54 protein-coding genes and 1 pseudogene (2 of these 55 cut by a window edge) are annotated in these 57671 nt (G+C 40.1%); 26 read left to right on the top strand and 29 right to left on the bottom strand.

The genetic code is table 11. The features are described from left to right. The 5 genes from AC0L3Y_RS17690 to AC0L3Y_RS17670 form a co-directional block, all read right to left on the bottom strand. Positions 1-591, bottom strand: partial view of a TRAP transporter substrate-binding protein gene (locus AC0L3Y_RS17690; RefSeq protein ID WP_473467072.1) — the 5' portion only. Its footprint begins 399 nt before the window's first position; 591 of the gene's 990 nt are visible here — the first part of the coding sequence; the start codon lies at positions 589-591; the stop codon falls past the left edge of the window. A 59-nt stretch (positions 592-650) separates the two neighbouring features. Beyond that, complete coding sequence (locus AC0L3Y_RS17685) at positions 651-1616, bottom strand: hydroxymethylglutaryl-CoA lyase (protein WP_473467069.1); 966 nt, start codon at positions 1614-1616, stop codon at positions 651-653. 9 nt (positions 1617-1625) lie between these two features. Further along, positions 1626-2861, bottom strand: a complete 1236-nt coding sequence (locus AC0L3Y_RS17680) for a CaiB/BaiF CoA transferase family protein (RefSeq protein ID WP_473467065.1) — start codon at positions 2859-2861, stop codon at positions 1626-1628. Between the two features lie 120 nt (positions 2862-2981). Next, entirely contained in the window at positions 2982-3869 is an 888-nt protein-coding gene (locus AC0L3Y_RS17675; protein ID WP_473467063.1) for a LysR family transcriptional regulator, read from the bottom strand. 347 nt (positions 3870-4216) lie between these two features. Continuing rightward, positions 4217-5827, bottom strand: a complete 1611-nt coding sequence (locus AC0L3Y_RS17670) for an NAD(P)/FAD-dependent oxidoreductase (protein ID WP_473470647.1) — start codon at positions 5825-5827, stop codon at positions 4217-4219. 233 nt (positions 5828-6060) lie between these two features. On the opposite strand from AC0L3Y_RS17670, the gene AC0L3Y_RS17665 reads away from it, so the two are divergent. After that, complete coding sequence (locus AC0L3Y_RS17665) at positions 6061-6888, top strand: 5'-nucleotidase, lipoprotein e(P4) family (protein ID WP_473467060.1); 828 nt, start codon at positions 6061-6063, stop codon at positions 6886-6888. 38 nt (positions 6889-6926) lie between these two features. Here AC0L3Y_RS17665 and AC0L3Y_RS17660 read toward each other — a convergent pair whose 3' ends face one another. Continuing rightward, entirely contained in the window at positions 6927-8357 is a 1431-nt protein-coding gene (locus AC0L3Y_RS17660; RefSeq protein WP_473467058.1) for an SLC13 family permease, read from the bottom strand. Between the two features lie 128 nt (positions 8358-8485). Between AC0L3Y_RS17660 and AC0L3Y_RS17655 the strand changes: the two genes are divergently transcribed. Next, positions 8486-8848, top strand: coding sequence for a Fis family transcriptional regulator (locus AC0L3Y_RS17655; RefSeq protein WP_473467056.1), 363 nt, complete (start codon positions 8486-8488; stop codon positions 8846-8848). Between the two features lie 23 nt (positions 8849-8871). Here AC0L3Y_RS17655 and AC0L3Y_RS17650 read toward each other — a convergent pair whose 3' ends face one another. From AC0L3Y_RS17650 to rsgA, 4 genes are all read right to left on the bottom strand, one after another. Then, positions 8872-9915: a hypothetical protein gene (locus AC0L3Y_RS17650; protein ID WP_473467054.1), complete on the bottom strand. Its 1044-nt coding sequence runs from the start codon at positions 9913-9915 to the stop codon at positions 8872-8874. Between the two features lie 219 nt (positions 9916-10134). Continuing rightward, positions 10135-10665 carry a menaquinone-dependent protoporphyrinogen IX dehydrogenase gene (hemG, locus tag AC0L3Y_RS17645; protein WP_473467052.1) on the bottom strand — a complete coding sequence of 177 codons (531 nt, stop codon included), beginning with the start codon at positions 10663-10665 and terminating at the stop codon, positions 10135-10137. Between the two features lie 201 nt (positions 10666-10866). Next, positions 10867-12744, bottom strand: a complete 1878-nt coding sequence (locus AC0L3Y_RS17640; protein WP_473467050.1) for a cation:proton antiporter domain-containing protein — start codon at positions 12742-12744, stop codon at positions 10867-10869. A gap of 206 nt (positions 12745-12950) precedes the next feature. Beyond that, positions 12951-13928 carry a GTPase RsgA gene (gene rsgA, locus AC0L3Y_RS17635; RefSeq protein WP_473467048.1) on the bottom strand — a complete coding sequence of 326 codons (978 nt, stop codon included), beginning with the start codon at positions 13926-13928 and terminating at the stop codon, positions 12951-12953. Between rsgA and AC0L3Y_RS17630 the strand changes: the two genes are divergently transcribed. Together AC0L3Y_RS17630 and AC0L3Y_RS17625 are read left to right on the top strand one after the other, a co-directional pair. Further along, positions 13928-14086 (top strand): hypothetical protein, encoded by a 159-nt coding sequence (locus AC0L3Y_RS17630; protein ID WP_473467046.1) that lies wholly within the window; start codon positions 13928-13930, stop codon positions 14084-14086. The genes rsgA and AC0L3Y_RS17630 overlap by 1 nt on opposite strands. A 483-nt stretch (positions 14087-14569) precedes the next feature. Then, complete coding sequence (locus AC0L3Y_RS17625; protein WP_473467043.1) at positions 14570-14842, top strand: hypothetical protein; 273 nt, start codon at positions 14570-14572, stop codon at positions 14840-14842. Positions 14843-14953: 111 nt separating this feature from the next. Here the strand turns inward: AC0L3Y_RS17625 and AC0L3Y_RS17620 are convergent, their stop codons facing one another. Further along, positions 14954-16303, bottom strand: a complete 1350-nt coding sequence (locus AC0L3Y_RS17620; protein WP_473467039.1) for a sigma-54 interaction domain-containing protein — start codon at positions 16301-16303, stop codon at positions 14954-14956. 169 nt (positions 16304-16472) lie between these two features. Between AC0L3Y_RS17620 and AC0L3Y_RS17615 the strand changes: the two genes are divergently transcribed. Next, complete coding sequence (locus tag AC0L3Y_RS17615) at positions 16473-16976, top strand: hypothetical protein (protein ID WP_473467036.1); 504 nt, start codon at positions 16473-16475, stop codon at positions 16974-16976. A 103-nt stretch (positions 16977-17079) separates the two neighbouring features. On the opposite strand, the gene AC0L3Y_RS17610 is transcribed toward AC0L3Y_RS17615, so the two are convergent. Beyond that, positions 17080-17805: a hypothetical protein gene (locus AC0L3Y_RS17610; RefSeq protein WP_473467034.1), complete on the bottom strand. Its 726-nt coding sequence runs from the start codon at positions 17803-17805 to the stop codon at positions 17080-17082. 213 nt (positions 17806-18018) lie between these two features. Further along, positions 18019-18781: pseudogene (hisA, locus tag AC0L3Y_RS17605) on the bottom strand (phosphoribosylformimino-5-aminoimidazole carboxamide ribotide isomerase). A gap of 181 nt (positions 18782-18962) precedes the next feature. Between hisA and arfB the strand changes: the two are divergent. Together arfB and AC0L3Y_RS17595 are read left to right on the top strand one after the other, a co-directional pair. Continuing rightward, complete coding sequence (gene arfB / locus AC0L3Y_RS17600; protein WP_473467031.1) at positions 18963-19376, top strand: alternative ribosome rescue aminoacyl-tRNA hydrolase ArfB; 414 nt, start codon at positions 18963-18965, stop codon at positions 19374-19376. Positions 19377-19384: 8 nt separating this feature from the next. Continuing rightward, positions 19385-19573: a DUF1289 domain-containing protein gene (locus AC0L3Y_RS17595; RefSeq protein WP_473467028.1), complete on the top strand. Its 189-nt coding sequence runs from the start codon at positions 19385-19387 to the stop codon at positions 19571-19573. 339 nt (positions 19574-19912) lie between these two features. Here AC0L3Y_RS17595 and AC0L3Y_RS17590 read toward each other — a convergent pair whose 3' ends face one another. Further along, positions 19913-20518 (bottom strand): carboxymuconolactone decarboxylase family protein, encoded by a 606-nt coding sequence (locus tag AC0L3Y_RS17590; RefSeq protein ID WP_473467023.1) that lies wholly within the window; start codon positions 20516-20518, stop codon positions 19913-19915. A 497-nt stretch (positions 20519-21015) separates the two neighbouring features. Here AC0L3Y_RS17590 and AC0L3Y_RS17585 point away from each other — a divergent pair, with 497 nt between their 5' ends. The 3 genes from AC0L3Y_RS17585 to AC0L3Y_RS17575 all read left to right on the top strand — a co-directional run bounded on the left by AC0L3Y_RS17585 (position 21016) and on the right by AC0L3Y_RS17575 (position 25542). After that, positions 21016-22440, top strand: a complete 1425-nt coding sequence (locus AC0L3Y_RS17585; RefSeq protein ID WP_473467021.1) for a restriction endonuclease — start codon at positions 21016-21018, stop codon at positions 22438-22440. Positions 22441-22596: 156 nt separating this feature from the next. Then, a complete protein-coding gene (locus AC0L3Y_RS17580) occupies positions 22597-24945 on the top strand; it encodes an AAA family ATPase (RefSeq protein WP_473467019.1) in 2349 nt (782 codons plus the stop codon). Between the two features lie 123 nt (positions 24946-25068). Next, complete coding sequence (locus AC0L3Y_RS17575; RefSeq protein ID WP_473467016.1) at positions 25069-25542, top strand: DUF6998 domain-containing protein; 474 nt, start codon at positions 25069-25071, stop codon at positions 25540-25542. Positions 25543-25616: 74 nt separating this feature from the next. Here the strand turns inward: AC0L3Y_RS17575 and AC0L3Y_RS17570 are convergent, their stop codons facing one another. Further along, complete coding sequence (locus AC0L3Y_RS17570; protein WP_473467014.1) at positions 25617-26177, bottom strand: thioredoxin family protein; 561 nt, start codon at positions 26175-26177, stop codon at positions 25617-25619. A 427-nt stretch (positions 26178-26604) separates the two neighbouring features. Here AC0L3Y_RS17570 and AC0L3Y_RS17565 point away from each other — a divergent pair, with 427 nt between their 5' ends. The 9 genes from AC0L3Y_RS17565 (at position 26605) to AC0L3Y_RS17525 (ending at position 36760) form a co-directional block, all read left to right on the top strand. Then, positions 26605-28179 (top strand): cytochrome ubiquinol oxidase subunit I, encoded by a 1575-nt coding sequence (locus AC0L3Y_RS17565; protein ID WP_473467011.1) that lies wholly within the window; start codon positions 26605-26607, stop codon positions 28177-28179. 1 nt (position 28180) lies between these two features. Next, the gene (gene cydB / locus AC0L3Y_RS17560; RefSeq protein ID WP_473467009.1) at positions 28181-29317 is read left to right on the top strand and encodes a cytochrome d ubiquinol oxidase subunit II; all 1137 of its coding nucleotides are present in this window, start codon (positions 28181-28183) and stop codon (positions 29315-29317) included. An 88-nt stretch (positions 29318-29405) separates the two neighbouring features. Continuing rightward, positions 29406-29516 carry a cytochrome bd-I oxidase subunit CydX gene (cydX, locus tag AC0L3Y_RS17555; RefSeq protein WP_473467006.1) on the top strand — a complete coding sequence of 37 codons (111 nt, stop codon included), beginning with the start codon at positions 29406-29408 and terminating at the stop codon, positions 29514-29516. 5 nt (positions 29517-29521) lie between these two features. Next, positions 29522-31288 (top strand): thiol reductant ABC exporter subunit CydD, encoded by a 1767-nt coding sequence (gene cydD / locus AC0L3Y_RS17550; protein WP_473467004.1) that lies wholly within the window; start codon positions 29522-29524, stop codon positions 31286-31288. Beyond that, entirely contained in the window at positions 31266-32972 is a 1707-nt protein-coding gene (locus AC0L3Y_RS17545) for an amino acid ABC transporter ATP-binding/permease protein (RefSeq protein ID WP_473467002.1), read from the top strand. The genes cydD and AC0L3Y_RS17545 overlap by 23 nt, the downstream gene beginning before the upstream one ends. 389 nt (positions 32973-33361) lie before the next feature. Further along, positions 33362-33721, top strand: a complete 360-nt coding sequence (locus AC0L3Y_RS17540; protein WP_473467000.1) for a VOC family protein — start codon at positions 33362-33364, stop codon at positions 33719-33721. A gap of 902 nt (positions 33722-34623) precedes the next feature. Continuing rightward, positions 34624-35136: a hypothetical protein gene (locus AC0L3Y_RS17535; protein WP_473466997.1), complete on the top strand. Its 513-nt coding sequence runs from the start codon at positions 34624-34626 to the stop codon at positions 35134-35136. A 67-nt stretch (positions 35137-35203) separates the two neighbouring features. Next, a complete protein-coding gene (locus tag AC0L3Y_RS17530) occupies positions 35204-36151 on the top strand; it encodes an IS30 family transposase (protein ID WP_473462002.1) in 948 nt (315 codons plus the stop codon). A 36-nt stretch (positions 36152-36187) separates the two neighbouring features. Then, the gene (locus AC0L3Y_RS17525; RefSeq protein WP_473466995.1) at positions 36188-36760 is read left to right on the top strand and encodes a hypothetical protein; all 573 of its coding nucleotides are present in this window, start codon (positions 36188-36190) and stop codon (positions 36758-36760) included. Between the two features lie 186 nt (positions 36761-36946). Here the strand turns inward: AC0L3Y_RS17525 and budA are convergent, their stop codons facing one another. After that, positions 36947-38821, bottom strand: coding sequence for an acetolactate decarboxylase (budA, locus tag AC0L3Y_RS17520; RefSeq protein ID WP_473466992.1), 1875 nt, complete (start codon positions 38819-38821; stop codon positions 36947-36949). Between the two features lie 344 nt (positions 38822-39165). Between budA and AC0L3Y_RS17515 the strand changes: the two genes are divergently transcribed. Both AC0L3Y_RS17515 and trxC read left to right on the top strand, forming a co-directional pair. Then, the gene (locus AC0L3Y_RS17515; RefSeq protein WP_473466989.1) at positions 39166-39522 is read left to right on the top strand and encodes a DUF7079 family protein; all 357 of its coding nucleotides are present in this window, start codon (positions 39166-39168) and stop codon (positions 39520-39522) included. A gap of 113 nt (positions 39523-39635) precedes the next feature. Further along, on the top strand, positions 39636-40082 hold the full coding sequence (gene trxC / locus AC0L3Y_RS17510; protein ID WP_473466986.1) for a thioredoxin TrxC: 447 nt from the start codon (positions 39636-39638) through the stop codon (positions 40080-40082). A gap of 61 nt (positions 40083-40143) precedes the next feature. Here the strand turns inward: trxC and AC0L3Y_RS17505 are convergent, their stop codons facing one another. From AC0L3Y_RS17505 to rnt, 6 genes are all read right to left on the bottom strand, one after another. Next, entirely contained in the window at positions 40144-40401 is a 258-nt protein-coding gene (locus AC0L3Y_RS17505; protein WP_473466984.1) for a YfhL family 4Fe-4S dicluster ferredoxin, read from the bottom strand. 7 nt (positions 40402-40408) lie between these two features. After that, positions 40409-41791: a prephenate-dependent tRNA uridine(34) hydroxylase TrhP gene (gene trhP / locus AC0L3Y_RS17500; RefSeq protein ID WP_473466981.1), complete on the bottom strand. Its 1383-nt coding sequence runs from the start codon at positions 41789-41791 to the stop codon at positions 40409-40411. A 235-nt stretch (positions 41792-42026) separates the two neighbouring features. Beyond that, positions 42027-42284 carry a YdcH family protein gene (locus AC0L3Y_RS17495; RefSeq protein ID WP_473466979.1) on the bottom strand — a complete coding sequence of 86 codons (258 nt, stop codon included), beginning with the start codon at positions 42282-42284 and terminating at the stop codon, positions 42027-42029. Positions 42285-42650: 366 nt separating this feature from the next. Continuing rightward, on the bottom strand, positions 42651-45428 hold the full coding sequence (locus AC0L3Y_RS17490) for a DUF748 domain-containing protein (RefSeq protein ID WP_473466976.1): 2778 nt from the start codon (positions 45426-45428) through the stop codon (positions 42651-42653). Positions 45429-45475: 47 nt separating this feature from the next. Continuing rightward, positions 45476-45916, bottom strand: coding sequence for a YbaN family protein (locus AC0L3Y_RS17485; RefSeq protein ID WP_473466974.1), 441 nt, complete (start codon positions 45914-45916; stop codon positions 45476-45478). 64 nt (positions 45917-45980) lie between these two features. After that, on the bottom strand, positions 45981-46649 hold the full coding sequence (rnt, locus tag AC0L3Y_RS17480; protein WP_473466972.1) for a ribonuclease T: 669 nt from the start codon (positions 46647-46649) through the stop codon (positions 45981-45983). A gap of 95 nt (positions 46650-46744) precedes the next feature. On the opposite strand from rnt, the gene AC0L3Y_RS17475 reads away from it, so the two are divergent. From AC0L3Y_RS17475 to AC0L3Y_RS17455, 5 genes are all read left to right on the top strand, one after another. Further along, complete coding sequence (locus AC0L3Y_RS17475; protein ID WP_473466970.1) at positions 46745-47635, top strand: flagellar protein MotY; 891 nt, start codon at positions 46745-46747, stop codon at positions 47633-47635. A 191-nt stretch (positions 47636-47826) separates the two neighbouring features. After that, positions 47827-49059, top strand: coding sequence for an argininosuccinate synthase (locus AC0L3Y_RS17470; protein ID WP_473466968.1), 1233 nt, complete (start codon positions 47827-47829; stop codon positions 49057-49059). Between the two features lie 232 nt (positions 49060-49291). Next, positions 49292-50233 carry a ribokinase gene (locus AC0L3Y_RS17465; protein WP_473466965.1) on the top strand — a complete coding sequence of 314 codons (942 nt, stop codon included), beginning with the start codon at positions 49292-49294 and terminating at the stop codon, positions 50231-50233. Between the two features lie 39 nt (positions 50234-50272). After that, positions 50273-51214, top strand: a complete 942-nt coding sequence (locus tag AC0L3Y_RS17460) for a nucleoside hydrolase (protein WP_473466963.1) — start codon at positions 50273-50275, stop codon at positions 51212-51214. Positions 51215-51354: 140 nt separating this feature from the next. Next, entirely contained in the window at positions 51355-51627 is a 273-nt protein-coding gene (locus AC0L3Y_RS17455) for an RNA recognition motif domain-containing protein (RefSeq protein WP_473466960.1), read from the top strand. 95 nt (positions 51628-51722) lie between these two features. Here the strand turns inward: AC0L3Y_RS17455 and AC0L3Y_RS17450 are convergent, their stop codons facing one another. The 7 genes from AC0L3Y_RS17450 to rsxC all read right to left on the bottom strand — a co-directional run. Then, positions 51723-52049, bottom strand: a complete 327-nt coding sequence (locus AC0L3Y_RS17450; RefSeq protein ID WP_473466958.1) for a hypothetical protein — start codon at positions 52047-52049, stop codon at positions 51723-51725. 239 nt (positions 52050-52288) lie between these two features. Continuing rightward, complete coding sequence (gene aptA / locus AC0L3Y_RS17445; RefSeq protein WP_473466955.1) at positions 52289-53626, bottom strand: omega-aminotransferase AptA; 1338 nt, start codon at positions 53624-53626, stop codon at positions 52289-52291. Positions 53627-53791: 165 nt separating this feature from the next. Further along, positions 53792-54427, bottom strand: coding sequence for an endonuclease III (gene nth, locus AC0L3Y_RS17440; protein WP_473466952.1), 636 nt, complete (start codon positions 54425-54427; stop codon positions 53792-53794). 29 nt (positions 54428-54456) lie between these two features. Next, positions 54457-55215, bottom strand: coding sequence for an electron transport complex subunit E (locus tag AC0L3Y_RS17435; RefSeq protein ID WP_473466950.1), 759 nt, complete (start codon positions 55213-55215; stop codon positions 54457-54459). A gap of 11 nt (positions 55216-55226) precedes the next feature. Further along, entirely contained in the window at positions 55227-55844 is a 618-nt protein-coding gene (gene rsxG / locus AC0L3Y_RS17430; protein ID WP_473466948.1) for an electron transport complex subunit RsxG, read from the bottom strand. Continuing rightward, the gene (gene rsxD / locus AC0L3Y_RS17425; RefSeq protein ID WP_473466946.1) at positions 55844-56902 is read right to left on the bottom strand and encodes an electron transport complex subunit RsxD; all 1059 of its coding nucleotides are present in this window, start codon (positions 56900-56902) and stop codon (positions 55844-55846) included. Before rsxD ends, rsxG begins: the two co-directional genes overlap by 1 nt. After that, positions 56903-57671, bottom strand: the 3' portion of a protein-coding gene (rsxC, locus tag AC0L3Y_RS17420; RefSeq protein WP_473466944.1) for an electron transport complex subunit RsxC. Its footprint extends 2141 nt past the window's final position; 769 of the gene's 2910 nt are visible here — the last part of the coding sequence; the start codon falls outside the window, past its right edge — the gene reads right to left on this strand; its stop codon occupies positions 56903-56905.

The following is a 57671-nucleotide window of genomic DNA, read 5'->3' as shown; positions in this document are numbered from 1 at the left end:
AAATTGCTCTGAACCTGCCATTGAAGTTGGAGCGCCACCTACGGCTTTAACGAATTCACCAAGTGTTTTACCAAAAACACGAACTTTCATCCCTTTCATGTCTTCAGCGTGTTTAACTGGCTTATGCTTAGAAAGTAAGGCTACACCGCCATAGGCTTGCCACCATAGAGGGCGGGTTCCAGTTTTTTGGATTGCTTCATCAAGTAGCATACGTACAGGGCTATCTGGACGGGTCGCTGCTTCTACCTTGTCTTGTGAAGGGAACATGAAAGGTACATAGAAAACATCTACAGCAGGAATTGTCCCCGCAAGTTGAGAAAGACTCATTACACCCATTTCAATCGCACCAGAGCTAACAGCTTGATGAACTTCACTGTCTTTAAACAACTGAGCAGAAGGGTAGATCTTGATTTTAATATCACCATTACTTTTTTCTTCCACTTCTTTTTTGAAGTCGATTAAGTTTTGTCCAAGGTGATGTTTAAGGGGTAATTGTAGTGAAATTCCTAATGTTGTTTCTGCAAATGATGGCAAAGATGCCATTAAAGCAGATGTTAATAAGCCAGCTTTTATAAGAGTTTTATAATCCATGATAATGTCCTATTTTTTTATTATAAGTTTTTATTGTGTTACAACGACTAATTATTACTTTAGTGCTTTTCATTACGAGTTTTAAGGTCAATAACACTTTGTGATAAAGGCCTTGTTTCAGTACGTAATCCTGCTTTGGCTACTTGTCCTGATATATCGTGTCCTAATAACTCAGGTAATTCTCGAGCCATATCTATTAAGATTGGTAAATTGACACCAGTATTTAAACCAATTGACTCTAGCATGTGGACAAGATCTTCAGTGCAGATATTGCCAGTAGCTCCTGGAGCGAATGGACAACCGCCAATTCCACCTAATGATGCGTCTAATTGGGTTATGCCAGCAGACAAGCCTGAGAGTGCATTGGCAAGTCCCATTCCACGTGTGTTATGTAAATGTAGAGTGACATCAAGAGTAGGGAAAACATCTCTGACTTGAGCGCATAATTCATAGACTTGGCGCGGGGCTGCCATTCCTGTGGTATCTGCAATGGAGATACTATGAATACCAATATCAAGATATTTTTTGATAACATCAATGACCTGTTCTGGCGGAATAATACCTTCGAAAGGGCAACCGAAAGAGGTTGCTAAGGAAGCATTGATTCGAGTATCGCTACCTTCCATTAATCCACAGATACGCTTAAATTGAGCTAATGATTGCTCACATGTCATGCGCATATTTGATAAGTTATGAGATTCACTGACAGACATAACTAGATTGACTTCATCTGCCTTTGTAGCTAAGGCACGTTCTGCACCTTTTTCATTTGGTACTAAGGTGACATAAGTAACCTCTGGGTTACGAGTGATACCCTGCATAACTTCTTCAGCATCTCGCAAATTAGGAATGGCTTTAGGCGACACAAAAGACGTTACTTCAATTTTATTCAAGCCGAGTAAAGATAAGCGGTCAATCATTTCGATTTTTTTATCTGTCGGAATAAAAAGAGCTTCACTTTGAAAACCATCACGGGTTGCGACTTCGTTAATACGCACCTTGGTGGGTAGATTCTGCATAAACATAATCGTCTCCTAAATCACGCCATTTGCACGAAGTGTTGATAGCTTATCTGCATCAATACCTAGTGAACCTAATACTTCTTCAGTGTGCTCACCAAGTTTTGGCCCTAACCATTGTGTTTTACCTGGTGTAAGACTGAGCTTAGGCACTATGCCTGGTAGTGATATTTTGTCGTCCCCCGAAAGAGGGTGTTCAACAATCATTTCACGAGCATGGAAGTGTGGATCATTATAGATATCTTCAGCATTGTTAATGCCACTGGATGGAACGGCAGCTTTTTCTAGAATATCAAGTGCTTCTTTTAGAGAATGTTTTGATGTCCAAGCTTGAATCGCATCATCAAGTTCACCCGAACGTTTAGCTCTGCCATCATTTTGTGCTAGTTCTGGGTCATTGGCTAAATCTGGTCGATCCATGGCGTTCATAAAGCGTTTGAAAATACTGTCACTATTAGCGGCGATAACAATATAGCGCCCGTCTTTACTTATGTAAGAGCCTGATGGCGCAATACCTGGCATACTGGCTCCAGTACGTTCACGGATAAAACCGAACATGCCATATTCAGGAATAAGACTTTCCATTACACCAAATACAGACTCATATAGAGCTACATCAATAAACTGGCCTGTTCCTTTGTTTACTTTCAAATGATGCATAGCCATCATGGCTCCGATAACGCCATAAAGAGAGGCTAGTGTGTCCCCAATACTGACCCCTACACGAACCGGTGGTCTATCTTCATAACCAACAAGATGACGTAAGCCACCAATGGATTCTGCGATAGCCGCAAAGCCTGGGCGAGAAGAGTAAGGACCATCTTGACCGTAGCCAGACACTCGTAACATGATGAGCTCAGGTTTGATTTCAGAGAGTTGTTCCCAACCGAGGTTCCATTTCTCTAATGTACCAGGACGGAAATTTTCGATAACAATGTCAACGTCTTTTACTAAATCATGAATGATGGCTTGAGCATCAGGAGACTTCAGGTTTAGAGTGATAGACTTTTTATTACGGCTTTGTGAGTACCACCAAAGAGAGGTGTCTTTGTACATTTTTCGCCATTTTCGTAATGGATCACCACTTCCCGGCGGTTCAACTTTAACAACCTCTGCACCGAATTGAGCGAAAATACTGCCTGCGTAAGGGCCTGCGATGAGAGATCCTAGTTCTAAAACACGTACACCTTTTAAAGGTAACTCGGATTCAGAGTTTTTATCTGTGTTAGATGACGAGTTGTGTTGGCTCATGCTCGTTTCCCTTGTCTGTTTTTTTGTAATTGTTAATACAATCATCATTTAAACGAAGGCAAGTGCAAAGCAACTAAATGTTAGGTTGCCATCTCTTTAAGATATGGCTGTATGTTTCGGCTATGTAGTACGCAAATGAGTCAATAAATGGTGGGCAGCATCGAGTAATTGGTCTGTACTTCTTATACAAATTTTTAATTCACGGTGTGCCCATGTGTCTAGTAATGGTAAGGCCTCAATACGAGAAGCTTTAAGGTATGGTCGAGCAATATCTATAGGCATTAAACCGATACCAAGGCCAGACTCAACCATTCTAGAAAGAGCCTCATAACTGGTGACCTGAATACGCATGTTAAGGGGAAGGTTGGCATTTGTAGCTGCACTGATCATCTGATTATTAATAGCACTTCCTGTGTGTAAACCGACATAGTCATACCCTAAAGAGTCTACAAAACTGATTTCTTTATTTTGTGTAAGAGGGTGACCAACTGGTGTGATGACCACTAACCTGTCTGTTTTGTAAGGATAAATTGAAAGGTCTGGGTACTCCTTAGAAGCTGTGCTAACAATACCTATATCTGCGGAGTTCTCTGCTACAGCGCGAATTATTTCACTACTGATTTTTTCTTCTAGATGAATTTGGACTAAAGGGTTCTGATCCAAGAAAGAGCTTAGCTGTTTCGGCAGGAATTGACTGATGGCAGAAATATTTGCCACCATTCGTACCTGTCCACGGACACCATGAGAAAATTCATTCATTTGATTATAAATGTCATCTAACTGATGTAGTACGCCGCGAGACATTAATAATAAAGCTTGACCTGCTGGGGTTGCAACAACGCCTCGGTTGTTACGAATCATTAATGGTGTATGAAGTAATGTCTCTAATTCTTTAATGCGTTTTGACACAGCTGAAGCGGCAATAAAGTTAAGTTCAGCGGCGCGTGCAATTGAACCTTGCTCTATAACGCAGACAAATAATCGTAGGGAAGTTGGATCAATCTTCATTGATAATGTCATCCATTTTTATTTTTATAATGTATTTATTTAGAGGGACTAAGGCTTAAAAACATCTCTTTTATATCAAATTTTGCTCTTTTTATGTCGTTTTTGCTGTTTTATCTATGATAAAAATATAAACATGTTGTCTCAACTTCATTTTCTCGCATATTACTAGCATGCATGCTGTTGAGAATACCATTTTCTATAGCTAAACTTTTTGAGTTTAAGAAGGGGAGCTTAAATTATTGAAATGCTGGCAAGATAGGTAATTGGAAAAGTTTATACTTCGAATTTAGGATTTATATCTAACCTAGATCATAAAATGAATGATCTAGGTTAGATGCTTTAACTAGCTAAGCATTTTTTGCATTAATGCTAAGTGCCATTGCCTCGGCAATTTTAATACCGTCTATGGCAGCAGACATGATCCCCCCAGCGTATCCTGCACCTTCGCCTGCTGGATATAAACCTTTAGTATTAATGCTTTCAAAGCTTTCTGGATCACGTTTGATACTAATTGGCGCAGACGTTCGGGTTTCTACACCAGTTAACAGTGCATCATCAAAGGCAAAGCCCCGAATTTTTTTATTAAACGCTGGAATCGCTTCACGTATTGCTTCGATACAAAAGTCAGGTAAAGCATCAGCAAGGTTAGTTAATTTGATACCGGGCTTAAAAGAAGGAATGACACTTCCAATGTCTTTCGGTGTTTCATTTTTGAGAAAAGCACCAACCGTTTGTGCTGGCGCATCGTAGTTGCTGCCGCCCATCACGTAAGCCAGACTTTCAAGTTCCCGTTGGAACTCAATACCCGCCAAAGGACCTCCCGGATAATCAGAAGGATCAATACCGACAACAATCGCGCTGTTGGCATTGCGTTCGTTACGTGAATATTGGCTCATGCCGTTGGTTACGACACGGTTTTCTTCTGATGTAGCCGCAACAACGGTGCCACCAGGGCACATGCAGAAGCTATAAACAGAACGACCGTTCTTACAATGGTGAACTAATTTATAGTCCGCTGCGCCCAAAATTTCGTTGCCCGCATTTGGGCCAAAGCGTGCTTTATCGATAGCCGATTGCTCATGCTCGATTCGAAAGCCAACAGAAAAAGGCTTGGCTTCGATATAGACACCTTTCTTGTGAATCATTTCGAAAGTGTCACGGGCACTGTGACCGATAGCGATAGCAATGTGTTTGGAATGCAATTGTTCGCCGTCAGCAAGGGTAACGCCTGTGATTTGTCCATTCTCAATGTGCATATCATCAACACGAGCGCTGAAACGAATCTCGCCGCCTAGCTCAATGATTTGAGCGCGCATTTTTTCCACCATGGCAACCAATTTAAAGGTACCTATGTGAGGTTTACTGACGTAAAGAATCTCGTCTGGTGCGCCAGCCGCAACAAATTCATTTAACACTTTTCGGCTGTATTGTTTGGGATCTTTGACTTGGCTATATAGTTTGCCATCAGAAAAAGTTCCTGCGCCACCTTCACCGAATTGTACGTTGGATTCGGTATTGAGTACTTTCTTACGCCAAAAACCAAAAGTATCTTTAGTACGTTCACGAACTTCTTTACCACGTTCTAAAATAATCGGCTTATAACCCATCTGAGCCAGTACCAATCCAGCCAATAAGCCACAGGGACCAAAACCAATCACAATAGGGCGTTCAGTCAGGTTTTCTGGTGCTTGAGCCACAGGGTGATAATTTAAGTCTGGGGTTTCTTTGATTTGCTGGTGATCTGCGAACTTTTCTAATAATTCTTGATTACACGTGGTGTCGATATCCAATGTATAGATCAGCATGATGTTAGTTTTTTTACGGGCATCATAACCACGGCGAAACACATTAAAACTAAGCAATTGCTCTGCTGAGATGTTTAGCATAGACAAAATGCTGTCTTTTATTGCTGTGTCATTGTGGTCAAGAGGAAGTTGGATATTAGAAAGTCGTATCATAGGAATCAATATAGAATGCTGGGTCAATGGCTAATAAGTGAGGATAATACGATATTTTCACTGAAAAAGCTGTTATCAAATAGTCGTCTTGAGCTTTTTATCGAAGACATATTTAATTTGTTTTGTGAGAGTGAAATCGAATATTAATAAACTAAGCCGATGTATTTTTTGCTATAAAGGCCTTTGAATAAGCTCCGTTTTACCTAAATTTAGATGTTACTAAGGAATTTTTAATGTTTTCTATCCAGTCTCGTACCTTCATGCTATCCGCTGCATTATTAATAGGCAGTTTTTCACTTCCTGTCTTTTCCCATGATACTGAATATTCTAATCAAGATTTAAATGAACAATTAGTCATGTCTACTTTGTGGATGCAAGCCTCTGCAGAATACAAAGCCTTGTCTTATCAAGCATTCAATTTGGCGCAAATGCAGTTCGACCGATATCGTAGCGAACACAAAGGTAGTAAAAAAATTGCTGTGGTTGTGGATGCGGATGAAACTGTTATCGATAACAGCGCTTACCAAGCTTGGCTGATCGGTAAAAACTTCGGCTATTCAAGCAAATCATGGGGTGAATGGATGGATGCGGGAGAAGCCAAAGCTATGCCTGGTGCGACAGAATTTTTGAACTATGTTGCTAGTAAAGGCGGTGAGGTTTTTTACATAACAAATCGTAAAATATCGGGTTTAGACGGAACTCGCAAAAATCTGAAAGCGTTAGGTTTTCCAAATGTAGATGATGCGCATTTGATGCTCAGAGAGTCGACCAGTAATAAAAAGCCTCGCCGTGATGCGATAACAGAAAACTACGATATTGCATTATTAATGGGGGACAACTTAAATGATTTCTCCAATGATTTTAAAGATAAAAACCTAGCAGAGAGTGATGCTACGGTAGAGATAAATAAAGCACTGTTTGGTACCAAATTTATTATGTTACCAAACCCAGGTTATGGCGATTGGGAAGGCAAAATTTATGCGGGAAAGTGGGGGGCAACGCCAGCTGAAAAAGACAAAATGCGTAAGTCTAAATTGCGTGTTTGGCAGCCAACAGAGTGATTTTTTATTCTCTCTGTCTTTTCAATAAACTTAATTCACTAAAAGACAGAGAGAATATGCCACCATAAAAAATTTATTGGAATTAGAATAAAGCTAGAAAACACAAAGGTCGCAACACAGACTTTTGTGACCGCTTTAATGGATATGTTTCCAATGGCGATAGCGGTAATTAATGGCGCGGTTTGATAGGGGAATAATGGGTTTGAAAATGCCATTACCTGAGACATTAAAACGGCATCAAATGATAATCCAGTAATTTCTACTAGGTGTTCTGTCATTGGAGTCATGAGCGCAGGAACACCAGGAAGATTCACCACTAAAGCCACACAAGTAGAAATGAATGTCAGCAAACTAAGGTTCAATATAGGTGAGTCTGGTGAGAAAGGAACCACAGTGGTTAGGTAGTTCACCAATATTTCACCAAGACCGGAATAACCCATAATTGCACTGAGTCCGATGATACCTGCGGAAAATACGAGCGTACTGTATTGAATGCCTTTATCAATGCAGGCTTTATCAGTTAACCCCAATTTTGGTAGCAAACAAATTGTGGCCGCAGCTAAGCCTACCCAACCTGCAGAAATATGATGAATAGAGTCCGTGAACCAGAATGCAAAACAGACTGATAGGATGAACAAAAGACGTTTCTCGGTTTTCTTTAAACTTTGTGTTTCCGTTTTGGTTTCTATTTTACTTGATGTTGCTGGATCGGTATCTGGAAATAACCACAACACGGCTAAGATAACAGCCAGTAACTTGCCTAATCCTAGAACAGGAAAGTGCAAACTTAGATACTCCCAATAGGAAAGCGGTGTGTTATAAAGTGCCTCCGCCATTCCTGATAGCAACATATTTGGCGCATTAGCAGGCAAGATAGAAAAGGTTGGTAGAAAGGTGCCAAACGCAGCAGAAAGTAACATACCTTTGCGACCGTTTGATTCTTGAGTGTAACCAAAATGATCCGCTAAAGAGGCTACAATAGGAATGATTAATACAACTCGACCGATAGCGGAAGGAATAAAAAATGCCAAAATCATCGAGCATAAGGCCAGCTTAATAATAGTGCCACGATAGCTGTTACCGAGAATTCTTGAGAGCAAATAGGTTACTCTGGAATTTAAACCTGTATGGACAATAGCAGCACCAAATATCATTCCGCTAAAAAGCAGCCAAAAGGTAGAGGAATGGAACCCAGAAAAAATCACCTGACTTGGTGCTATTTGTGTGGCTGTTGCGAATGCAAATAAGGCCAATGCAGGCCAAAAAGCAGGTAACACTGAGGTTGCCCAAGAAGAAATACAGAAAAATAATGCCCCTGAAACTAACGCCTGTTGCATAGTAAGAAATTGACTTGTTACGACACCAACTGAAATACTTAAAGTAAAGATGAGATATAAAGGCCAGTTCAGTTTTTTAGTTGTTTTGGCTAAATGTATAGCCGTTTTAGGCGTAGGATTTTTCTGGCTCATTAGAAGCGTCTTCCTATGATGTATGAGAATCGCTTTATTTTGTCATGTTTAATAAATACAAATCTATTTGTTTATGGAAAGAGAGATCAGATACTCTTCACCATTGAATGGCGTTAAGTGGAAATACTATGAAAAAGACCGATAAGAAAATAGAAAAAGCACTTCGTGATGGACTAACAGAAGTGTGTGAAAAAGCATTGGGTTCGGTACAAGGCTTTGTATGGCTCACGCATTTAGTGAACTTTAACGATTTCCCCAATTCGTTGAAGATTATTTGCGTGTTTGAAGAGGACAGAGATCTGTCTAATTTGTTTGATTCGAAGCAAGATGACTATCTACGCCACCTTATTGATAGTGAATTGAAAGCGGTGAATCTTTCAATAAAAACGCTTCATCAGCAAATAGACTTTGATACTGAAGAAGCGTGTCAGCGCTCCCATAGTGGCAAATGGAATGACCGCTTAAACAATGCTCCAAAATATAGGCATTAAAAAACGTATTTTAAACTCAGGCACTAGCAAAAGCCTTTTGGCAAAAAACCTTCCAATAGCTCTATATTCTTAAAAGATTCAGCAAGTCTGACCTTCTGTTGATCCAGTTTTATATTTGGCGCACGAGATTCATCAACAGAGCAATTGTGTTCGCTGATGAGCCTTTTGCCTTCTTCATTTAATGTGTTTGCATTAATGAAACGAGTATTAATAGAAAACTCACCGATACTGCGCAAGTCGTGTTCTCGACTGAAGCGATTAAAACCATTGAAGGTAAAATGTTTTTCAACGTAGCGATCGCTTAGTTGAATTAGGGTATCCATTAGAGCGTAAAGTAACTCGTTGACAGAAGATGATTGTAAAACCAAGGTGCATTCGATGCCATGCAACTCAGAAAACTCAATACTTTTGTCTTGTTCTTTGTTACCAATATTAAACATGATATCCACAAGTACATTACCATTTCGACGGTGTACAAGATCGATACATTGGATTTTAGTTTGATCAAAGCGTAACGAATCTAAAATAGTTTGTACTGATTCAATCGTTATCGTTTGCTCTTCCTGTGATGATTGGAAAAGGCTGCGGCATTCTGCCATCAAGGGCAAATCATGATGACTGTTAAAAGGTGTACTGACTTTATCGCCGTCCAAAGACCTTAGTGTCACAAGTTCACGTATTTCATGTTCACGAGCTTTTTTCAAAGCCAGAAACACAGTCTGAATGATTTCTGATGTTGGGAGATTTGGTTCTACACGCCATTTTCGACCATAGACAATTTTCTTTGCTCGTGCAGGGTTATTTCGTTGGTAGTTTTCTCGGCCAATAATGCCTACTTGGATAAAAAGACCTTGTTCATCTTCGGCACAAAAAACAGGATAATGATTCGAAAAGCTGATGTGATGAAGAATCGATTCAACACTTTCTAATGAATGGTTGTATCCATAAAAATGCTGCGGTACACAGCTTTGGCCACTAGGCAAATTCACGATAGGCGCAGAAATCAAGCAGTATTCACCTAGAGCAATATAGCTGCCTGTATCTTGTAGAGTCTTATGTGTAGTCATCCGATTCTCTGCTTCAATTGTCTGTTTCAATTGTTTTTTTAAATGGCGCGATATAAAAATCATTTCTGAACGTCATTTTATAATCTTTGCTTGCCTTCATTGTCTTACGAACAAAATGACAGATTGGATTACAATAAATAAGCCAAAAATATAAAAAGACCCTTCTGCTAAGAAGAGCCTTTCAAAGTGTTATTTTTAAATATTACTAATACTGGTTTTTTATGACATTTTGACGACAGCGTTGGCAAACTGATCGACACTTTCCCAGTTGGTAAATTCAATGTTTGTTGTTGGGTCAGTTGGCCCTTTTGTCATCCACATAATGAAACGAATCATATTGCGATCAATGAAGCCGTATTTTTGATAATCCAATTTACCTGCAAAAACACCTTGTAAGCTTGGCAGCCAATCCAATTGAGCCAAAAATTTAATAATGTATGGGTTTGTATCAGGCTGGCATTTTTCTGGTTTTCGAGCAACAAGGTTCACTGTATAAAACGCAGAAGGTTTGCTTTCTAGCGTGGTTTTATTTTGCTCGATAAAATCAGCCACCACTTTTTGGTGTTTGCCATAACGAATGCTGGCACCAATGACGATTTTGTCGTGTGACCCCAAAGTATCAGCCGTTATTTCTTCAATCGGTAATAACGTCACTGTTTGACCTTGTGCCTGGATGATTTCTTGCATCTTAAGGCTGATTTTTCTGGTATGACCATCCGTAGTTGAGTAGATAAGCAAAGTCGTCGACATAAGGTTCACAAAGCAGCCTTGGTTTATTTTAAAGTAATTGAAAGATTCAAAGTCATTAAAAAGTATAGAGTGATTGTTATAAACACTCATAGAGACAGTGTCAAAACTCGTTTGTTATTTAGTGAGGATATTCTTATTTCTTAGGATATTTAAAATCGCTTTCAAGTCGCCGTTTAGTAATAGCTTTTTAAAGACAATATTTTATTGACCGTCTTCCTGTGCATCTTGGATTTGTCTCATTTTTTCTTTTAGCTCTGGGTTTTTCTGGGCAAGGTATTTTTTGAGCCTTCTAATAAAGGCTTTATTTTCGTGGAAAGGGACGCCAATTTGATGGGCATCAGCGACGTCTACCATGGAATTTTTATCATGTTGGTTAAACACTTCAACCATTTTCTCTGACTTTTCTGGTGATATCCCTAAAGCCTGAAATGCAGAGCGTCCCATTCGTAAACTGCTATCATAGTTTTCTCGAATAATATCTCGGCAACCTAGAGCCCATAAATCATATACATGATTGTTATCAAATGCGCGGGCAATGATGTGCAAGTGTGGGTAATTCACAGTCGCGTATTTCACCAGCTTAGTAATTTGTTCAGGGTCGTCGATGGCAATAATCAATAAAGATGCTTCTTCGATGCCTGCTGCATGCAATAGATCTGGTCGTGTGGCATCACCGAAATAATTTTTCACATCAAACTGTTCAAGAGCTTGAAGCCGTTTCACACTAAAATCAATCACAGTTGAATGATGATTGGCTAATCGCAGAATGCTATCGATGGTACTACCGACTCGACCAGAGCCCGCAATAATGATTTTGTTTTCATCTGGCATTTCATCATAATTTGACGCAGTTTGATCGGTGGCAAAGCGCGGCGCAATAACACGATCATAAATAATGAATAAGATAGGTGTGAGTAACATGGAAAGGGCAACTACTAGCAATAAAGTGTCTGCGACTTCCTGAGAAATAACGGCATTACTGACGGTAAAAGACAATAAAACGAAGCCAAACTCACCCGCTTGAGCCAAGCCTAAAGCAAACAGCCATCGATCTGATCCACGAATTTTAAACATCCGACCTAGGAATAAAAGTGCTGCGGCTTTCACCAGAATCAAACCAAGGGTTAGACCAAGAATAGACAAGAAGTCATTGAATAATAGAGTGAAGTTAATGCCTGCACCCACTGTCATAAAAAACAAACCAAGCAATAAGCCTTTGAAAGGTAATATATCGCTTTCTAACTCATGTCGATAAGGTGAATTTGCCAATACAACGCCTGCCAGAAAGCTACCTAAAGCAGGAGATAAACCGACTAAAGACATTAGCAAGGTCGTACCAACTACAAGCATCAATGCCGTTGCCGTAAATAACTCTCGTAATTGTGCGACAGCGATATAGCGGAAAATGGGGGTTGCCAAGAAACTGCCGCCAAGTACCACAACGGCAATAGCGCCTATGGTAACCAAGGTGACTTGCCATGATTTCAAATTAGATAAAATGGATAAGGTGTCTGAGTGGGTTTCGATTTGTGCAACGGCAGTATGTTGCATTGCTTGGATCAATTCAGGGGACGCTAATAATGGAATAAAGGCTAAAATAGGAATAACAATAATATCTTGCGCCAATAACACTGAAAAAGAAGATTGTCCGCCATCGGACTTCATCAAGCCTTTCTCGTTCAATGTTTGAATCACAATAGCCGTAGAAGACAAGGCCAGCACCAAACCAATAGCAAGGCTGGTTCGCCAATCTTGATTCAATAAAAGTCCTAAACCCATCACCAAAAGGGCCGTCAAAGTCACTTGTCCGCCGCCTAAGCCGACTAACTTGGTTCGAAGAGCCCAGAGTTTTTTTGGATTTAGTTCTAAACCAACAAGGAACAACATCAAAATAACGCCGAGTTCAGCGAAATGCTGTATGGATTCAATATCTACATCAAGCAGAGACAGTAATGGACTGATGATAATGCCAGCAAGCAAATAACCTAATACTGAACCTAATCCCAATCGTGAGGCAATAGGAACAGAAATGATTCCTGCCATAAGGAAAATAAAGGTTAATAGAAGTGCGTCTGTCATTCTGTATGTTCCCTTGAGGAATAGAATTGAAAAAGCTTAAAGGATGTTGATTATACCTATTTCAAGAGTTGATAGGCGTGAATTAATTTTGAATTAGGAAGGAATTTAATAGGAATTACATTAAGAGTAAACAACGAAAAGCGGCGTATCTTTATACGCTGCTTTTCTGTGGCTGCTCTTTTTCTTGGTTCTCAAGTCTTTAAGAACTATTCAGCCGCGCTGTGTTTTCTAGCTCTAATGTCAGACTGCACGCTACGATAGAATTTTTCTTGCGGTTTAGATTTGATTTTTTTGCCATCGTCATAGTCTTCATTGCGAAGTAGCATAAAGTCAGCTACGCGATCAGCGTCTATTTTCTGGCTGGAGACAGCGAGTTTTATTGCACAACCAGGTTCACCTTGGTGGTGACAATCACTGAATCGACACTGCTTTTCTAACGCAAGGATATCTGAAAAATCAACAGTGGCATGATTATCGAATTCAGCAAGCTGAAGTTCACGAAGGCTCGATGTATCAAGTAATATCGCACCAGAAGGCATGATTTTTAACGAGCCAGAAGAGCCAATGACGATGGCTTCCTTATTGTCTTCCGTTGTTCTCATTAAAGTATTAATCAGAGCCGATTTGCCAGAACCAACAGAACCGAGTAGGGCGATGGTTTTGCCTTTCTTCAACAGCGGCAATAAGCAACTTACGCTGCTAGCATCTAGGGCATTAACGGTTTCTACGATGAGCAAAGGGTCGAGTTTTTCAACTAAAGCACGTTTGTCTGCCGCATCATCACAGGAATCGGCTTTTGTTAGAATCACAACCGCATCCGCTTGTGCTTCATGGGTAAGATCAAGGTAGCGTTTTATCAAGGCTAGATTAAAGTCTTGGTTCAACGCACAAACAATAAAAACGGTATCAACATTAGAAGCCGTGCTTTCAAATAAAGATCTTGATTCTAAAAGTCGTAAGAAACCGTTTTCGCTGTCAGTAACAATCCAATCGCCAACTGTCATGTTTGGCATGTCTGAATTGCCTTCTAAGGTGAATAAGCCAAACTCACTTATCAACTCATAGTGGTTCTCTTGTTGAGCACAGATACGTGCAATACGATTAGATTCTAAATCATCCAATGATAACTGTTGTTGAAAGTAAGCCTGCCAGCCTAAATCCAATAAACTAAACGTGGAACTCATTGATATTACCCCAGGCGAAAGTCGCCATCGTAAATGAGAAGCAAGCCGCTTCTATTAATACAACCGAACAAAGGCATGTTCTGGCTAAAATGTTTTACCAAGTTTTTATCTCTGTTCTTCGCCATAAAGGAAGTTATGGCAAAGAGCAGAAACATTAAGACACCGAATGCCAATAAAACATTATTAGTAGGTGCTATTTTTCGAGATTAGCACAGTGTTTACCTACCACAAACAGAAATATATCAGACTTCCGTAACCTTTTGTTTTACTGCAGTGGGTTGCTACTTAGAGTTTATTTATGGCTAGACTAAAACGGTTTTTGGGCTGTTTTGTTATGTATGAATAGGAGTGGAATTCATATTGTTTGCGTCTTTACAATTACTCGACGGAAACACTTACTGGGATTTTTTGTAAAAAGTACTTGTTGGGTGTTTTTGTGTTGATGGAAATACAATTGTTTCTTTTATTATTTCTTTATTTTTCAATTAGTTGTGTGTTTTTTTGAAAATTGGCACAAGCTTCGCAATAGGTTAACTGAAATCAACAAAAAGCACGGATGATTCGTCTGTTTTGATTGTTGAATTGATTACTTGGGAAGCTTCAGTACCCATATTTTTAAAACGAAAAGGAGATTTACCACAATGAATATTAAACGCACACTACTAAATACAGCTTTGGTTCTTGTTACTGCCGGTACATTGGCTGCATGTGGACAAGAATCAGAAGAAAACAAAGTAGAAGATACTTTGTCTAGTGCTGGTGAAACAGTAGAGCAAACAATCGACAATGCTGGTGAAGCTCTAAACAATGCCGGTAATGAAGCTCATGACACTATGACAGATGCTGGCAACGCGATTGAAGATGCTTGTGAAGAAGTAAAAGAAGGTGTTAACGCTACTAATACTGACTGCTAATCAGCAGTCAAAAAGTAAGAGGGCTGAAATATCAGTCCTCTTACTTATGTCACTTAGTGTAGATTTTTCATATAAAAAACAGTTTATGAAAAATAGATTAGAAAGCATGGATTAAAACGCCTTCATACTTTCGTATTTATCGAGCTTGTTATAAAGGGTTTTAACACTGATGCCTAATTGATGTGCTGTATCGGTTCTGTTGCCATTATTTTTCTTTAAGGTTTTCAGAATGGCGATTTTTTCAATGTCGTCCAAGCGCATTCCAAATGGTATACCAGCGGTTTTGTCTTGATCAACTTGATTATTTACATCATTGGTTATGAGGTGTTCTGGGCGAATGATGTCGTCCGCTAGAATGTAAGCTCGTTCAATGGCGTGTTTTAATTCGCGAACATTGCCAGGCCAAACATAGTGGTTAATTTTATCTAAGCTCTCTGTTGATAATTGTTTGTGTTGACCGTCTTGAGCGTTGCGATAGGCTAAGAAATGCTGTGCAAGACCGCAAGCGTCACCTTCTCTATCTCTTAATCTTGGTACCATGATAGGGAATTGGGCAAGACGAAAGTAAAGGTCTTCACGTAGAACTTCATCACGTATTGCATCATGTGGTGTGCGGTTGGTGGCCGCAATAATACGTACGTTAGCTGTTTTTACTTGCTGTGCGCCAACTGGCTTGTATTCACCGCTTTCTAATACTCTGAGAAGTTTTACTTGATGCTCATAAGGCATTTCAGTGACCTCATCTAGAAACAGGGTGCCGCCTTCTGCCTGCTCAAAAACACCTTGATGATCTTTATGTGCACCAGTAAATGCGCCTTTTACATGGCCAAATAGCTCACTGTCGATCAATTCTGGGCTTAATGCACCACAGTTGATAGCAACAAATGGAGCTTCGGCTCTTTGGCTAAACACGTGCAGGGTATTGGCTATTAGCTCTTTACCTGTGCCGCTTTCACCAATAATAAAAGCATTGGCTTTGGTGACTGCCACTTTACGAATGGTTTGGTATAAAGAATGCATAGCTGTTGAGGAGCCAACCAGGAATCCAAATTGATCTAAATAGCTGGTTTGTGTATTGATATTTTTTTTGGTAACGCTTAGTTCGCGAAAGACGTCGTCTAAAGAAGACTCAATCAGCTTGAAATGAAAAGGTGCGCGATAATGAAAACCAGCGCCTTTCTTCATCAGCTGATCCAGTATTGGGTCTGGTTCGCCTTGGCTGAAAAATAGAAATTCAGTTTGATATAAAACAGGGCTATGAACCAGTTCTTTTAATGGAACATCGTCTAATGAACTTACTTCAATCAGTGCTACATCACATTGTGCGAGAGTAAGTTGATCTAGCCAATTTTCACCTTGATGGCTGATATTGAGTTCGTATTGACGAACACTGTTTGAAGACAATAGATTTGAAGCTAATGATGGCTCTTGGATATGCATAAATAGCTTTGGTGAAGACATTATCATTTTCCCTGAATATATCGTAAAAAATCTCTGTAAGAGTGTAACGGGGCAATGAAATCACAGGGTTGAAGCTAGTAATAGACTTGTATAGGCGACTTTTCGTTAAACACGGCTTTAATCATACTTATTTGCACAAAGTTCACTCTTTTTTGAATGGAGACACGCGATGGTTGATGACTACGACTCAAATAAAAAAAACTCGAATCAAAATGGTTTAGTGGCACCTCAGTACTCCCATAGTGATTCACCTATTTTGTGTGACATGCTTTCAATGTGCTTTGATGGTTTTTTTGCCAACTCGTCTTTATGTGGACGTGTTAGCAATACATTAGATCGTCATGTATTTAAAAAGGTCTCTTCTTTATATCGACGTTTGGCAGAGCGTTTGTTGTATGGGGTTGGACGTTTACCTGAAGATACAGGAACCATGAACCCAGAGCCTGGTTATATTGCTACAGCTTATCTATCTGCGTTAAATGCATCCGACAAATACCTTCCTAACCGAGTGATGTCTGTCAATGGACAAGTTGTAAAACGAATTAGTAGGCTGGTGCAAAAACTGAAGAATCGATTATTTGCCAACATGATTGTGGATTATCTAGCCTGTATTCAAATGGTATTAGACAATGTAAAACACCAGAGAATGTCAGCGAAACTTACTAAAAGGTAAGACATGAAAAATAATAAGGCTAAAAGCATAATGTGCTTTTAGCCTATTGAAGTGAGAGCTTTAGAAAAGTAATCAGAATTTACTAAAATAAATTCAGAAAAGATTATTTACTGTTTACAACACGGTAATCTAGCTTACCAACAATAGATCCCAGATTGTCTTGGGTTGACACAGTAAAACTGGCGTTGTTTTTTTCTGTATTAGGGTTGATTGTGCCAATGATCTTGTCATTCACTATTAACTGATAGTTTTCAGAAAAGGTGATGTGTAAATCTTCAGATTGTGGATTTTCAAACAAGATATTTTCTTTTAAACGGATAACTCTTGTTTCTCCTCGAATCCATTGACCAACCAAAGGTTGAGCCTTGAACAATGAGTCTTGGTGGGTAATGGTTGCTTCCGATAAAAAAACACGTATTAAATCACCTTTAACAGCAAGTTTCTGGCGCTCATTAACACGGGCATTTAGTAGGGCGATATCAGTATTGGTTTTGCTCGTGTAACTACGTAGTCGTTGAACCATTGAATCGATATTTGTTGATTCTATATTTGTAGCAGGTAAATCGTCTGTTTTACCCGTGCGCTTTTTAAGCTCTGCGTAATTCGCTTCAGCCAACTCTTTTTGAGTCTCAAGTTGCGCTAAAGCATCTTGGTAGGCTTGATCATCTTTTGAAAGCGTTTTGTCTGAAGCTTCAATCGCGTCATTTATCTGAGTGTTTTGAGCAGCAGAATCTTCTTTTTTAGTAAGTTGGAAGTTTTCTAGAATTGGCATCGAGCACGCACTTAACAAGAGCGTCGCAAGTAAAAGGCCAGTACGAAGTATAAACATGTAAATAATCCTAGGATTAAGGAAAAATAAAATAAGTAACCAAGTATGAGGTATGGTGGATATTATGTCGAGTCGAAGTGTTTTTTACTCGAGCCTTGATTTGAGTAAACAATGAGCTAAGACAAACGTTTGTTTAGATATAAAGGTAAAGGAATAGGGTGAATGAAGCGTAAGAGGGAGCTCAAACGCTTATTCTTTAGTACAACTTAGATATTAACGCTGAGAGTTATTCCACAAAATACACTCATCCAGTGTTACACCTTTACCGCCAAAAATGTCTAAAGCACTACCAATGGTTAAATCGACTTTACCATCAGATAATTCATGGACACGTTTTAGATCCGCTAGAGAGCGCAGCACCGCCAGCGTAAGTCACAGCAACAGGGCAGCCTTGACCCAATAAACGCACCAAATCTTCATCAATGCCCGCCTGTAAGCCTTCAACATCGGCAGCATGAATAAGAAATTCATCACAATGGTCAGCAAGCTCAACAAGGTTTTCATGGTTTACTTGAGTTGATGTAACCGTTTGCCAGCGATCTGTAGCAATATACCAGCCATCTTCTGTGCGACGACAGCTCAAATCTAGTACCAAACGGTCAGTACCTGTTTCACGTTTAATTTTGTCTAAACGATCCCAAGAAAATTCGCCGTTTTCAAACAAATAAGAGGTGACAATGACGTGGGAAGCCCCCGCTTTTAAATAGCTCTCAGCGTTGCTGTTTTTGACACCACCACCAAACTGTAATCCATTTGGGTAAGCGCGAAGGGCGTTTAACGCTTCTTCCTTGTTGCCTTTGCCCAGAGCAATAACATGACCGCCGGTTAAACCTTGCTCGCGATACATGGTGGCATAATGCTCTGCATCGTACTCGCTAATAAAGTTTTCCTTGGCGCCTTTATCGTTCAGGCTACCACCTATAATTTGTTTAACCTTGCCTTGATGTAAATCGATACAAGGACGAAACTGAGTCACAAATAGCTCCTATTGATACTTAAATGTAAAAATTAATATGCCAAGATAAAAGCAGTAAAAATGGTAAAGAAGGCTGAGTATAGCCGATAAGTTACCGAGAAACGATGGATCAAAGCAAACACTAGGGAAGCCTGTTATAATCGCGGATTCACTTTCAATATAGAATCATAAAATACCTGTCATGTTGCAAATTTCCATCGCGGTAGCGATCCCAGATCACGAAATAGAACTCACCGCTATTCGAGCGCAAGGTGCTGGTGGACAAAACGTCAACAAGGTGTCTTCAGCCATCCATTTACGTTTTAACGTGGCAAACTCTTCTTTACCTGAATTTCACAAAGAACGTCTGCTTAGTCTAAAAGACTCTCGATTAACAAAAGACGGTGACATAGTCATTAAGGCCCAACAACACAGAACTCAAGAGCTGAATCGTGAAGATGCCTTGGCGCGTTTAAAAGAGTTGATCCTCGAAGCCATAAGAGTGCAAAAAGCACGCCGCCCAACCAAACCAAGTCGTTCATCCCAGAAAAAACGGGTAGATCAGAAAAAGCAAAAAGGACAAATCAAAAATCTAAGACGCAGTAATTGGGATTAAAAAACAGTATGAATAAAATCCCTGAAGACACAGTGAAAAGCCCTTGTACTCGCCACTGCACATTAAACGAAGATGATGTGTGTGTTGGCTGTTTTCGTACTTTAAACGACATCCTAAACTGGCAAGCTTCCAGCAACGAAGAAAAAATAAACATCCTATCTTCCGCTCAACAACGCCAACAAGATCTTAGTGTTTAAACTCTAGTCATTTCTTCGTTTCTTTTTTGTACGATCATCATAAAGTTAATTCCAATCGCTCGACATTGCTTTCAGATATTACCTTCGGGCATCGCCTTTATCCATTCCCTTTAAATATAGGCGTTCGCCTAGTCTGATATATTTTTTCACATCGAATATTCTAATGTAGGGATGATAAGCGCAGCGTAATCTGCCACGAAAGCGACGCTTTCATTTACACCCACAAACAGTTCCTTCCCCTTACTTCAAGGGGAAGGTTAGGATGGTGTATAGACCGACCACATCCTTTACAAAACAAACCGAGTACATAGTTTACATAAGTTAAATTGCCATGATCAATTAGGTATGATTCCAATTGTCTGGATCATCTGAATTATTGGGTGATAGACCAATAATGTCATCAACTGTATTAACTCCTAAACCAAGCACCGTTCGGTTGGCATAAGAAAAGTAACTAACTACCTGATTTATTTCTAAGATTTCACCGTCATCAATGCCTGCTTCTTGTAATGTCGTAACATCGTCACGCACCATATTAGCTGGCGTCAGTGTTAATTTTCTGGCGTATTCCATAATGGCCAATTGTGAACCATCAAAAGCTTGTTGCGGCTCATCATGACTAATCGCTTCTTTAATCTTCTCACTGCGTTCATCGTCTTTTAATAGACGCTTCATACCCGCAAAATGATGCTCGAAACAATAATGACAGCCATTAAGGTGGCTGACATACACACCACAGGCTTCGAGTAACCACTTATCAATTTTATTACCTGAATGATGAATGACGTTTTTATAAATCGCCATATGACCTTCCATGCTGTGCGGTCTAAGACTGTGAGCAAGCATGATATTGTCGACGTTGTTATCAGGGCCTTTCACACGGTCATAGAGCTTTTTCAGTTTTCCAGTTGCCGCTTCATAAGCAACAGTATTTATCCACGTCATGATTCATCCTATTTTAAATTGGGTTAATGCATCTAATAAAACCATACATCAATCAAGGTTCGTTGTGACAGCAAATATTCAGCTTACACACCTGAGGTCAAGTTTCTTCCCCTTTCACTCCAAGGGGAAGACGGAAGATGGGGTTGTGTCTGCGACTGTCACAAGACGAACTGTATTAATAGACAGTCTATTTTTTGAATAAGCCATATCTTGCTCGTTTATCCATTTTAAATAACTCGATTTTGCGCGTTTGCACTGGCAGAAAATAAAAAAGCCTACTAATATCAATGAATAAGAAACAGCTCAGTATAAATAACGAGCTGTGGATAGAATGAATAACACGCATGCTCGTTTTTCCAACTTCAAGTTTTGTTGATATCTTTATTAATGGTTTTAAAGTCAGTAGTTTATAAGGTTATCAAGAAGGTTTTGAAAATGTGTAAACGCGCATGCGCATTAATAAAATGTTAGCTGTACACAGAAAATGAGAAGTATTAATGCTAGATTTCAAGGAATTAGACAAGGACGGGAAAGAATTCGAGCTTCTGATTAGGGAGTTGCTTTTCTCCAAGGGTTTTAAAGTTTATTGGAGTGGAGTTGGTCCAGATGGTGGACGTGATTTGCTCTGCATTGAAGAGCATAAAAGCTTCTTTGCACCAAGCCAAAAAAAGTGGCTAATTCAGTGCAAGCATAATGCAAATGGAGGAGGCTCTGTAGGAATAAAAGATCTGGATGACATTGTCGATTCATGTATGCAACATGATGCTACGGGCTTTATATTGGCATGTTCTACGCAGCCTTCATCGGCCGTTGTGACACGATTAGAGTCCATCAACAATAATCCTAAAAATGATATTACAGCCATCTATTGGGATTATGTATTTATTGAACAAGCTCTTTCGTCCCCAGCTTTGTGGCGCGTGGCTCAGCGATTTTTTCCTATATCGTCAGAAGCCTCGTCATGGAAGGTATATGCAACGGAAAACCCGAATCATTGGGTAGTTAATTTCAAAGGCTACTACTTTCATTTGGCTAATAGAATTGGCTCTTATCATGAGCATCACTTTGAAAGTATATCTAAAAGAGTGGAGGAAATAGAAGCAATAGAATTGCCAGACAAGCATTTCATTCGAATTAGATCAGTATACTTTGATGACAAGAATGGGAATTACACGTGGTATTTGGACTACATGTATCCAAACGGTGAACATCCCAATTATAGTTCTGCAGAAATCAAGCACTATCTGGGTGATGGTTATGCATTAGAAGACGGTCAATGTTATTCGTTTGATGTGAAGTTAAGAGCTTACTTACAGTTTAGCGATCATTATGATCCTGATCACTATGATTATTATACACCCTATATTAATTCGTACTTGCACGGTATGGAGAGAGAGGGGAATTGGGATGATCATGAAGAGGCTTATCGTTCTGATGAGGCGTTAAAAGAAAAATTAGAAGTTAATAGAAACCTATCTTTTAATAAGCTAACTGAAGCTTTCAATGAGATAGATTCTTTACGCCTAATGAGGTCTTCAAATGCCCGAGTAGAAGATCTTGACAAGTTTCATCTCCAAAGAAATTGGGCTGAACTATTATCATCCCTAGATATTGAAAATGACAGGTTCTTTTCTGCTTGGTTTATATTTGAAGTCAATGATGTCGACAAATTTCACGAGCTTATCTCATATATCCCACAGCACGCAATGTATAGCTTTAGGTTAACAAGAGCTTATATATATGTGCCCGAAGAAAACAATAGAAGCGTACTAGACTCTGACGAAGACGAGTTCATATTCGAGCTCACTTTATCAATACATCCAGCAGAGCTGGCAAATAAATTTACTGCCAGAGAAAAACTAAACGAGTATTTCGACCTTGCGATTAGTGGGATTGATGAATTTAAATCAAAAAATAGCTAACAAGTCAAAGCACTCGGACGCAGCAGGCTGCGCCGGTGTTTGAGGCGTTATGTGCTTTCGCTAGTTCGCGCTCACAGTAAATTCGGTCAGATTAAGATAAATTAACTGGTCTATCTATCAATAAGTTTACATTGATGGCTTAAGGATAAGTGTTAGATGTTAAAAAAAATAAAGCTAATACAAGGTATTGGAAATTTCACCAAAACCGTTGCAGGTGGAATAGATCTTGGTGATGTGACCGTTATATATGGTGAGAACAGAAATGGTAAGAGTACCCTCTGTGATATTATTCATTCACTAGCAGAAGATGCTCCTGATTTTATAATGCACCGAAAAAGCATACCAAATGACCCAACTAAACCACCTAAAGTTGAATTCATGTTCGGTACTGCGACAGGTAATGTTACATCTAAATTCGAAAACGGCCAGTGGCAAGTAAAAACTCCTGATTGTTCAGGTTTGTATGTTTTTGACCAAAGCTTTATACATAGAAATGTAATCACTGGTCAGAAGCAAGAGCGGCCAAACTCTGAAAACATGACTAGTTTTATTCTTGGTGAGAGTAACACCGCCTTGTTTGCGGCTTTAGCTGAGATGAATAACAATCTTCGTGATGAAAAAAGACTTCTTTCTGGTATTGAAGGGAAATTTACAACTCACGCTGTGGGTAGTGTTCCTGCGTATGTTAACTCTGCTTTGCCTTCAGAGACTAAAGAACAGTTAGAAACTAACGTGACGGCACATGAAGCATCAAAACTGCAAGTCACAACTACCATTCAGAATATTGAAAAAATTAAACATCGTAATGTTCTAAGTGCAGTTGGTGCACAGGTCAACTTTGCCCAAGCAATTGATTCAATTAATGCTGTACTAGCATCTAGCCTTCAAAATGTTCATCAAGATTCATTGGTGTCACTGCAAAATCACATGAGCAATCATGTGAACAACTCAGCTACTTTTAAAGGTTGGGCTAGCCAAGGTATCGCACAAATAAAAGATGATTGTCCTTTCTGTGGGCAGACTTTAAGTGCAGATGCTCAAGGCCTAATCGCTGCGTACCAGCAAGCTTTTAATGCTGAGTTTGATAGATTTAACAAAGAAACAAGACAAACTTTAAATGGTCTTCGTCAGCCATTTAGTATTCCAAATACTCGTGAAAACCTTATTCAGCTACACCAAGCCAATAAACAAGTGTTTGAGCTGTATGTGGAGCCTCAAATTATAACCAATCAAGCTCTAGCGCCTTTAATTACTTCATTGGAACAAAAGCATAAGGATATTCTCGCTTCTTTTGATGCCGTTATTGCAAATAGCCAGCAAGCAACGGAATTCTGGATACCGAGACTAGAGCAAAAGTATACTACGCCCTACGAACCTGCCCAACTCGTTTCCTTCGATGTACTGAATACAGCAGCAACAACGTATAATCAAGCTATCTATGACTATTGGGTAGTCGCAGAGCAAATTAACGCTATCTTCAATGCTTATAAAGGCTCACTTAATGAAGTGGATCTGAATCATCAATTGACAGAAATCACACAACAACAAACACAAGCTAATTTGGCGCTAAAGCGGATTGCATTAGAGCCACTTTGTGTTCAGTACAGGCAGAAGCTAGCAACTATTAATGGGATAGATACGACTTATAAAGCACAAAAGCAGCAGCTCGAACAATCACAAACAGCGTATTTAGATACTTACTTTGATTTGATAAATGGACTGTTTCGTCAGCTTGGCTCAAGTAACTTTGAGATTATCAAAGTACCTAATAATCGCGGCAGACAAGTTATCTATGACCTTCGTGTTAAGTTTAAAGGTGAGGACATTTCTGCTGATAAAATTAATACAGTATTTAGTGAGTCAGACCGCAGAGCGCTAGCACTTTGTATATTTTTAGCTAAGGTGATGTCTCTTCCAGCAGAGGAGAAAGCTAAGGCTATTTTAGTGCTGGATGATCCTGTTACTAGTTTTGACAATGAGCGAATAGCACTGATTCTCAATAAACTGGATGAGCTGCAACGGACTATTAAACAACTTGTACTAACGACTCACTATAAAGGAATGGCAGCAAAAGCTGTAAAGAAATTCAGGCGGTGCGCTAAATCGGTAAAATTAGTTCATGGTGCTGAAACTTGCTCGATAGAAGCCGTTGAAATTGATGACATGATGGCTACAGAGCATGATGTTGCTTTTGACAGAATTAAAGCTTTTGTTAATCGTGAAACTAATAACGACATTCTCACAACCTTGCGACCTTTCTTTGAGGGAGAAATTCGTCATCGTTTTAAGAAACAGCTCATTGATCTTGGTGAAGCAAAATCAGACCTGTCAGTTTGCACTGCTGCTTTAAGGGACAACGGCTATATCACTGCTGAACTTGAAGCTCGCTTGAGTGCGATTCGAGATACTTTAAACACACCTATGCACGAAATTGGCGATGACGCGCTTGAAAACACAAGAGCACTAGCTGAACAAGTCATTAATATTGTATATGACGAACTGTAAATGCACATAACAAGGCAATTAAACGGAACAAAAACAGTTGGCTTTTGTTCGTGCCTCACAAAGTATAGCCAACAATTTTAGTCCGCTTATTGCGGCGTTAGTTAACTGCCTATGGAGAGTTCAGTGAATTTGAAAGAGCTCAGTATAAAAGAATTGTTGCAGCTACAAGCTACTGCCACTAATGAGCTTAAAGAGAGGGATGTCGTTCGTACGCAAAACAATCCATTAGGTGATTACACCGAATGGCTTGTGGCACAAGTTATGGGATTAGAGCTAGCAGCCAATTCTAAAGCTGGTTACGATGGCATTGACTCAAATGGAACGAGAATCCAAATTAAAGGTAGGCGTATTACGCCTAAAAATAAATCAAGGCAGCTTAGTGCAATTAGAAAATATGATGAAAAAGACTTCGATGCTCTTGTAGCCGTCATCTTTGATGAAAATTTCGATATTATCGATGCAGTATTAATGCCTCATGAAATTGTAGGTAAATACGCATCTTACAGGGAGCATGTAAATGCACATATATTATTTATCAAAGAGCCATTGCTAAGTGACCCAGAAGTAAAATGTATCAAGTATTTAATCAGCAGTTAACAAGGCAAGTCATTTAACTGCAACCCCCGCCTAACCCCTGCCTACAAATGAATATAATTCTTAGTTTATTAACTTTATGACCATTTAATAGAACATCCCATGCTGGCTTTTTGGTGTTCCGGTCCATGTCCTGTGTTCGCAATGTGTTTCATGGCATTGACTAGTTCTTTGTTACGGTCCTTAGTACTTTTTAGGTTCGAGTTACCCATTGCGGCGTCGTCGAGGCGACCACGGTATTGCAACTCGCCATCTTTATTAAAACCAAAGAAATCCGGTGTGCAAACGGCTTGATAGGCTTGACCGACAGATTGATTTTTATCGACCAAATACGGAAAGCTAAAGTTGTGTTGGATGCTAAATTGCTTCATAAAAGGTGGGCTGTCCGCTTCCACATAACGGTAGTCATTCGACATAACCGCCAACACATTAATGCCTTCTTTTTGAAGTTCACGTACATCATCAGCAAATCGATCTGCAATGGCTTTTACATAGGGACAATGGTTACAGATAAAGGCGATCAACAGGCCTTTCTCACCTAGCTGCTCTGACATGGTGTAACTTTTTCCATCAGGATCGCTTAACGTAAACTCAGGGGCTTTCCATCCAAAATCACATAATGGTGTGTCTAATAACATAGGTCTTTGCCCTTTTAAATGGAGTGACGAAGTTGTTTTATAGGGAGTTAAGGATGAGTATAAAGAATTTCATCTTATTCAATAATACTCTTAAATTTAGACCAAATATCTTATTCAATAATGACAAACGATTTTTTATCGTGTCTAACGTTTTTTTAGGGCAGCTTTCCATGATATATATCTAAAAACGCGAAGCTTATTTTTAATAAGTAAGAATCTCTTCCTTCCTTTTTTTGTACTTATTTCTTTCACTCCCTTTATCTTGATCTAACGCAATGTTTTAGAAGCAAACTACACTCATAATCTGACCTTATAGTAGCCTCAAGTCGTTTGAGGCTTCGGTGGACGTTAGATAATAAGAACACTCAAGAAAGGGAAGTGTCTGCAAGCGTCTTTTTTCTCAGTCAAATGAATGGGTTGAAGTCATATGATTAACGAAGCTGTAGTGGATCTATCGCGGTTTCAGTTTGCTCTTACTGTTATGTACCATTTTTTGTTTGTCCCTTTAACGTTAGGGATGGCTTTCTTGTTGGCAATCATGGAATCTGTTTACGTGATTACGGGCAAACAAGTCTACAAAGACATGGTGAAGTTTTGGGGTAAATTGTTTGGGATTAACTTTGCCTTAGGGGTGACAACAGGTCTGACAATGGAGTTCCAATTCGGAACGAACTGGTCTTACTATTCTCATTACGTTGGCGATATTTTTGGTGCGCCTTTGGCGATCGAAGGCCTGATGGCTTTCTTCCTTGAGTCGACATTAGTTGGTTTATTTTTCTTTGGTTGGGAACGCCTAAGTAAGTTAAAGCATTTGCTGGTAACTTGGGGTGTGGCGTTAGGTTCTAACTTATCGGCATTATGGATTTTGATTGCCAATGGTTGGATGCAAAACCCAGTTGGTTCTGAATTTAACTATGAAACCATGAGAATGGAATTGGTTGATTTTGGCGCTTTGTTATTAAACCCAGTTGCCCAAGTTAAATTTGTACACACAGTCTCAGCAGGTTACACCACTGGTGCTATGTTTGTATTGGCAGTTTCTAGTTATTACCTATTAAAAGGCCGTGACCTTGCGTTTGCTCGTCGTTCATTTGCAATTGCGGCAGCATTTGGTTTGGCATCAGTATTGAGTGTAATCATTTTAGGTGATGAGTCAGGCTACGAGTTGGGCGAAGTTCAAAAAGTGAAATTAGCGGCAGTAGAAGCTGAATGGGAAACTCAGGACGCGCCAGCCGATTTCACACTAATTGGTTTTCCGAACCAGGAGCTTGAAGAAACAGAGTTTGCACTTAAGGTACCTGGTTTAATGGGTATTATTGCGACTCGATCGCTTGACGAAGAAGTGACAGGTCTAAAGGATCTTAAAGAGCATAATCGTCAACGTATTATTAACGGTATTTATGCGAATCAGTTACTTGAACAACTTCGTAACGGTTCAGAAGATCCAATGGTTAAAGAAAACTTTGAAAAAGTAAAAGGTGATCTTGGTTACGGTCTACTTGTTACTGCTTTTAATGAAGATATTAACCGAGTTTCTTCAGAAGACATTGACATGGCTGTGGAATATTCCATTCCACAAGTTGCGCCATTGTTCTTCTCTTTCCGAATCATGGTTGCTTGTGGTTTCATCATGCTGGTTGTATTTGCCGCAGCGTTTTATCAAAATGCGCGCCGCCGTATCGGTAAAAATCCACTCTTCTTAAAATTCATTATGTTGTGCTTACCTTTGCCTTGGATTGCCTGTGAAACAGGTTGGTTCGTTGCTGAGTACGGTCGTCAACCTTGGGCAATTGGTGAAATCTTGCCAGTTCATGTGGCGGTATCGAACTTAACTGCAGGTGAAATCTGGACAACAATCATTGGTTTCACTGTTTTATACACAGCATTCTTAGTTGCCGAAATGTATTTGATGATTCGTTTTGCGAAGCAGGGCCCTTCTAGCTTGCACACTGGTCGTTATGCACTCGAACAAGAAACTGCTCAGTTAAAGCAGGAGGTATAAGATGGAATACGAATTATTAAAAGTAATTTGGTGGGTATTGATCGGTGTTCTACTGATCGGTTTCTCTGTGACCGACGGATTTGATATGGGCGTTGGTAGTTTATTGAAAGTCATTGGCGGCACAGATTCTGAACGTCGAATCATGATCAACTCGATTGCTCCCCATTGGGATGGCAACCAAGTTTGGTTTATCACAGCGGGTGGTGCTTTGTTTGCCGCTTGGCCTGTTGTGTACGCTACGTCTTTCTCTGGTTTCTATTTTGCGATGATGTTGGTGTTGGCGGCCTTATTTTTCCGTCCAATCGGCTTTGATTACCGTTCAAAATTAGAAAACTCAAAATGGCGCAACACATGGGACTGGGGCATTGTATTCGGTTCTGCTGTTCCGCCTATCATTTTCGGTGTGGCATTCGGTAATTTGTTACAGGGTGTTCCGTTCGAGTTTGATAACTACCTTCGCGTGACGTACACAGGCTCTTTCTTTGGTTTATTGAACCCGTTCGGCATCCTTTGCGGTCTGGTTAGCTTGATGATGTTAATGACACAAGGTGGCGCTTGGTTGCAAATGAAAACAGATTCAGATCTGCACCGTAAAGCCAGCACTGCAACTGCGGTAACTGGGACTCTAGCGGCAATATTATTTATTGTTGCGGGTGTTTGGTTGGCTTATGGCATTGATGGTTATGTATTGACTAGTGTGATTAATGGTAACGAAGCAATGACACCATTAATGAAAACTGCCGAAGTGCAAGCGGGTGCTTGGCTAGCAAACTATGAAAAAGTACCGGCTCTTATGTTGGCACCTATTATTGGTATTGTTGGTATGTTGTTCGCTGCCATAACTGCAGTGATGAGAAAAGGCGCCTTGTCTTTCTTAAGTTCATCATTGGGTATTGCTGGCATCATAGTAACAGCGGGTGGTTCTATGTTCCCATTCTTAATGCCATCTTCAAGCTTTCCGAGTATGAGTCTGACTATCTGGGACGCGACTTCAAGCCATAACACCATGATGATTATGTTTGTGGTTGCTTGTATTTTTGTACCGATTGTTTTGGCTTACACCCTATGGAGCTACTTTGTAATGTACGGTCGTTTGACTAAGAAGCATGTAGAAGAAAACCAGCACTCACTTTACTAATATAGTGAGCTTTGTAAGTAGGTAAAAAGTCAGACAGCAAAGTGAGGTGGATTACACCTCACTTTAGCGACATAAAGAGGAATGAATTATGTGGTATTTTGCTTGGATTCTCGGCATTTTGTTAGCCTGTTCTTTCGGCATCATCAATGCGATATGGTTAGAGTTTAGTGGTTATGAAGGTGAAGAGGAGCAAAAGTAAACTAGATGACAAAGAACAATGAGGCAAAAAAAGCACGTCGAGCTGGGCGCGTAAAAACACCTGAGGCAACATTTTTAGGTGAATTAGCCGACCAGCAATCTTCAAAATATCGACTTGCTCAAGGCTTTGGTGTTTTGTTCGCGGTGTCGCTCGTGCTGCAAGCATGGGCATTAGCGAATGTATTTTCGGACATGGCGTTACACCAGTCTTTTTCCTTGTCTCTTTTGGTTATTGGTTTATTTGCTCTGCTATTACGTGCTCTGTCTAATTTTGGACGAGAACGCATTTGCGCCAGCGCAAGCCGTGACATCCGTTATGGTTTGCGCAGTAAATTGGTGTCGCATCTTACGAAACTGGGCCCAGCTCGGTTAAGAATAGAAGAAGATGCGGCGCTTTCTACTCGTGTTTATGAACAAATAGACGCGTTAGACGATTTCTTCAGTCGCTATAAACCACAAGTGTTTATGGTGACCTTAATTCCCTGCGTTATTTTACTGTCCGTTGTTTCTATCTCTTGGATTACCTTTTTTGTTTTCATGATGACTGCGCCCTTGGTGATTGTTTTTATGATCTTTGTGGGTCATAAAGCGGCACAAGCCAATCGTCGTCAGTTCAGTGTTTTAGCCATGTTATCCAATCAATTTATGGATTTGAGTCAAGGCTTAGCGGAATTAAAGCGCTTAAACAGAACACAAGAAGCAAGAGGTCGTTTATCTGATAGCGCAAGTGCATATCAGAAAACAACCATGGGAGTGTTGATTCTTGCTTTCTTATCCACCGCCACACTTGAATTATTTGCTTCCCTTTCTATTGCTATGATTGCCTTGTACCTTGGCTTGGGGCTGTTGGAAGTATTACCTTGGCAGGTTGGCGAGTCGCCCGTAACCTTGACGCAAGCCATGTTTCTTTTATTACTTGCTCCTGAGTTTTATTTGCCTCTTCGTCAGCTTGGCAATGATTACCATGCCAAACAAAAGGCAGAAGCCGCAGCAACGGATTTATTAGAAATACTAAATACGAGGCTTTCTGATACAAGTCTCCAAACAACGGATCTAGCTGAATCAATAGAGCCTGAATCAATAGAGTGTGATGCTGTAGATAAAGAAACGTTTATCTACTTCGATCAATTGGGGTGGACCGAGTCTGGGCATCATCGTCTTGCTCCTATTACCGCTTCAATTGCTCAAGGTGAACGAGTGTGGTTGAGTGGTGAATCGGGTATCGGAAAATCCAGCTTGTTGCATCTCTTGCTCGGCTTTGAAGAAGATTACCAAGGTCAGCTTTTTATTAATAGCCAAGCCTTTCAAAATGTCGACTTATCCGAGTGGCGTTCAAAATTGGCTTGGTTACCACAAACTCCAGAATGGGTGAACGGCAGTATTCGTCGTAACTTATTGTTGGGCATTCAAACACCAACTGATGAAGCCTTGCAGCAAGCATTAGAAAAAAGCCAATGTGATGACTTTATTCAAGCACTACCAGCAGGTTTAGACACCAAGCTTACTGAGTTAGGTTCTGGCTTATCAGGTGGGCAAATGCAGCGCCTTTCTATTGCGCGGGCGTTATTGTCAAAAACCGATGTTTGGTTATTGGATGAACCTTGTTCGGGTTTAGATAACGACACTGCAGAAGCGGTACTCGATACATTAGAGTCTGTGTCCCGAGGAAAAACCTTGTTAATCGTCAGTCATGATACACATCCCATTAAATGGGCCGATAAACATTGGGCGTTAACAAAAGGAGGTTTGAATGAGTCGTTCATTAATAAATAAACCGTCATTTAATAAAAGTGCAAAACTCACGCTTAAAGGCCTCTTATTGGCGAATCCTTGGGGCTTTGTAATTCCGGTTTTGATTGGCGCTCTTGCTAGTTTAGCTGGCGTTGCCTTATTAGGACTTTCTGGTTGGTTTATTTCCGCAGCGGGTTTAGCCACCGCAATGGGGTTAGGTTTAATCTTCAACTATTTAACACCGGGTGCAATAGTGCGCGGTTTAGCAATTCTTCGCACATCGGGTCGTTATGGTGAACAGGTAACAGCCCATAACCATCTATTGGGTTTATTACGTATCCTGCGTCTTTGGGTTTGGGATCAGCGGGTGGCTAAAGATCCTGCTAACTTGCATGAGCAAAGCCGAGGCGATTTATTGCAGCGTCTCGTTAGTGACCTTGATCAGATCATTCGCTGGCCTTTGGTAGTTTTCCTGCCTTGGATTTATGCTTTATTAAGCTACGCTGCCGTTGCTATTTTCGCTTACTTCATCTTACCCGCGTTACTTTGGCCGTTGGCTATTGCTGGCGTTTTTCATATTCTGATTGTGCCTTATATTTGCGGACGTTTCGCTAGTCATGCTGTTCATGTTGGGCAGATTTTAGGGGTTCACCGTCGTAGTCGTTTTGTTAGTTTGTTTTCCGCGCTGATTACCTTGACCATTCGAGGTCATTGGAAAGACTACGCAGAACGCCTTGAACAACTGGACGAGAGACAACGCAAAACTGAAATTCTCATTCAGCAATCGGTTAGTATGGGGCGATTGCTCGCTTACGGCGTCACTATTGCATTATTAGCCAGCAGCTTTTATGTGATCGGTTATTTCCATGTAGAAACAGGGCAGTGGCTCTTGATTGATGGTGTACAGGGTACCTGGGTGATTGGCTATGTTTTATCCTTGTTAGCCATCAATGAATTGGTGTTACCTTTGGTGCAATCCTTCGTCGCACAAGGTCAATCTCAAGTGGGTTTACGTCGCTTGAATCAACTACATCAGGAGCAACTCACTCAAACGCAACAGGCTGAGATTCATGGCCAGAATGATTCAGAACAGATTGTCAAAATGACGTTTAAAAGCTGGCGTGGTTTTCATGCTTCCAGTGGAATGGGAAACACGCCTCTAGATTTACTGATTGAATCTGGTGATCGAGTTTGGATTCGTGGCGAAAGTGGCTCAGGTAAATCTACCTTATTAGCTGCGATAGCTGGGGATTGCTTGTCATCAGGTGACGCCTTTATCAACGATGAAAAGCAAAGTTTATACGGTAATCAAGACTACCAAAACAAAATAAGTTACTTGCCTCAATCACCTTATATTTTTCAGCAAAGCATCGGTGCGAACTTACGTCTTGGTAATCCAAATTCGACAGACAAGGAACTTTGGTCTGTGTTAGAAGCAGTTGCATTAGCTGAGTGGGGAAGAAGTCTTCCTAATGGTTTAAATACCTTACTCAGCGCCCAAGGTCGAAACTTATCAGGCGGGCAACGAAAACGCCTCGCCTTAGCTCGGCTCTTATTAAGAAAAACATCAGTCTTACTTCTCGACGAACCTTTTGATGGTCTAGATAAAAACACCATCGAACGTATCTGCGTTGCACTTCAGAATGAGTACAAACCTGATATTTTAATTCTAGTCAGCCATGTAGAAAGCAGCCTTGCGGATGATTCAAGAATCATCGAACTTTAAGGTTTGACCACTTCTTCTTTTTTAAGGGGAAGTGGTTATCACACGTTGCTAATCATAAAGTAAATCCATCCGCTCGACACTATCGTTTGACCTCGCTCGTGTAATTCACTTTGTTCTGGCAAGCTTGAACCCTATCCAAAAAGTGATATCAAAGAATTTTGATCCTGAGGTGAAGCTCCATAATATCGCGCAATCGATTCTTTTCAAAAAATGAAGTGAAGACTTTTTAGAATTGATAGTGCGAAGTAAAGCATTATAGAAAGAGTAGATTAGCGGTAGGGCTATTTTTTTGTTTTACTATTTTAAATAATTCAATTTTGAGTATTTATACTGGAAGAGTGTGAAAACGCATTTTAGTATCAATAAGCATTTAAATATAAGGACGCCCGATGTCTATTCAAAATATTAACAGTGTTATTTCAATTATCCCTGTAAAGAATTTCGAGCTTGCTCTTGAGTGGTATAAAAAGTTGTTTGAACGCGATCCAGATGTGGTACCTATGGAAGGTATTGCTGAATGGCAGCTTGCAGAAAATGCCTGGATTCAAGTTTCAATTGATCCTGAGCGCGCTGGCAGTACAACAGTCGTTATTGGTGTCAATGATGTAGAGGCACAGCGCAAAGTTTTGCTGGAAACGGATTTACCTATTGGAGAAATTATAGAGTATCCAGAAATCATTAAAATGGCTGAATTAATAGATATTGAAGGAAACAAGGTTTCTTTTGTTCAGGATGTTTCTAATGATTAGAGTCATTAATAATCGCTAACTACTTTATTATTTAAGAAAAAATTAACTAAACCAGAAACCCTTTCTTAGATTGTAGATTTAAAAATACAATTCCTTTCTGTTTTTAATATTATTTAATTCTATAATTTTTTAAAAAATAACTTTAAAGTAAACTAAATAATGGTTTTATCTAAAAAGTATTGGGCGAGCTTTTTATAATTTGTTTAATGTTTTTTATAAATGATGTTTTTTAGTTAAAGTTTTTATCATGATATTACTCGACTTTAAGAAATGTAATGGTATTATTATTATGGGTTTTGTTATCGTTTTATGATTTTCTGTTGAATGTTAGTCTTTCTTTTTTCATCGAGTTAACTGAGTATGGTTGACGTAATCGACTCCTATGGTGCCATTGATATGAGGTTTCAGAATGAAGACTAGGCTTATTTATATTTCATGGAAAAAATAGGGCTTGATAGTTATTTAGAAAAGTTGATAGGAAAATATAGTCGCTTGATGTTTTAATAACACTAATAGGCTTTAGTTTGAGGCTTGCGTGGAGCTTGTGATTTATCGCTATTTCTAAGCTTGTAGATAGGGCTGTTTACTTTATTTTTTACAGATTAGACATTTAACGTCTGTAATTAAAAATTGAAGTCGAGTATTTTTTCAAACTAGTGAATCATATTTTTATTTATAAAACATGCTTAAAAAAACTAATATAACAAAAAAATTAACATGAGATTTTCATGACGTGGTAGTTTTGTTTTTAAATGAATTGTCGTGAAAGTTGGTGAATGATATGTTTTTGACCTATGTGGAATGTTAAATTACTAAAAGTTTAAAGGTAGATGTGTTTGTGATTTGAATTTTAATTTTTCTTCTGTTGCTGAATTAAATTCTTTTGTATTGTGGGTATTTTTTTGTTTTTTTATTTTTTAAAGATTATTTTATTTGGTGATTGGTTTTGTTTTAATTTAAATGTAGAGTTTAGATTATTATATTGTATTTTTGGAAGATGTATGGTGTATAAAATAGTAAAAAAAATATTGATTAGTGTTTTATTTCTTACAGCAACGGTGAGTTTTTCTGCTTGTTCATCAGATAAAATAACAAGCTTACGTAACGGTGCTTTAATGGATTTTAAAGCTAATAAATATGTATTAGCAGAACAAAAATTAGCCCGATATTATGATAATCAATGTGGTTTTTATGAAATGAGTCAAGAAGATGATGTCGTTTTTAATAAAGGGTTATGGCTTATTAGTGACTTGATGTTGTATCGAGAGAAATTAGGTGATCAGTTAGGCTGTTTAGCACTATCAAATGCGGTTTATTCTACTTGGATGGTTAGTGATCCAGCCCGTTATGCAGAGAGTGTGGATTTAGCTATTAAAATCGCAAATTCAGATAATAAGTGCACCACTCATGGTTGAGTAGGTGACGAGAGATCAACTGCCCATAGGTGGTATTCTAACGTCGCCAAACAATTAGAGTATTACCATGAGCTATAAGCAGTTGATCGAAGGACAACGATATCAGATTCAAGCCTATCTGAGCCAACATTTAAGTTACAGAGAGATTGGCAGGCGACTTAACATCAGTCATTCCAGTATCAGTCGAGAGTTAAAGCGGCATACTATCAATGGCACTTATGAGCCTAATGTCGCACAGCGCCGTGCTCAACATCGACGACACTGTGCTGCGAAAAGCCAGATATCACAGAAAACCATCGATTATGTTGAGTTTGGTCTAGCGCTAAAATGGAGCCCTGAACAGATATCAGGTGTAAGCCATTTAATAGGCTTACCTGTCAGTCATGAATGGATTTATGGCTATGTGCAAAGAGACAAGCGTCAAGGTGGAAAACTGTACAAGCATTTACGACACAACGGTAGGCGATATCGAAAAGGAAAGCATACCAAACGGGTCATTATTCCTAATAGAGTTGGTATCGAAGAACGCCCTGATATAGTGGATAGCAAGCAGCGTTTTGGTGACTGGGAAGTCGATACCGTTTTAGGCAAGCAAGGTACTGGAGCGATTGTTAGCTTGGTTGAGCGGAAGAGTAAGATGTACTTAATCCGTAAAGTGCCCAAGAAAAGTACTGAAGATGTGTGTCGAGCGGTTGGTGCTATGCTGTGGCGCTATCGTCGTCACGTGCATACGATTACCGCAGATAACGGAACAGAGTTTTGTGCCCATGAAAGCATTGCTCAAAAACTGAAGGCCGATGTGTATTTTGCTAACCCTTACGCTTCCTGGGAGCGCGGCTTAAATGAAAATTTTAACGGTCTGCTGAGGCAATATATCCCTAAGGGAACCGATCTTAGGACAGTGACAGATGAAGAAGTTGCGAAGGTACAAAGGTCACTAAATCTGAGGCCAAGGAAGTGCCTTGGCTATAGACAACCTGCGGTCGTGTTCGATGAACTACGAAGTGCAGCGTAATTTAGGGAGTGGTGCACTTCGGAGTTGAATTCGCGAATGAATAGTACTAAATGTGAAGCCAAGCTTGATGCTTTATATACAAAAGCCGAGATGTGTCCGATTAAAGGATATGAAAATATGCTGATGATACCTTCTGACTGGAAAGAGCAGGATGAATTGTACTATGAAATTTCTTGCCTACGATTTGTTGAGAACAGTGGTAGTGAGCGTGGTATGGAGAGAGATGGAGCTAAGCAAGGTAGTGAGGGGTTAGGTGGCATAGCTAAACTTGAAGTGCTGTATGTGGATCGTGTCGAAAAATTAGACGGTTCGACCTTAGCGAATTGGCTGCAAGGTGACGAAAACGATTCATGGGAACGATTTTACAATGAAGGATGGTTGTTAGCTTATAAGTTAAATGAAGTGTATTTTTCCTCTAGTGATGGCGAATTGTTTGGTGATGATTATTGCTATGAATTAACTCCTAGATTCGGAAAGAAGGCTGGAATGATCTACTTAGATGGAGGCTCATCTCCTTGTCATGGCGGTTCAGCAGGTTACCTTGATGCGCTTATAGTGCAATTAGATTACCCATTTAAGGCGCAAATAATCCAAGTGCAAAAACAATAGAGGATACGTTAAATATTTATCTAAAAGTTACGCCTTTCTATGCTCCTAGAAAGACGTAGCTGGGTTATCAGTAACGATATGACCTGATTCCACTTTGTTATAACACCCTTTTTAAATTGTTCTATAACTGGTGTCGCCAGGCCATACTTGCTTCCTAAATGAACGGAATATTCGAGATTTAATTAATTACTTCTTTGTGACACCTTCAACAGCTTCTGTCTTCGCTTTTAAATCTTCTTTAAGATTCCATTGACTGAAATCTGGATCTTCTGGCATGAGTACTTTCCAAGCTTGAAGTTTGTTTACTTTAATTCTAACGCTGCTGCCAGCAATTTTTAAAATGTGGCCGCCTTGTTTAAAGTCTCTTGATAAAAAATGAATGTGCCACCCTGGAAGGTTCATACCTTCTACGTAGTTTGGTGAATAAACACCAATTACAGTACCTTCCACATCATGGTATTCAAACTCTCTCTGATCTGTTGCTACTTTATACAATGGTTCATAAGGTTCTGTTTGTTTGAAGCAACTTCTGACTCTAACGTTGAACTTGCCTTCCATTTTTATCATGAAGAAATAGTTATGCGAATCTAGGTGGGTCTCTAGTTTTTCTTTTAAGTCGTCAATGGATTCAAATGAAATGTCGCTTTCTTCAACGCTCTCATCAAATCGAGTTGTGATTGAGAAGGCGAATGTTTCTTCTGGTCCCATTTCACTTACTTCACCAGTTGCTCTACCAACGTAGGCGTGGCCTTTGTAAATGATGGCTTCGCCGTCAAGTCCGTTATAGGTACCAATACCTGTATCCGTATCTTTTAAGATTTCTTTAACGGTTTTACTGCCTCGATAATCACCTTCCATTAAAGCGTTTAATGTAGAAACTTGGATCAATGTACCATCTTCGTTATGTGATTTGACACGGAATATGCTTCTGAATATGTCGTGATTATGGTGATGGTTTCTATAATTGCCATCTTCGTCATAGACTGCTGCGAGTAATTCAGGGTGTGTTTCGGAGAAGACGAGTTTTGCATCCGCTTTGTGATTTTGAAAATACGAGTTCATTGTCCATTTTGTGAAAAATGGAGATAGAACGTTAGTAATTAACAAGACGAATGCGAGAATTGACACTGTGTTGACTGCAACGACAGAGCCAAGTTGGCCATCAAATGTGAAGGTCGCCACCATCGCTGGAAGTACAAGTGAAACACCTGCTAATGCGGTTGAACCCATTGCAGCATAGCCAGGCCTTTTAAGAACATAACGATCAACAATGAATGGAATAATGATTGTCACTGTCCAATAAATGGCAGTAAGCAAGATCGCAACAATGATGATTTCTTTTTGGAATGCGTTAACTAAATCGATGGTTGAACCAAACTGAAAACCAAGGAAAGGAAGCAGAATGGTGTTTCCGCCTTTGAATACTTGTTTGATTTTTGGATCGAGATTTCCCAATATGATACCTAGAATAAAAGGTATGAGTAATGAGAAAACTTGCATGATCTGGCTTGTCACACTACCGCCACCACTACCAAAATAGGATAAAAATATAAATGGTAAGAGAGGCATTGAGAAGATAAGCATTATAGGGAATGTGCCACGATCTGGTTCATCCGCGTATGGCTGAATGATACCCATATACAATGCTGCATTCGCTGATGTTAAGCAGCAAACTAGAGTGATGGCATCAATGCCTGCAAACCCTTGTGGGCCAAAGTAGACAAATACTAAAGCACTGATTGCGTACGCAGGGATTAATCTTGCAAGAATAATCCAGATGCCTCTTTCCCCAATTTCAATAAAATCATGACCAGTAATCATTGTTCCTGTGCAGAACAACATAAGGCCAATAACAAGCATTTGTCCGGAAGGGCCGAACAAACTTTTCATAGGATCGCCTAAGTAATCCCATAATGACATTCCAAGACCACTGTGTACGCTCATTGTGACAATGATCGCGCTGATGATAAGTGGTATGAACATTGTGCCAGCTGGGATTTCATTTAAGAACTTCCAGATTTTCACTCCGGAAAGTGTTTTCTTTTCTTTCGCTTCTATCATAATTTTTTACTCATTATAAAATCAATATGATGGATAGACATGAGAATAGACATGCCGTTTTTCCTCTAAAGGGCCTTTTGTCATTGATACGAAAGGAGCTCATTCAGGCTAAACAGTTGCGGACATTGCGCGGGAGCGCTTAGGTAGGTTCCGGTCGAGTTGGTCTGCTTTGCAGATTAAGTACTGACAACTAATTGTAATAATAAGTAGCGAATCAAGACAAAGGTTGTATTAGCAAGTTATCAAGTTGATGATGTGTATCAATCAGATGTATTTGTTCTAATTTTTTGCAATATATAGGCTTGTTATTCCTTGGCCGGTAAATTTTTTATAAAGGAAGGTAAATGACGTCTACAAGTAATGCAGACCGACTTCAGATATGGCGAGCCTTGTCAGATCTTTTTCTCGATACAGAAATAAGCGATACAACTTATGAATATATCGCTCGTACTATCGAGGAGAGCGGTCTTTCTTTAACGGAAGCGGAAAATATTCTTTGGTATGAAGTGTATCCCGTATTGGAAAAGAACCTAAGAAGTATAACTGGTGTTTGGGATGGCTGGTCTGATGCTTGGCTATTAGAGCATTTAACAAGAAAATGCTTTGCTGGTCCTATACAGGGTAAGTCTTCCATTAAAAAAGAGATTAGGGCGTGTTGGTTACGAGTTATTGAGATTCGACCTAAGCAAGCAGCACATTAATAAGATCTATTAACTTGAATTACAGCTTATAGATCACCATCTTATGACTCTACTCGCTATTTTTAACAAAGTGCTTTTTAATGAATGAAAGTATTTTATCTCTGAGGTTTAAGATGACCAATTCACCTATACAAATCGTTTGCCAAAGCTGCAGTACAAAGAATCGCTTACCTAAGTCTAAGTTGAATGACAAACCTCTTTGTGGAAAGTGTGGTAAGCCAGTACTTTCAATACAGCCTATTGTGGGGAGTGATGCAAACTTCAGGCGTTATATTACCGACAATGCTTTACCTGTGATTGTTGATTTTTGGGCGTCATGGTGTGGACCATGTCAGCAATTTTCTCCTATTTTTGAGCAAGTCGCAGGGGAGATGTCCACTCAAGCGTGTTTTGTGAAGTTAGATACTGAACAGAATCAAAATACGGCAGGTAGTTATAATATTCGTTCCATTCCGACTCTGATGATATTTCATCATGGTAAAGAAGTGGCTCGTCTGTCAGGCGCCTTACCGAAAGCACAATTTAAACAGTGGTTAGCGAAGAATTTACCTTCTGTTTAACCGTTTTATTCGCTTTGGTTTGCAGGTTAATTTATGAAAGATGAATGATCACTTTTTTATATTAATCTTCAATATCAAAGTACATTTCAACAAATTTTTCGTATAGAGCTTCTTCTGTTTCTCGTCTGTCTGGATCAGGTTTTACACAGTCGATAGGGCAAACTGCGACACAGGTAGGTTGATCGTAATGACCTACACATTCTGTGCATTTTTCTGGGTCAATAACGTAGATTTTAGATCCCATGGAAATGGCTTCGTTTGGGCATTCTGGTTCACACATGTCGCAGTTTATACAGCGGTCATTGATTAATAATGCCATAGGAAGCCTATAGAGATACCTTGCTATGAGGTTGTCGAGTGGTTTGTCCTGCCGATAGGTTTCTTAGCAAAATTCCCATTGAAGCATCTATGCCCGAAGGGCAAGGAATGTTGACGATGTGTCCACTACCCTTGGCGATATCGATAGGGCAACCATGTTTGTCGTTTAGCTCGGTTAAGGTGAAGGTGATATTACCTTTTGGTGTCATCAGCTCTAATGAATCCCCAAGACTAAAGCGATTTTTTACTTCGATGGTTAATATATTATCTTTCGTGGTGGTGACTTCGCCAACAAACTGTTGTTGCTCACTGATTGAGTTGCCAGTTTCGTAGTTTTGTAAATCAACATGGCGATGACGTTGTAAAAAACCATCGGTGTATCCTCGGTTAGCGAGATTTTCTAAACTGCCGAATAGTTCATTGTTAAAGCTTTTTCCTGCGACAGCATCATTAATCGCTTGACGATAAATTTGTGCGGTTCTTGCGCAATAATAAAAGGACTTGGTTCGGCCTTCAATTTTTAATGAATGTATGCCCATTTTTACCAAACGTTCAACGTGTTGGATCGCTCGCAGGTCTTTTGAGTTCATGATGTAGGTGCCATGTTCATCTTCAAATGCTGGCATGTATTCATCAGGTCGTCCATGCTCTTGCAGTAGAAACAGCTGGTCAGTAGGTTCCTGAATCTGTACGGCAGACTCTTGAGCTTGTATAGAAGAATCACTACTAGCGATGATCTGTCCAACGTCATCTTGCTTCGCTTCGTGGGCATTGTATTGCCAGCGGCAAGCGTTAGTGCAAGCACCTTGATTTGGGTCGCGTTTGTTCATATAACCAGAAAGTAAACAGCGGCCAGAATAGGCCATACATAAAGCCCCATGAACGAACACTTCCAATTCCATTTCAGGCACTTTCATGCGAATTTCTTCAATTTCATCTAGAGATAATTCACGAGATAAAATAACACGGGAAATGCCTTGTTGTTGCCAGAATTTGACAGTTGCCCAGTTGACTGCATTGGCTTGTACCGATAGGTGAATTGATTGATCTGGAAACGCTTCTCGGACCATCATAATAAGACCTGGATCAGACATAATCAGAGCGTCAGGGTTCAAGTCGATTACTGGTGCTAAGTCTTGAATGTAGGTTTTTAGTTTGGCGTTATGGGGCGCAATATTACTGACTACGTAGAGTTTTTTACCCAGTGCATGAGCTTCGTTAATACCAATGCCTAGCTTCTCTAAATCAAACTCATTATTACGTACGCGAAGTGAGTAGCGTGGTTGTCCTGCGTATACAGCATCAGCGCCATAGGCAAGGGCATAACGGAGGTTTTTTAAAGAGCCAGCTGGAGACAACAATTCTGGCTTGACTATTTTTTGCTGAGACATAAGGCTCACCGATCAATCAAAACGCGCGGAGTTTACCTCTGTGTTTATTGAACTCAAGACTTGGTAGGTGGATTGTTTGTTTAAATAAAGTCTATTTGATCTGAGTCAAATTATATGAAACTCATAGGCTTTTGATTAGAAGTATGGTTTTTTTATTTTGATAAGGAATCAACAAGTGGAAAAGAGCAAATAAGCGTCGCTGATAGCCGTCAGCGACACTTTGAATACTTGGTAATTAAGCTTTTACAGCAGCCTTAGATGCCTTGATATAACCTTGTATAGTGTCTTTTAGTTGTAGACGTTGCTTTTTCAAGTGCTCTTCTTCTGCCGTAGTGGATGGAATGATTTCTTGTTCCATTTTTTCTACTTCTTTTGTTAAATGATTGTACTCGTCATAAAGCTTTTTAAAGTGAGCATCTTCCATTTTTAGATTATGGATGTCTTCTTTTAACTCTGGGAATTCATGAATCAAACTATGGTCTTCGATTGGCATAATAGCCTCCTGTCTTTGTTTGCTTTCATATTAGATTAGCCTAGTTAGGCTTATCGTTTCTTGATGCTGGTCAGGCTTTCTCTGTCTATTAAAAGTATTTATGGTTTGTTGTAAAAAGGATGAATAACTGAGTAGATTATTAGCCATACCTTTATTAATGGTTGGATATGATGCTTTTTCAACAGCAAAGGTTAAGCTTATGCTATGTTGCATATTCTTTGATCTTTGTGACCCTTTTAGAAATCTTGTGTCTTTAAGGGTAGTCGATGGTTTTATTATTGAAGGTTTAATATTGGCATTTTGATAGCAGCAAAGCCGAGACTGTTTCTAATCACGGCTTTGCTGCTATAAGGATAAGGACGGAGTTTAGAAATTTAGCTCAACTCTTGGCTGGCTAGATTTTGATAAATCGACTTCTGGCGAGCAAAGGAAGATACGAGAAGAGCTAATGCCTTTTTTAACCAAATAATCTTTCAGAATATTTGAGCGTTCTTGGGCAAGCGCCTGGGCTGATTCTTTGGTTGTGTCATCAATAGTGGTTGGTGGTTCTTCAATACCTAAATCAAGATAACTAGCAACGCCGCAAGCTTTTAACTGACTGTCTTTCTTGTCTTTCATTAAAGCAATGAGCTGTTTTAGAAAAACGTCTTGAGAGTCGTTTAAGCGGCTTTCTTCTGCTTCAAACAATAATGGCTGCACTCGAATTTTTAGCAGTTGGTCTCCTGCTAACTGTGCAATGCTGATTACGCTGGCATATGGCACAAAGGTTTGCAGAAGGTAGCTGCTTGACGCTTGGAACAGTGCTTTTCGTACAGGTAAAATCATGAAGTCTTTCCAGCCGAATTCTGGATTTTCTATATCGCCAGACAATGGAATGTCTAGGTCGATATTATCGTCACTGTCTTTCAAAATGCTAACGGCAATGTTAAGCGGTACCGCACCGGCTTTAATCACGGAACTGCTTTCTTTTTTACCACCTAAATCAAATTCTCTTAATAAAATGTGAGAGTTGCCGTCCAGTTCACCATTGTTTGCATTTAAGGTGAGGTCTAAATCTAATTGTCCTGAGTTGATCTGGTAACCTAATGCATTGGCGATGTAGGATGAATAAGGTGGCAGCTCAGCTTCGCGTATAGTAAGTTCGCTTTTCATGGTGAGTTTGTCTGCAAGAGGCCAAATGACGATATCACTGGATAGTGTGGCATATTTTCCATTACGAGCTTTTAAAATGAGCTCTGTTGCCTGTTTCTTATCTTGCGTATTAACGTTGCGTAAGGATAAAGAATCAATTTCTAAAGAGCGTTGTAAGGCAGGTGTAATGCTTTTGTCTTGTACGAATATTTGTGATTCACCAGTCATGTCATAAGCATCTAAAATGACGTAGTAAGGGGCTTTGAAAGCAGACTCTTCTTCTGCACCGGGAGAGCTTTTAATGGCATTTTCTGCGTCTTGAGTTTTAGGTGTGCTTGAATCTTGTAAAGATGGCTGTAGTGAAGTTTGCGGCTCTTCTATCGATACGAGATTTTCAAGGCGTTTTTGCGCATCGAGTATTAGATTCATTTTTACCGAATCTGTCGTAATGGTGCCAAGCTGAGCGCCGTCATGGTTAGCTGATAATGTGTCTATTTTGATACTGCCGATTTGACTTAATGCTGGCAAGGTTAACTTGTTACCTGTTTCGGGTAATATTTCAGATAAGGTTAAATCCGCTATATTTAATTCCTCAAACGCCACATCAAATTTTGTCCCTTGTTGGAAGAAAGACAGTGAATTGATGTTCATGTTTTTAAAAGCGGCAATACGTTTTTTATCACCCAACATACTATCCAGAGATTGACTAGAAATATTAATGTTTTCACCAGTAACGGCTGGATCTTGCTCGCCTTTCATTTCAACATTAAGTTGATCTGTAGAGAGTTTAAAGGCGCCAAGGGAAAGATGCTTTTCTTCTGTTTGATCAACGACAGCTGTTTCTTTTCTTGAGCTATTGTTTACACGATCAAGTACTAGGGACAAATTGGCAATATTTAGTTGTGTATTGGCGATTTGAGTCGTTAGACCAAGTTCATCGCGCTTTATATTGATAGGAAAGTTTAAGGCCAGATTGTCGTAGGTAGTAATTAGGTTGGCTTGAGTAAAGGTGAATTGATTGGATGTGAGTGCTGTTTTACCCGTAAAAGTTAATTGATCTGCAGAAATGAACTCTACGTTAGCTTCGGTTATATCCAACATCGTTGAAGCCGTAGCGACATGGTCTTGATGGTTTAATGGTAGATCAAGATCAGTGATTTCTGTCTTCAGATTTAAGTTGTCAAGGTTAAAAGTCGGTGTGCCTTCAACTTGAGTTTGTAGAAATTTAAGTTTGCCATCTATTGCCAGTTGTCCTTCTCCTGCATTAAAAGGAGACGGTAGGAAGTGACGTAAGTCGTTAATTGATATCTTAGTGTTATTAATATTTATGTCTGCATTTGTTCGCTTAGAAGAGTAGTCAAATTGAGTTGTGATGGACAGACTCGATTGATTAATCAGGGCTGATAGGGCGACTGAGCCGCTCCAATCTAGAGCTTTTCCAGATAAATTTTTAACTATCAGATTATTGATTGTAAAACTGTCTTTTTGTACCTGTGTAGCGGTCTCTGGTTGGCGAGCTAAATAGAGCTGGCTGTTAGTAAAGGTAAAAGTAGGAAGCGTTATGTTCCATGGATCGCTAATTGGTGTTTGTTCTTGCTCTGCCTTAGGTGCTTCTTCTGGTTCATTATTGTGAAGGTATTGAGTCGTGTTGATGCCTGCCACAACCCAATCATTTTCTTGTTGTTCAACCCAGACAGATAAACCGTCAATGTTGGCATGTGATAAATGAACAGTGTGGGTGAGAAGGGGTAAGGCTTCTATACTCAAAGTAGCTAGCTTTAATATTAAGGTGTTTTGTGTTGAATTCTTTACGGTGACATTTTTCAAATCGATTTTAGGCGGGAAAAAATCTATCGATAAACTATCAATTGAAAAATCTTGTCCTTGTTCTTCAAAATATTTACTGATGTAGTGCTTTGTAACAAAAGGCGCTGCGATCCAAATGATGATGACGATGAGAGCCAGAGCGGATAATGGAAAAAAGACAAAGTTACGAAAATGTCGGCGAGTCATTATAAAGTGCCTTTTGGGGTGAATGGTATCGAGGATTGACACTTAGATTAACTGGGTTTGTCTTTCTCTTCTATAGACTTAGGGTGTAAAGATTCTGCATCTAAAGGCTTTTGCTTTGGCGGTTCAGAGCGTAATGGCATTCTAAGTAAATAAATACTGACGCATACACCAATAAAAACCAAACCGACGGTTGCCCAAAAGCGCCATACTAAAAATGTGGAAATGGCCATACCTGCCCACATAAAAAGAATAGCCCTATTTCTTGAGCGACGAGGAATTCCATCTGAAGATTGCCAATCTTTTACAATTGGGCCGAAAAACTTATGGTTAAGTAGCCAAGCATGGAAACGATCAGAAGATTTGGAAAAGCACCAAGCGGCTAACAAGACAAGTGGTGTGGTTGGCAATAATGGTAAAAAAATACCGATTACGCCCGTAATTAAGGAAAGCCACCCTAAAATCAAATATAAAATTCGCTTCCCTTGCATATCGACACCACCTTACGATTAAAGCGAGGCTGATGCTCCTCTAAGCCTCACTTTGATTAAATCACTATTTTCCTGAGTGAAAAATAGCCGCCATATCATCTTCTACTTCATTTTCAATGAGAGGCCAACCGCCTAAACGTTTTAGACGATTTACCATTTCGCAGAAAAGTTCGGCAGTTTTTTCAGTGTCGTATTTTGCTGAGTGTGCTTCGGCATTACTAAATGGAATTGATGCAGCTTCACAGGCTTTTGCTAATACTGTTTGACCATATACCAAACCAGCTAAACTTGCTGTGTCGAAGCTGGAGAACGGATGGAATGGGTTGCGTTTAATGTCGACACGTTCAATGGCAGCATTTAAGAAACCATGGTCGAAAGCCGCATTGTGGCCCACTAAAATCGCACGTTTGCAATTAACTGACTTTAGTTCTTTACGAACTTTAGCGAACATTTGATTCAGTGCTTCTTCTTCTGGCATATCCTGTCTATCTGGAGCAAATGGATCGATACCAGTAAAGTCTAGAGCGGCTTTTTCAAGGTTCGCGCCTTCAAATGGTTTGATCAAAAACTCTAGAGTTTCATGGATATATAGGTCGCCATTTTCATCCATTCTTAGGATACTGGCGGCCATTTCTAACAAAGCATCTGTTTTTTGATTAAAGCCTGCGGTTTCTACGTCGATAACTATCGGTAAGAAGCCGCGGAATCTATCTTTGATTTCATGGTTTGACAAAAGAAGGTCCTTAATTCTGCCACTTGATCAATAATGGCGGTATACAATAGGATTGGATCATAACACAATTGATAATGCTTGAACGAGATGTCTCAATGGGAATTACCCAACAACTTCTAATTCGCACTGCCTTTTTATTCACTGCTTGTGTGCCATTTGGCTATGCAAATGCACTGACACATTACCAATCCGACATTTCGGATTCTAAATGGTTACTTTCTGGTGACATTTTTTCGTGCAGTTTAACGCATCCTGTACCGCATTATGGCGAAGGTCACTTCATAAAAGAAGCGGGTGAACCAATGAAATTCATCCTTCAGCCGCAAAATGAGAAATTAGGACCAGGTCAGGTTTATATTATTTCCCAAGCGCCAGATTGGTCGCCGGGAATCCGGCCGGAGACGCTGGATGTTTTGCCTTATCCCGGTTATGGCTTGACGGTTGAAGTAGGCGGTAAAGTTGCTGAAAGAATGCTGACAAGTTTGGACCGTGGACATCATCCGGTTGTGGCAGGAACAGCGTGGGAAAATAATCGTGAAACCGTTGAAGTAGGGTTGTCGAATATTAATTTTGCCCCAGCCTATAATGAATTTAGACGTTGTTTATCGAGCTTGCTGCCCGTCAACTATGACCAAATTGCAAGAACGGCTGCTTTGTTTCCGGTTAATGGTGTTGATCTGACTGATCGCATGAAGTCTCGCTTGGATTTGGTAGCTTTGTACGTTTCTTCTGATCCTAGTGTTGAATACATCTATATTGATGGTCACACGGACCCTATTGGTTCACGTCGAGATAACCGTGAGTTATCAAAAATTCGTGCCGAAAAAGTAACTGCCTATCTGCTTGATAAAGGCGTGCCAGTGAATAAAATTATTTCGCGCTACCACGGTGAACGTTATCCTTCTGCATCAAACAGGACGTCTCAAGGGCGAGAGCGTAACCGACGTGTGACGATACGTTTAGAAAGATCAGACGGCGATCGTTAAACTTTCTTCTTTTTTGATTCATAAAAAGCCCTATCTTCGCTGAATTATCTTAGTGGAATAGGGCTTTTTGCTTGCTAAGCAAGAACCGAAATCTTACACTTACCACCCCTTTTATAAATTATTTGCGCCGCCATGTACTGGTTTTAAAGCATTGGTGTGGGAGCGCTAGCTCGTTGAGGAGAATAGAAATAATGTCTGACGTGAAGAAGGTAGTGCTTGCCTATTCTGGCGGCCTGGATACTTCAGTAATCGTGAAGTGGCTTCAAGAAGAGTATAACTGTGAAGTGGTTACCTTTACCGCTGATTTGGGTCAGGGTGAAGAAGTTGAACCAGCTCGCGCTAAAGCTCAAGCGTTGGGTATTAAGGAAATCTACATCGAAGATTTGCGTGAAGAGTTTGTCCGCGACTTCGTTTTTCCAATGTTCCGTGCTAACACTATTTACGAAGGCGAGTACTTATTAGGTACTTCCATCGCTCGTCCTTTGATTGCGAAACGTTTAATCGAAATCGCAAACGAAACTGGCGCAGATGCTATTTCTCATGGTGCAACTGGTAAAGGTAACGACCAAGTACGTTTCGAACTTGGTGCTTATGCTTTGAAACCGGGTGTTAAAGTTATTGCTCCTTGGCGTGAATGGGATCTGACTTCCCGTGAAACCCTGATGGCTTACTGTGAGAAGCACAATATTCCAGTTGATTTCTCCACTAAGAAGAAAAAGTCTCCTTATTCTATGGATGCTAACTTGCTGCATATCTCTTTCGAGGGCGATCAGCTAGAAGATCCTTGGACAGAGCCAGAAGACGATATGTGGCGTTGGTCTGTTTCTCCTGAAGATGCGCCAAATGAAGCGACTTACATCGAAATCGGTTACGAAAAAGGCGATCCAGTTTCTATCAATGGTGAAGCTATGTCTCCAGCAACTATCTTGGAAACATTGAACAAGATTGGTGGCGCTAACGGTATTGGCCGTGTCGACATAGTAGAAAACCGTTTTGTTGGTATGAAAGCACGTGGTTGTTACGAAACACCTGGTGGCACAATCATGATGAGAGCGCATCGCGCAATTGAATCTATTACTTTGGATCGTGAAGCGATGCATTTGAAAGATGAAATGATGCCTCGTTATGCAAAAATCATATACAACGGTTTTTGGTGGTCTGAAGAGCGACGTATGATGCAAGCTTTGATTGACACATCTCAGAAATACGTAAGCGGTACGGTTCGTCTTAAATTGTACAAAGGCAATGTGACTGTTGTTGGACGTCAATCTCCAAATAGCTTGTTCGATAGTTCTATCGCAACATTCGAAGATGATGCAGGTGCTTACGATCAAAAAGACGCTGCGGGCTTCATTAAATTGAATGCTTTACGTATGCGTATCGCTGCTCAAAAAGGCCGTGGCTTTTTAGATAACGATAAATAAGTAATAAGCTTTTCAAAAAACGCCCCATTCTTTTAGAATTGGGGCGTTTTTTATTTTTGTACGATTGGTCAGGATTTTATATAGTGTTATATTCACTTGGCTATTTTAGTGGAAAATTACTGGGTGATGGTTTTTTTCATTAGTTAGTGCCTGTGCGAATGAAAATTTGTACTGATAAAAAGTGGCAATAAAAATACACTAGAATGGCAATGTTTATTCTAAAGGAAGCATTATGACAATTTATAACGTCGGCTCGATTAATCTCGATCACCTTTATCAGTTGGATCACTTTGTTCGCCCTGGTGAAACTATGGCATCGGATAGTTACCAGTGTTTGTTGGGTGGCAAAGGTGCAAACCAATCTGTTGCGTTAGCGAAAGCGGGTGCACAAGTTAAGCATGTTGGCGCAATTCATCATAATGACCAAGCCATCATTAAGCAGCTTGAATCTTTAGGTGTCGATACCGGGTTGATCAAACAACTCGATGTTCCGACAGGTCATGCAATTATCCAGCTAACAAAAGAAGCTGAAAACTCGATTATCTTATATCAAGGTGCGAATCACGCTTTGACAGAAGCACAAGTTGATGATGTTTTGTCTCAAGCGGTGGCGGGTGATTGGGTATTGTTGCAAAACGAAACGAATTTGATTGAATACACTATGCGCAAGGCGCAAGAGCACAATGTTAAGGTTGCTTTTAACCCTGCTCCGATGGATGTGAATTTAACCAAACAAGTATTGAGCTTGGTTGATTTATTAATCGTTAACGAAGTAGAGGCGATGGATTTAATTGGCGCTGCAGATATCGACAGTGCCATTGAGAATCTACCAAAAGCTTATCCTGACCTTGCTGTGTTGATGACATTGGGTAAAGCTGGTGTGTGTTACTTTGATGGTATCAAAAACAATGGAGAGGAGAAGATTTTAGTGGAAGCCTTCTCTGTTGATGCCATTGATACTACAGGTGCTGGAGATACCTTTATTGGTTTTTGCCTCTCCTCCCTAATGAAAGGCGAAGATATTAGACAATCGATTATTCGTGCTTGTGCTGCATCCGCTATATGTGTCACACGATTGGGTGCTGCATCATCTATACCTACAGAAAACGAAGTGGCTGCTTTTCTTGTTGAAAACGGTTTACCAAAAAGAATTAGCCAAACACGCTTAGCTTAAAAATAAGCTATAAGCGCATAGTAAAAAGAGGAACTTGAAATGGCTCGTAAAATAATTATTGATACAGATCCGGGCATTGATGATGCTATGGCAATCTTTTTTGCCTTCCAAGCACCACAATTAGAAGTCTTGGGTCTAACGACGACGTTTGGTAATGTGTCGGTGGATTTGGCGACACAAAATGCCATTACCTTGACTGAAATTGCTAAAGTAAACGTGCCTGTAGCTAAAGGTGTTGCTGTTCCTAGTGTGATAGCTCCTCGTCCACACCCTGATTTTGTTCATGGTAAAGATGGCTTTGGTAATATCAATTGGCCAGCTCCAAAAGGCAAAGCCGTAGATAAAAGTGCAGCACAATTCATTGTTGATACTGTGCGTAAATATCCAGGGGAAGTAACAATTATTGCATTGGGGCCATTGGGTAACTTAGCAGAAGCGCTGAAACTTGATCCTGAAGTTGCGAGCCTAGTAGATGAAGTTGTATTGATGGGTGGTACAGCGATTGAATACGGTAACGTATCACCAGTAGCAGAAGCTAATATCATGAATGATCCACATGCTGCCGATGAGGTGTTTACAGCGGCTTGGCAAGTTACCATGATCGGCTTAGATGTAACTCATCAGGTATTGCTTGATAATCCAATTTTGGAGCGTATTAGAGCGGCGAATCCAACAGAAGGTAGTTTCCTATACGACTGTGCACAGCATTATATTAATTTCTATAGTAGTCGTTTTGATATGGATGGTTGTTACTTCCATGACGCTTCCACCATTGCGTACGTTATGGATCCAAGTATCTTTGGTGTGGAATTGGGAGCGATCCGTGTTGCTTGTGAAGGCATTGGTATCGGTCAAACTATTTTCGCTCCACAAGGTATGGAATTCCCAACGCCTTATTGGAATGATGTTCCTATGACTCAGGTTTGTATGGAAGTAGATAGTGAGCGATTACTGAAACTGTTCGAGACAACCTTATCTTAAACGACTAGAATTGAATTATTAAAAGGCATGGGGCACAGTTGTTTCATGCCTTTTTTATTAAATTTACCGAGCAAAGCGATAGCTTTGCGATTATGAATGAAAAGACTGTTTAAACATCTTTTCTACAGAGAATGATAGAAATGAAATTATTAGTTAGAAACCTTGCCCGTGAAACGACGGAAGAAGAGTTGCGAGTGCTGTTTTCAGCACATGGAACGCTACAGTCTTGTACTCTTGTTATGGACAAAGAGACAGGGGAATCGAAAGGTTTTGCCTTTGTTGAAATGCCTAAAGTAGGCGAAGCTAAAATTGCAATTAAAGCGTTAAATGGTACAGATGTCGAAGGCTCTAAAATTCGTGTGAAAAAAGCAGAAGACACGACAACAACTAAAGACGAAGCAGAAGAAAAGTAAAAACGTTTTCTGTTTAAAAGCTAAATTTTGATAGAAAAAAACAATGAATATGGCTAAAAAATTAGCCCTATTCATTTTTTTATCCTCTCAGCACATTAAGAGTGTGCATCAGTAAAGGCTTTAATAAAGTCCACATCTTTATCTGTAATGGTATGAAAACGAAGTTTAATATAATGTTTGTTGTTTTCATTAAAAATATCTAACAGCGGATCACATAGAGTTTTAATGGTCGCAATTTTTCCTTCATGAATGGCCTTTAACTCTAGTTTTACCATCTTAGATCCTTGTAAACCCTCTGGAGCTTCTACCTCTATTTGCTTGGTTGAAATATGGGTGCAATGAATTGGCATAACAACGCCATTTGTTAAATAAAGAGAGCCTGTCCAAAAGCAACGAACATAGGGAGAATGTGTTATAGACACTGACTTTTATCCTTTCTTAGATGAAGATCCAAGACTATAAAGTATTTTCAAAAAAACATTATAAAGTAAAAATCAAACGAGTGTAATGAAATGTAATTTAATTTCAAAGGTGTTTTGAATGGTGTTTTTGATTACCCCTAATTTCTTTATTTTAAAGTTTTTGATTTGAGGATGTACTGATTGATAAAAGTAAGCCCATATAAGAGATGGGCCTACTTTTCTATTTTTTAGAAAGTGCTTTAGCCTAGCTTTTTAATAGAGTCACCAAGAGCATTCATCATGCTATCGATTTCTGATTGTTCAGTAGTGAAGGGTGGTGCTAATTGAATCGTATCAGCACCGTAGCGAACGTAATAGCCCTTGTCCCACATATCCATGGCAATTTGGAAAGGACGTTTTCCAGGTTCATTATCAATTGGAGCTATGGTAATGCCGGCTGCAAAACCATAGTTACGAATGTCCGTGACAATAGGACTTGCGCCTTTTAATTGATGAACACTGTTTTCCCAGAATGAACTCATATTGCTTACACGCTCAATTAATCCCTGCTTTTTGATTTCAGCTAATGAAGCAAGCCCGGCTGCACAAGCAATAGGGTGGGCAGAATAGGTGTAGCCATGTGGGATTTCAAGCATGTAATCTGGGCCACCAGTGTCCATGAAGGTGTCGTAAATTTCTTGTTTAAAGGCTACAGCCCCCATTGGAATAACGCCATTGGTTACCTGTTTTGCCATGGTAATCGCGTCAGGTGTGACTCCAAATGCTTGGGCGCCGGTTTTTGCCCCCATGCGACCGAAAGCTGTGATAACTTCATCAAATATTAGTAGGATATTATGTTGGTCACAAATTTCTCGTAAGCGTTGTAGGTAGCCTTGTGGTGGGATAATAACGCCACCTGAGCCGGACATAGGCTCAACAATTACTGCTGCTATATTGGAGGCGTCGTGTAAGGCAATGAGGTTCACCAAATCTTCAGCGCGTTCCTTACCATATTCTGACATTCCTTTCGTGAATTCTGTGCCAGGCACTTGTGTATGAGGTAGGTGGTAAGACTCCAACCCTTGACCATATAAAGTACGGTTTGCAGGAATGCCGCCAACGCTGAAACCTGAAATGCCAGCACCGTGATAGCCTTTAGCTCGGCCGATAAACTTGGTTTTAGTTCCCATGCCTTTCTTACGCCAATAAGCGCGAGCAACTTTTAGTGCAGTATCGACAGATTCGGAGCCAGATCCAGTGAAGAATATACGGTTAAGTCCATCAGGCATAAAGTGTGTGATTTGCTCAGCCAGCAGAAAAGATTTTTCGTGGCCAAATTGAAACGCAGGAGAGTAATCAAGTGTTTTTACTTGCTCTGCGACCGCTTCGTTAATCGCTGGAACGCTGTGACCTAAGCCACAAGTCCATAAACCAGATAGACCATCAAAAATCTTTCGACCTTCAATGTCTGTGTAGTAGTGACCTGCAGCGGAAGAAATAATACGAGGATCTTTTTTGAACTGGCGGTTGCCTGTATAAGACATCCAATGGGCATCAAGCTGAGCTTGAGTTAAGCGGGTTTTAGCAATATGGCTCATGACGGCACTCTCTCTCTCAAAAGTAAAATCTGTAAATAGAGAATGCCGAGCTAGGAAGGTTTATTAAATTTGAGCTTATTTAATTTTAGATTAGTAATTAGTTAACTAATGAGGTGTTATTTAACCTATAAACAAGGTTCTTGAGATGTGGTTCTTGATGCGGAATTAAGTCGAAGTTTTTTCTTTAAATTCGCAGAGATCTTCAATGATGCAAGCATCACATTTGGGTTTACGTGCCACACAAATATAACGCCCATGTAAAATCATCCAATGGTGTGCATCTAGAAGAAATTCTTTAGGGACAAATTTGAGTAGCTTCATTTCTACTTCTAAGACATTTTTCCCTGGCGCTACTTTAGTACGATTACTAAATCGAAAAATATGGGTATCTACAGCCATAGCGACTTGTCTAAAGGCAGTATTTAGCACGACATTAGCCGTTTTTCTGCCAACACCGGGGAGGGCTTCTAGTTCTTCGCGGCTTTCAGGAACAATACTATTGTGTTGTTCAACGAGGATTCTGCAGGTTTTAATCGCGTTTTCAGCTTTGGCATTAAATAGGCCAATGGTTTTGATGTAGCTTTTTAAACCATCAACACCTAATTCAAGCATTGCTTCTGGTGTGTTGGCGACTGGAAAGAGTTTTCGAGTTGCCTTGTTAACGCTAACATCAGTGGCTTGTGCAGAAAATAAAACGGCAATTAAAAGTTCAAAAGGCGAGCTGTATTCAAGCTCAGTTACGGGGTTCGGGTTTTCCGCTCGTAAGCGGGAAAAAATCTCGTAGCGCTTCTCTTTATTCACTTTATCTTGCCTTTATTATTGTTCAGATTTTAACTAACTTGACCTGTCACACGAACACGTTTTGATTCACTTGGACCGTCTTTGGCTTTTTGTATAGCAAGACGACTTTTCTCACGTTCATCAAGGTAGTTTTTAAAGGCAATAAGTAAGCCTAAGCCAATAAACGCACCCGGAGGCAAAACTACAAACAAAACATTTGGGTAGTCATCAAAGACCACCCATTTCCAGTTGATGGCGATATCACCAAATAACAACTGCATATCAGAAAATAAGGTGCCTTGACCAATCAGCTCACGCATAGCGCCAAGTGCAACCAAAATCACACCAAAGCCTAATCCCATCATCAAACCGTCTAATGCAGAAGGTAGCACAGGGTTACGGCTGGCAAAGGCATCAGCACGTCCAAGGATGGCGCAGTTGGTCACGATTAAGGGAATAAAAATACCAAGAATTTGATACAACTCATAAGTGTAAGCCTGCATGATTAATTCAATGCAGGTAGTGAACGAGGCAATAATCATAACAAAAGCAGGTAAGCGAACCGCATCGGCTACGTAGTTTCGAATCAATGAAACTGCGATGTTGGAACCGACCAATACGACTAAAGTGGCTAACCCCAACCCTAATGCGTTAACAACCGTGCTGGTTACTGCAAGCATTGGACACAAGCCCAATAACTGTACTAAAGCTGGGTTGTTTTTCCAGATGCCGTTGTAAATGATTTCAGCGTAGTTTGTACTAGGCTTGCTGTCAGTAATCGCATCACCTGTGTCTGTTTCAGCGCTCATTTTTATCTATCCTAACGCGCTAACAGCGCATCTTTGTGTTGTTCAAAATATACGAGTGTGTTTTTTACGGCACGAACGACAGCACGAGGTGTAATAGTTGCACCAGTAAATTGGTCGAAGTTACCGCCGTCTTTTTTCACTGCCCAGCCTTTAAGTGTTGGATTCGATAAAGAGCTATTTTCAAAACCTAGAATCCAATTTGATTTTTTCAAGTCAACTTTATCACCAAGCCCAGGTGTTTCTTTATGGCTGATAACTCGACTGCCTGTGACAACACCGTCTTTCCTAATGGCAACTAATAAATCCAAGTTACCATTGTAACCTCGTGGCGCGATGGTTTCGAAAATGATGCCAGCGACCTTGCCATCTTTTCGGGCGATATGGATTTTAATACCTTCTGGGCTGCCCAGTAATGGATCAGCAGGTAAAACAGCGGTGTCTGTGGTTAAGTCGTTATCATATAAGTCAGCAGGCAATATTTCATTGAAGGCTGAAATCTGCGCGTGGAGAATGTTGTCTTTAATAGTATTGTTGGTGAATTGGTGAGTTAGAGCAATAAGCCCTGCAGTTAACACAGCAAAGATACCTAATCCAAGACTATTACGACGGATAGATGCTAATAATTCCATTAGTTATCTTCTCCTATTTTTAAGCCTTTTTTGGCTTTTTTATGACCATAAGTACGTGGTTGAGTGTAGTAGTCAATCAATGGTGCAGAGAAGTTCATTAAAAGTACTGCAAAGGCAACACCATCTGGATAACCGCCCCATGTGCGAATAATGTAAATCAAGATGCCAATACCAGCACCATAAATCAATTTACCGCGATTACTTGTGCAGGAAGACACAGGATCAGTGGCGATAAAGAAAGCACCAAACATAGCTGCGCCAGTTGTCAGGTGAAATAGGGGCGTTGCTGTATTGTTCATATCAAATAGATGGAAAACGCCTGCTAAAACAAACAGCGCGCCTAAAACAGCGGCCGGCGTATGCCAAGTGATAATACGTAGCCAAAGTAAGCCAACGCCACCCACTAGGTAAGCCATGTTGACCCACAACCAGCTGCTAATGCTGGCACTTTGTAGCGCTTCGATAGTTTGAAATGCTGTCGTGCTGTCGACTAAATCTTTGTTTTTGAAACCATCTAATGGCGTCGCCATTGTATAGCCATCAATGTTTGGCAAATGATGAAAAATAGCTTGTAAGCTTTGTAAGAAAGATAAACTTTCACCTGATGCAACAATGGATTGAACACCAAGCCATTGACTCATTGGTACAGGAAATGACACAAGCACAATGGCATAACCTACCATGGCAGGGTTGAAAGGATTATTGCCCAAACCGCCGTATAATTGTTTAGCAAAAATAATCGCAAAACTTACAGCGGTGACTGTCACCCACCAAGGTACCGTTGGTGGCAATGCTACACCAAGTAAAACTGCGGTGAGTAGGGCGCTGTAATCCTTTAAGAAGAAAGCAACGGAACGACGACGAATCGACAAAATAGCCGCTTCACATAACAAGGCCGCGATACTGGCGATCATTATGTTGATTAATGTCCCCCAGCCAAATAGCCAAGTTTGTACGACGATACCTGGAATGGTCGCCAAGATAACCATCTGCATCACCCAAGATGTGCGATGTCCTGCACGTTGGGTATGGGGTGATGAAATCCTCAATAATGCCATTTAGTGATTCTCTTGCGTTGTTTCTTTCGAATGAGTAAGTTGCGAATGAATGAGTTGTGCTAATAAGGTTTCGGCGTCCTGTTGTTTTTTCAGAGTGGCTGCGATTTCTTGCTGAATACTGTCCGCCGCTTCTGGCTCACTGTCTAGACGCTTGGTTAACTTGTTTATCTGTGCTTTTGCTAATGCAGCGGCAATCTTTTGTTTCTTAATCTTGTCCGCTAAATCATTAACAGCTGAGTCAACTTTTGGCTCTGATTTTCCGGCGACTGTTTCAGCCGTTTTCCCATCAGTAGATTCAAGAGCCGCCAGTTTTTCTTGTGCCTCTGTTAACTTTTTAGGCCATTCTGACTCAGCAATTTCAGTGTCGTCTTTGCCTTGTTCTTTCAATAGCGCAATATTCTTTTCCGCTTTCTTGATGCCCGCTTTGGCAATGGCTAAATCGATTTTACGTTTCTTATCCGCGTCAGCGTTAGCAGGTACAGCCGCTTCCACTTTAGGTGTTATTGCTGGCGTCGACTCCTTTTCGAGAGCGGCCAGTTTTTCTTCTGCCTCTGTTAACTTCTTAGGCCATTCTGATGCTGTAATCTCAGCATCGTTTTTGCCTTGTTCTTTCAATAGAGCAATATTCTTTTCCGCTTTCTTGATGCCTGCTTTGGCGATGGCTAAATCAATCTTGCGTTTCTTTTCTGCGTCGGCATCAGGGCTGTTTTGCGCAGGTGTAGGAGCGGTCTTTGCGTCAGTTGACTGAGGATTCGTTAAGGCTTTCTCC

The organism is Marinomonas sp. GJ51-14 (assembly GCF_055808695.1).
This window is presented reverse-complemented; position numbering and strand designations above follow the sequence as displayed.

Excerpts from the sequence above, each read along its gene's own strand:
- AC0L3Y_RS17685 (WP_473467069.1), bottom strand. The coding sequence starts at position 1,616 with ATGTTTATGCAGAATCTACCCACCAAGGTGCGTATTAACGAAGTCGCA.
- AC0L3Y_RS17545 (WP_473467002.1), top strand. The coding sequence starts at position 31,266 with ATGAGTCGTTCATTAATAAATAAACCGTCATTTAATAAAAGTGCAAAA.
- AC0L3Y_RS17680 (WP_473467065.1), bottom strand. The coding sequence starts at position 2,861 with ATGAGCCAACACAACTCGTCATCTAACACAGATAAAAACTCTGAATCC.
- AC0L3Y_RS17640 (WP_473467050.1), bottom strand. The coding sequence starts at position 12,744 with ATGACAGACGCACTTCTATTAACCTTTATTTTCCTTATGGCAGGAATC.
- rsxD (WP_473466946.1), bottom strand. The coding sequence starts at position 56,902 with ATGGCATTATTGAGGATTTCATCACCCCATACCCAACGTGCAGGACAT.
- arfB (WP_473467031.1), top strand. The coding sequence starts at position 18,963 with ATGTTGCAAATTTCCATCGCGGTAGCGATCCCAGATCACGAAATAGAA.
- cydB (WP_473467009.1), top strand. The coding sequence starts at position 28,181 with ATGGAATACGAATTATTAAAAGTAATTTGGTGGGTATTGATCGGTGTT.
- AC0L3Y_RS17475 (WP_473466970.1), top strand. The coding sequence starts at position 46,745 with ATGGGAATTACCCAACAACTTCTAATTCGCACTGCCTTTTTATTCACT.
- rsgA (WP_473467048.1), bottom strand. The coding sequence starts at position 13,928 with ATGAGTTCCACGTTTAGTTTATTGGATTTAGGCTGGCAGGCTTACTTT.
- AC0L3Y_RS17650 (WP_473467054.1), bottom strand. The coding sequence starts at position 9,915 with ATGACTACACATAAGACTCTACAAGATACAGGCAGCTATATTGCTCTA.
- AC0L3Y_RS17455 (WP_473466960.1), top strand. The coding sequence starts at position 51,355 with ATGAAATTATTAGTTAGAAACCTTGCCCGTGAAACGACGGAAGAAGAG.
- AC0L3Y_RS17610 (WP_473467034.1), bottom strand. The coding sequence starts at position 17,805 with ATGTTTATACTTCGTACTGGCCTTTTACTTGCGACGCTCTTGTTAAGT.
- AC0L3Y_RS17515 (WP_473466989.1), top strand. The coding sequence starts at position 39,166 with ATGACGTCTACAAGTAATGCAGACCGACTTCAGATATGGCGAGCCTTG.
- AC0L3Y_RS17655 (WP_473467056.1), top strand. The coding sequence starts at position 8,486 with ATGAAAAAGACCGATAAGAAAATAGAAAAAGCACTTCGTGATGGACTA.
- AC0L3Y_RS17570 (WP_473467014.1), bottom strand. The coding sequence starts at position 26,177 with ATGTTATTAGACACACCATTATGTGATTTTGGATGGAAAGCCCCTGAG.
- AC0L3Y_RS17530 (WP_473462002.1), top strand. The coding sequence starts at position 35,204 with ATGAGCTATAAGCAGTTGATCGAAGGACAACGATATCAGATTCAAGCC.
- AC0L3Y_RS17595 (WP_473467028.1), top strand. The coding sequence starts at position 19,385 with ATGAATAAAATCCCTGAAGACACAGTGAAAAGCCCTTGTACTCGCCAC.
- AC0L3Y_RS17505 (WP_473466984.1), bottom strand. The coding sequence starts at position 40,401 with ATGGCATTATTAATCAATGACCGCTGTATAAACTGCGACATGTGTGAA.
- AC0L3Y_RS17675 (WP_473467063.1), bottom strand. The coding sequence starts at position 3,869 with ATGAAGATTGATCCAACTTCCCTACGATTATTTGTCTGCGTTATAGAG.
- AC0L3Y_RS17460 (WP_473466963.1), top strand. The coding sequence starts at position 50,273 with ATGGCTCGTAAAATAATTATTGATACAGATCCGGGCATTGATGATGCT.
- cydD (WP_473467004.1), top strand. The coding sequence starts at position 29,522 with ATGACAAAGAACAATGAGGCAAAAAAAGCACGTCGAGCTGGGCGCGTA.
- budA (WP_473466992.1), bottom strand. The coding sequence starts at position 38,821 with ATGATAGAAGCGAAAGAAAAGAAAACACTTTCCGGAGTGAAAATCTGG.
- AC0L3Y_RS17490 (WP_473466976.1), bottom strand. The coding sequence starts at position 45,428 with ATGACTCGCCGACATTTTCGTAACTTTGTCTTTTTTCCATTATCCGCT.
- AC0L3Y_RS17620 (WP_473467039.1), bottom strand. The coding sequence starts at position 16,303 with ATGTCTTCACCAAAGCTATTTATGCATATCCAAGAGCCATCATTAGCT.
- AC0L3Y_RS17435 (WP_473466950.1), bottom strand. The coding sequence starts at position 55,215 with ATGAGCGCTGAAACAGACACAGGTGATGCGATTACTGACAGCAAGCCT.
- AC0L3Y_RS17525 (WP_473466995.1), top strand. The coding sequence starts at position 36,188 with ATGAATAGTACTAAATGTGAAGCCAAGCTTGATGCTTTATATACAAAA.
- AC0L3Y_RS17670 (WP_473470647.1), bottom strand. The coding sequence starts at position 5,827 with ATGATACGACTTTCTAATATCCAACTTCCTCTTGACCACAATGACACA.
- trhP (WP_473466981.1), bottom strand. The coding sequence starts at position 41,791 with ATGTCTCAGCAAAAAATAGTCAAGCCAGAATTGTTGTCTCCAGCTGGC.
- AC0L3Y_RS17470 (WP_473466968.1), top strand. The coding sequence starts at position 47,827 with ATGTCTGACGTGAAGAAGGTAGTGCTTGCCTATTCTGGCGGCCTGGAT.
- rsxG (WP_473466948.1), bottom strand. The coding sequence starts at position 55,844 with ATGGAATTATTAGCATCTATCCGTCGTAATAGTCTTGGATTAGGTATC.
- AC0L3Y_RS17565 (WP_473467011.1), top strand. The coding sequence starts at position 26,605 with ATGATTAACGAAGCTGTAGTGGATCTATCGCGGTTTCAGTTTGCTCTT.
- AC0L3Y_RS17495 (WP_473466979.1), bottom strand. The coding sequence starts at position 42,284 with ATGCCAATCGAAGACCATAGTTTGATTCATGAATTCCCAGAGTTAAAA.
- trxC (WP_473466986.1), top strand. The coding sequence starts at position 39,636 with ATGACCAATTCACCTATACAAATCGTTTGCCAAAGCTGCAGTACAAAG.
- AC0L3Y_RS17540 (WP_473467000.1), top strand. The coding sequence starts at position 33,362 with ATGTCTATTCAAAATATTAACAGTGTTATTTCAATTATCCCTGTAAAG.
- AC0L3Y_RS17465 (WP_473466965.1), top strand. The coding sequence starts at position 49,292 with ATGACAATTTATAACGTCGGCTCGATTAATCTCGATCACCTTTATCAG.
- cydX (WP_473467006.1), top strand. The coding sequence starts at position 29,406 with ATGTGGTATTTTGCTTGGATTCTCGGCATTTTGTTAGCCTGTTCTTTC.
- hemG (WP_473467052.1), bottom strand. The coding sequence starts at position 10,665 with ATGTCGACGACTTTGCTTATCTACTCAACTACGGATGGTCATACCAGA.
- AC0L3Y_RS17615 (WP_473467036.1), top strand. The coding sequence starts at position 16,473 with ATGGTTGATGACTACGACTCAAATAAAAAAAACTCGAATCAAAATGGT.
- AC0L3Y_RS17665 (WP_473467060.1), top strand. The coding sequence starts at position 6,061 with ATGTTTTCTATCCAGTCTCGTACCTTCATGCTATCCGCTGCATTATTA.
- AC0L3Y_RS17585 (WP_473467021.1), top strand. The coding sequence starts at position 21,016 with ATGCTAGATTTCAAGGAATTAGACAAGGACGGGAAAGAATTCGAGCTT.
- AC0L3Y_RS17485 (WP_473466974.1), bottom strand. The coding sequence starts at position 45,916 with ATGCAAGGGAAGCGAATTTTATATTTGATTTTAGGGTGGCTTTCCTTA.
- AC0L3Y_RS17625 (WP_473467043.1), top strand. The coding sequence starts at position 14,570 with ATGAATATTAAACGCACACTACTAAATACAGCTTTGGTTCTTGTTACT.
- AC0L3Y_RS17660 (WP_473467058.1), bottom strand. The coding sequence starts at position 8,357 with ATGAGCCAGAAAAATCCTACGCCTAAAACGGCTATACATTTAGCCAAA.
- AC0L3Y_RS17580 (WP_473467019.1), top strand. The coding sequence starts at position 22,597 with ATGTTAAAAAAAATAAAGCTAATACAAGGTATTGGAAATTTCACCAAA.
- AC0L3Y_RS17590 (WP_473467023.1), bottom strand. The coding sequence starts at position 20,518 with ATGACGTGGATAAATACTGTTGCTTATGAAGCGGCAACTGGAAAACTG.
- aptA (WP_473466955.1), bottom strand. The coding sequence starts at position 53,626 with ATGAGCCATATTGCTAAAACCCGCTTAACTCAAGCTCAGCTTGATGCC.